Origin of the sequence: Micromonospora sp. RTP1Z1 (assembly GCF_033804685.1) — a bacterium.
In the GTDB taxonomy this organism is placed as follows: domain Bacteria; phylum Actinomycetota; class Actinomycetes; order Mycobacteriales; family Micromonosporaceae; genus Micromonospora.
Map to the genome: position 1 here is coordinate 1 of NZ_JAPFQV010000033.1, position 53,839 is coordinate 53,839.

Genomic DNA, 53,839 nt, shown 5'->3' on the forward strand with positions numbered 1-53,839 from the left:
CGACCGGGCCGGCCGGCCCGGTCGAGCAGGTGCCGCAGCAGCCGTCCGGTGTCGACCGCGCCGAGCGGGGACAGCGGCACCCGCCGACGCCGGTCGCCGGCGCCGGGCAGCACGTCCGCCCAGCCGGGGCCGGGGGTGGCGATCACCGCCAGCGGCAGGCCGCGCTCGGTGGCCGCGGCGCAGAGCCGGTGCAGGACGCGGGTCATCGCCGGCGCCGCCCGGTCCAGGTCGTCCACCGCGACCACCACCGGCTGCCCGGCGGCCAGCTCCAGCAGGAGCTGGCGCCAGACGTCCGCGCCCCGGCCGGCGGCCCCGGCGTCCTCCGGCGCGGCGAGCAGCTCCGCCAGCGCGTGCGCCGTCGGGCCCCGCCGCACGGGCGGGAGCAGTCCCTCGAGCGCCGTGGTCAGCCGCCGGCGTACGGTCGGCGGCGGGTCGGTGTCGCGGACCCCGGCGAACCCGCGGACCATGTCGGCCAGCGGCGCCAGGCCCCCCTGGGCGTACGGCGGGCAGTGCGCGACGCACCAGCGCACCGGGTGCCCGTCCACCGTCGACACCGCCCGCACCAGCTCGTGCAGCAGCCGACTGCGTCCGCTGCCGGCCGGGCCGGCCAGCGAGATCCAGCGGGGCCGGCGGTCCCGGACCGCCCGGGCGATCTCGTCGCTCACGGTGGCCAGTTCCCGTCGCCGGCCGACCAGGGGGCCGTGGTGCGGGGTGGGACGCGGACGGCCCGTCCCGGTCACCCGCCAGACGTCCAGCGGCAGCGCCTTTCCGGCGACCGTCATGGTCGCCAGCGGTCGCTGCTCCACCAGGCCGGCGGTGGCCCGCTGGGTGGCGGCGCAGACCACGACGGCGCCGGGCGGGGCGTACTCCTGCAGGCGGGCCGCGGTGGTGATCACCGCGCCGCTGGCGGTGCCGTGACCGCCGTCGCGGGTGGCGGCGAGGTCCACCAGCACCTCGCCGGTGGCCACCCCGACCCGGACCCGCAACCGGGTGCCGGCCGGTGCCCGCCGGTCGACGGCCCGCTGGATCTCCAGCCCGGCACGCACCGCCCGGTACGCGTCGAAGCCGTCGGAGGCGTGCGCGCCGAAGAGGGCCATGACCGCGTCGCCGATGTACTTCTCCACCACGCCGTTCCACCGGCGCACTACCCCGGCCACGGTGTCGAAGTACGCGCGCTGCAGGGCCCGCACGTCCTCCGGGTCGAGTCGTTCGGTCAGACCGGTCGACCCGACGATGTCGGCGAAGAGCACGGTGACCGTGCGTCTCTCCTCCGGCACCGGCCATCGTGCCGAGCCGACGACATCCCGACTTCCCACCGTCGTGGACATTGGCATCGCACCCACCCCTCGCCCCGATCCGGTGCCTGATGACCTCCGGAGACTTCCACCACCGGGTTCTCGGGGGATCGGCAGAACGACGTATGTCGGCCACCCGCAACCTTTAGTCGCAATGTCGACGCGAGGAGTACCACAAGCGCCCTGAGCCCGTAGAACGGTCGGGGACTCTGTGATTAGGCTGCGAGCCATGGCCAGCGATGTGGACACCGCGCCGCTCGTCGGCCGTGCCGACCAGCTCGCGGCGCTGCGGTCGGCGCTGCTCGACGACGTCGCACAGGGGCACACCGCAGCGGTCTTCCTCACCGGCGAGAGCGGGGTGGGCAAGACCCGGCTGCTGGGTGAGGTCAGCGCGCGGCTGCGGGACGCGGGCGCGCTGGTGCTGACCGGTACCTGCCTGGACATCGGGGACGCCTCCCCGCTGCATCCGCTGCGGCAGGCGCTGCGCCGGTTCGACGCCGAGTTGACCGCACCGCAGGCCCGCACCTCCTCGGCGGTGCGCGGCCTGCTGCAGATGTTCGACGACGAGACCCCGGGGCCGGACGGCGCCGGCGCCTTGCTGGAGCGGGTCTCCCGCGGCCTGCACCTGGTCGCCGCCGGTCGCCCGCTGGTCGTCGTGCTGGACGACCTGCAGTGGGTCGACCGGAGCACCCGGCAGCTGCTGCTCTACCTGCTCGCCGGCCTCGGCGACCTGCAACTGTCGGTGTTCGCCGCGATCCGGGCGGAGGCGCTGCAGGGCGCTCACCCGCTGCGCCGCGTCCTGACCGAGCTGCGTCGCCTGCGGTCGGTCCGGGTGGTCGACCTGGCGCCGCTGGACCGGGCGGACACCGACCGGTTGGCCGCAGCGGTGGTCGGCCGGCCGCTGACCCCCGAGGCGGCCGAGCTGGTCTGGCAGCGCAGCGGCGGCAATCCGTTCGTGGCCGAGGAACTCGCCCGGGACCTGCGCGAGGGTCGCGACGGGCTCTCCGACACGCTCCGGGAGATCTTCCTGGCCCGGGTCGACGCCCTGCCGCAGCACGCCCACGCGGTGGTGCACGCGGTCGCCGCCGGTGTCGAGCCGGTCGAGCACTGGTTGCTGGCCCAGGTCGTCCGACTGCCGGAGGAGGAGCTGATCGAGGCGGTGCGGGCTGCGGTGGCGCACCGGCTGCTGGTCGGCGCCGACGAGGGCTACCGGCTGCGCCACCGGCTGGTCGCCGAGGTGCTGGCGCACGAGCTGCTGCCCGCCGAACGGTCCGCCCTGCACCGGCGTTACGCCGAGGCGCTGACCTCGGCCACCGCGGAGCTGCACCAGGCCCGGCTGGCCCACCACTGGCGGCTGGCCGGTGAGCCGGCCCGCGCGCTGCCGGCCGCGATGGCCGCCGCCCGGGAGGCCGAACGGCTGCACGGTTACGCCGAGGCGCACCGGCACTGGTCGGTGGCCCTGCAGTTGGCCGACGCCCCGGCCGTGATCCCGCCGGACCAGGAGCGGGTCACCCCGGTTCAGGTGGATCGCGCCGCGCTGCTGGCACACGCGGCCGAGGCGGCGCACCACTGCGGCGAGCACGCCCGGGCGCTGGCCCTCCTTGAGGAGCTGGCCCGGGATCCGGCCGGCCCGCCGACCTGCGCCCTGCACATCCGGCGGGCCCGCTACCTGGCCGCCGCCGGCCGGTCCGCGCCGGCCGAGGCGGAGTACCGCCGGGCGCTTGCGGCCGCCGACTGCACCTCGCGGCAGCGCGCGACCGCCGCCGCCCACCTGGCCGAGCTGCTGCTGCACCTCGGCCGGTATGCGGAGGCCGGCGAGCAGGCCAGGGAGGCGTTGCGGCTCGCCGGCGCGGTCGAGGGCTCCACTTCGGAGGTGGTGCTGGCCAGCGCCGCGCTCGGCTTCAGCGAGGCCTTCCTCGAGGACCCCGACGCGGGGCTGGCAGTCATGCGGGAGGCGGTGGAGATCGCCGAACGGTCCGGCCGGCCGGAGGACGTGGCCTGCGCGTACCTGCACCTGGCGGAGCTGCTGACCGGCCCGCTGAACATCCTTGAGGAGGGTGTGGTGGTGGCCCGCCGGGGCGCGGAGCGGGTTGCCGAGCTGGGGTTGGGCCGCACCTGGGAGACCCGTCTGCTGGCCATCGCCACCAACGGCCTGTTCCGGGTGGGGCAGTGGTCGGAGGCGGAGAAGGTGGTCGCGGCGGCGCTGCGGCACCGCCCGTCCGGCGCGGACGCGGTCGAGCTGCTGCTGGCCCGCTGCCGGCTCTCCGTCGGGTACGGCGACATCGAGGCCTCCGACCGGGACCTGGAGGCGGTGGCGACCGTGCTGGCCGGCGGCGGCGCCCGGCACGTGCTGCCGATGCTGATCCTGCGCGCCGGGTTGGCGATGTGGGAGGGGCGGCACGACCTGGCCCGGCAGGCCGTCCAGCGTGGCCTGACCGAGAGCCGCTCCGACGACGTCATCGTGCTGGCCACGCTGGCCTGGCATGGCCTGCGGGCGGAGGCGGAGGCGCACGCCAGCCGCACCGTCGCGGTGGACGAGATGGCGGTCCGCCGGCTGCGCGAGGTGGTCGACCGGGTGGCCCGCAACAGCGAGCACGCCGGCCGCCCGGTGCGCTACATCGTCGACGGCTTCCTCGCGCTCTGCGCGGCCGAGCTGAGCCGGCTCGACGGCCGGGGCGATCCGGAGCTGTGGGCCCGGTCTGCGGCCGAGTGGGACCGCCGGAACCACCCGTACCCGGCGGCGTATTCGCGCCTGCGGCAGGCCGAGGCGCTGCTGGCCCGGCGCAGCCGGGTGGCCACCGCCGGCAAGCTGCTGCGGCAGGCGTACCAGATGGCGCAGGGCCTCGGCGCGTTGCCGTTGAGCTCGGAGATCCGCACCCTGGCCGGCCGGGCCCGGGTGACGCTGGAGGAGCGGCCCGCCCTCGCCGGGGGGCCGCCGGCGCCGGCCCCGCGCCGTCCCGCCGCGGCGCCTCCTGTCGAGCCGGCCGTCGACGAGCTGGCCGTGCTGACCGCCCGGGAGCGGGAGGTGCTGGCGGCGGTCGCCGAGGGGCTGACCAACAAGGAGATCGGCCAGCGGCTGTTCATCAGCGAGCGGACCATCGGGGTGCATGTCTCGCACATCTTCGACAAGCTCCAGGTCCGTACCCGGGTGCAGGCGAGCGCGATCTTCCTGCGCAACCCCGCCTTACCGGCGTAGGACCGGGCACCCGACATACGTCGTTCTACTGATCCGGCCGACCGGCGCGGCTGGAAGGCTGTCCCACGTCACCGGCGGCACGGGGGTGACCGGCCACAGTGGAGGAGAGATGACCGAACCGGTCTGGGGTCCAGTGCACGACGACATCGTCGGGCTGCTCGCCGACCACCCGGCCGACGTGCCGGCGGTCGTCGACCACCTGACCAAGCTGCAGGACCTGCTGGTCCGGCTGCCGCCGCTGGAGGCGAGCTGTCCCCTCGCGGACTTCAACAAGCTCTACCTGACCATCACCAGCACCGTGCTGGACGGCCTCTACGACGACCGCTTCGCCGACCCGGCCTTCCTGGCCCGGCTGGACGTCGAGTTCGCCGCCCGCTACTTCGACGCGCTGCGGTTCTGGACGGAGTCGAGCCCGAACACGCCGAAGGCCTGGTCCTGCCTGTTCCAGCGGATGCGCGGCCCGGACGCCCGGCCGCTGCCGTCGGCCGCCGCCGGGGTGAACGCGCACATCAACTTCGACCTGCCGTTCGCGGTGGTGACCACCCTCGAGAGCCTGGAGTCCGAGCCGGTCGACGACAGCGACCAGCACCACGACTACCTGGAGATCAACAAGATCTTCGCCGAGCGGATCCCCGAGCTGCGCCGGGGCTACCTGGACCACTGGCAGCTCATGATCGACATGGTGAACGGCGACATCGACGACTGGTACCAGGGCGAACTGGTGGAGTACACCCGGAACGTCGCCTGGCGCAACGCGCAGAAGATCTGGCGCTGCCGGCACGATCCGGAGGCCCACGAGTGTGAGCGGACGCGGTTGGACGACAACGCCGCGCTGCTCGGCCGGCTGCTGCTCTCGCCCCTCGGGGCGTTCCTGCAGTAGTCGGGACGGGGGGTCCCCGCGTTCCGTCGTGGGGCGGAACGCGGGGACATCGTCGTGCCGACGCCGGGGTGCGAGGATGGCCGGATGACGGGGACCGAGGTGCCGCTGACTGGCAACGTCACCGCGGGGGTGGTCCGGGTCGGGGACACCATCCGGCGGCCGGTCGGCCCGTGGACCGACGGCGTCGACGCGCTGCTGGGCCACCTGCACGAGGCCGGCTTCACCGGCGCGCCCCGGCCGCTCGGCAGGGACGCCCAGGGCCGCCAGGTGTTGGAGTACGTGCCGGGGGAGCCCGGCGACCCCGCTGGCACGTACGCCCCGGCCGAGCTGGCATCGATCGGGGCCCTCCTGGCCGAACTGCACCGCGCCACGGCCGGTTTCGTACCCCCGGCGGCGGCGATGTGGCAGCGGGTCATCCCGCCCGACGGCGAGGAGCTGGTCTGCCACCACGACGCGGCGCCGTGGAACCTGGTCCGCTCGCCGCGCGGCTGGGTGCTGATCGACTGGGACTGCGCCGGGCCGGGCACCCGCCTGTGGGAGCTGGCGTACGCGGCGCAGAGCATGGCCGGGATGCGACCGGACCGGCCGGTGCGGGAGTCCGCGCGGCGGCTGCGGGTCTTCGTGGACGGCTACGGCCTGACCGGGGCGGACCGTCCGGCGCTGGCCGGGCTGCTGGGCCGGCGGGCCCGGGCGATGTACGACCTGCTCCAGCGGGGCGCCCGGGACGGCGTCCAGCCCTGGGCGCGCATCCACGCCGAGGACGGCGCCTACTGGCGGGACACCGCCACCTACCTCGACGCGCACGTGTCGGCCTGGACCGCCGCGCTCTCCTGACCGTCAGGGCCGTCGGGTCCGGCTCCGGTACGCCGCCGCGCCCGCGGCCCGGGTGTCGCTCCACCCCCGCGAGGAGCACGACCTGGGCGGTACGCGGGTCCGCGACGACCGGGTCGCCTGGCTCGCCGACCGGCTCGCCCTGGCCGGCTGAGCCGGGTGCGGGACCCGCCGGCCCGGGGGGTGCCGGCCGGTCCCGCGTCGGGGGAGCGGCGCCCGGGGTGCGGCGGGACCGGTGTCGGTCGTCCCGCACCGGGTACGCCGGGTCCATGGCGAGAAGCGAGCCGGATCGGCTCCCGACCAATCCGACCGGCGGATCCCCGCGCCGGTTCGGGTTCCGTTTCGACCCGCCGTTCCGGCTGCCCCTCGCCCTGCTCGGAGTCCGGCCGGAGACGGCCGTGGTGGAGGTGGACGCCGGGGCGCTGACGGTCCGGTACGGTCCGTGGCGCCTGCGTACCGACCTGCGCAACGTCACCGGGGCGGAGCGGGGCGGGCCGTACCGCTGGTGGCGGGCGGTGGGACCGCACCTCTCCCTGGCCGACGGCGGCGTCACCTTCGGCACCGGCACGGCGGCCGGCGTCTGCGTCCGCTTCGCCAGCCCGGTCCCCGCCCTCGCGCCCGGCCGGTGGCTGCGCCACCCGGCGGTGACGGTGACCGTCGCCGATCCGGACGGGCTGCTCCGCGCCCTGCGTACCCCGGCGGTCGGCTGACCCGGCGGGACGCCGCCCGCGGCGGTACGATCCCTCGCGCCCCGATGATCTTTCCGGCTTGCCCGGTTCAGACGGGCGACGCCGTGGGTACCGCCTACGGTCGGGTCAGGGTCTGAAGGGGAGCACATGTCGGACGGGCGGGACGGGGCGCAGCCCCGGCGTACGCGGGGGCGGCGCGACCAGGCGCGGTCAGGTGCCGGGCGCGCGCCCCACGCGGCCCGCGAACCGGAGCACGGCGCACGGGCCGGTCGTGGGCCGCGGGCCGTCCCGGCGTGCGTGGAAACCCCCGTCCGGCCGGCCGAGCCCGCCAGCCGACTGGCCCGGTGGCTGTTCGAGCACCGTGTGCAGCCGGTCGGCCCGGAGACCCGGGAGCCGGAGGCGAAGGCGCACCCCTGGTGGCAGGTGATGTGCCTGACCGGCGTGGACTACTTCTCCACCCTCTCCTACCTGCCCGGCATCGCGGCGTTGGCGGCCGGTGCGCTCTCCCCGCTGGCCACCCTGCTGATCGTGGCGCTGACCCTGTTCGGGATGCTGCCGATGTACCGGCGGGTGGCTCAGGAGAGCCCGCACGGGCAGGGCTCGGTGGCCATGCTGGAGCGGCTGCTGCCGTTCTGGCGGGGCAAGGTCTTCGTGCTGGTGCTGCTCGGCTTCGTGGCCACCTCGTGGATCATCACGATCACTCTCTCCGCCGCCGACGCCACCGTGCACCTGCTGGAGAACCCGTACCTGCCGGCGTCCTTCCCGCACGGCGGCTCCGCCGCCGTCGTGGTCACCGTGCTGCTGCTGCTGATCCTCGGCGGTGTCTTCCTGATGGGCTTCAGCGAGGCGGTGCAGGTCGCCATCCCGCTGGTGGCGGTCTTCCTCGGGCTCAACGCGGTGATCGTGGTCGCGGGGCTGGCCGAGGTGGCCGCCGACCCGGCGGTGCTGAACGGCTGGACCCATGCCCTCACCGCCCGGGGCACCGGCGTGGGAGACCTGCTCGGGCCGGCCGTGCTGGCGTTCCCGCTGCTGGTGCTGGGACTCTCCGGCTTCGAGACCGGGGTCAGCATGATGCCGCTGGTCAAGGGCGACGGGGTCGACCCGCAGGAGCGGCTCCGGTCCCGGATCCGCAACACCCGCAAGCTGCTCACCACCGCGGCGCTCATCATGTCCGTCTACCTGATCACGACCACCTTCGTCACCACCGTGCTGATCCCGCCGAAGGAGTTCCAGCCCGGCGGCGCGGCCAACGGGCGGGCGCTGGCGTTCCTGGCCCACGAGCACCTGGGCGAGGCGTTCGGCACCGTCTACGACATCAGCAGCGTGCTGATCCTCTGGTTCGCCGGCGCCTCCGCGATGGCCGGCCTGATCAACATCGTGCCCCGGTACCTGCCGTCCTACGGCATGGCGCCGGAGTGGTCCCGGGCGGTCCGTCCGGTCGTCCTCGTCTACACGCTGATCAGCATCGCCATCACCATCGCGTTCCGGGCCGACGTCAACGCCCAGGCCGGGGCGTACGCGACCGGGATCCTGGCGATGATGGTCTCCGGCGCGATCGCGGTGACCATCTCCGCGTACCGGTCGCGGCATCCCTTCGCCGGGGTCGGCTTCACGGTGCTGTCCCTGGTGCTGCTCTACGCGCTCACCGCGAACGTGATCGAGAAGCCGGACGGCATCGCCATCTCCGGGCTGTTCATCGCCGGCATCATCGCCGTCTCGCTGATCTCCCGGGTCAGCCGGACGACCGAGCTGCGGGCCGAGCGGATCGAGTTCGACGAGGCCGCCAGGCGGTTCATCGCCGACTCGTTGACCCACGACGGCCGGCTGCACCTGATCGCCAACAAGCGGCAGAGCGGGACGGTGAAGGAGTACCGGGTCAAGGAGCGGGCGCAGCGGGCGATCAACCCGGTGCCCGGCGCCGCGGACGTGCTCTTCCTGGAGATCGACGTGGTCGACCCGTCCGAGTTCAGCCAGGTGCTGCGGGTGCACGGGGTGGAGATCGACGGGTACCGGGTGCTGCGGGCCGGCAGTCCGGCCGTGCCGAACGCGATCGCGGCGATCCTGCTGGCGCTCCGCGACGCCACCGGGGTCCGCCCGCACGCCCACTTCGAGTGGTCCGAGGGGAATCCGCTCGCGCACCTGCTGCGCTATCTGATCCTCGGCCGCGGCGACACCCCGCCGGTGGTCCGGGAGATCATCCGCAAGTCCGAGCCCGACCCCTTCCGCCGCCCCGGCATCCACGTCGGCGGCTGAGGTCCGCGCCGGGCCGTCGGCCCACGCCGCTGGTCCGGCCGCTGTTCCGGTACGCCCACCGCGGCGCCCACCGGGCTGCGCCCGGCTACCGGGGCCGGCCAGGAACCCAGCCTCCTAGGACGCACTGCGGGCGGTGAGGTGTCCGACCCGGGGCAGGAACAGGCCCGCGCCTCGGGGGAGCAGGCGCGGGCCGAAGAGCGGGGTCCTACTTGGACGGTTCGGGGAGCTTGCAGTCCACCTTGGGGTTGGCGCCGATGTAGTTCAGCGGGCCGGCCACGATGGTGACCAGGATCGTGCCCGCCTCCGCGCAGTTGGTCTCGTCGTTGCTGTAGTAGCCGCGCTGACCGGCCGCGATCGCGCCGATGATCAGCCAGATCACGACCAGGACTCCGAATATCGAGGTGCCGCGCATGGGTTGCCTCCACGGGGGTTGTGGTGAATTCGAGGTGCAGGCCTTGTACCCAATCCCGGCGAACGGCTAACGGTGGCGGGGACCGCTCGGACGGCCGTTTGCGACCATGCCCGGCGGATTCGGCTCGGCGCGGCGGTCGGCTCACGCCGCGGCTCGGTCCAGGGTCGGCTCAGTGCGGCGGTGAGGGCTCCTCCGGCGGTCGGCCCCGGCTGCGCCGGTAGTCGGCCACCGCCACCCCGGCCAGCACCAGCATGGCCCCGGCGGCGGCGAACAGCGGCGGCAGGAACAGCACGGCCGGGGCGATGGTGAGCAGCGCCAGCAGCCCACCGGGGCGGGACAGCGAGACCCGGCTGAACACCTCGTACTCGAAGAAGGCCCGGCCCACCAGGAAGAGCGCCGGCCCGCCCAGGATGACCGCCGCCCAGGCCGGCGGCGTACGCCCCGTCGGCTCGTTCAGCACCAGTTCGAAGCCGGCCGCGGAGGTCACCACCCCGGCCACTATCAACAGGTGGGTGTACGGGGCGGTGAGCAGGAACCGACCCGGCCGCTTCGAGCTGGAAATGGCGTGCGGCAGCAGCTCGCCGGACTTGTGCACGTAGATTCGCCAGAGCAGCAGGGTGCTGACGAAGGCCACGGTGAAGGCGCCGATGTTCTCCGCCTCCGAGTGGCCGAGGCTGAACATGGTGCCGATGGTCAGGATGGCGTCGCCCAGGGCGATGATGAAGAACTGCTGGTAGCGCTCGGACAGATGTTCCGCGGTGACGTTGCGCTGGGCCTCCGGCACCATGCCGAGGCCGGGCACCGGGTAGGCGAGCCGGAAGCCGAGGTAGTCGATGGCCAGCGCCAGCGCCCAGAGCGCCTCCCGGGCCCCGCCATGGACGAGCCCGCCCGCGATCCACGGCACGGCGGAGACCGCGAACCAGATGAAGATCCGGGCCGCCCGGCGCTGGGTCTCCGGGTGGCGCCGGACCGCCGGCATGAGGAACAGGCCGCGACCGAGATGGATCGCGACGTACGTGCCGGCGAAGACGAGACCCCGGCCGTCGAAGGCCTCCGGGATGGCGGTGGTCATCAGCAGCGCCCCGAACATCACCGCGGCGATCAGCAGCTTGATCTCGGGACGCTGCGGGTCGTACATGTCGGTGACCAGGGTGGTGATCGCCCAGGTCCACCAGATCGCCATCAGCATGAGCAGGGCCTGCAGGGCGTGTTCCCAGCTGACGTTGACGACCAGCCCGCGGGAGATGAGGGTGAGCGCCACCACGTAGACCAGGTCGAAGAAGAGCTCCAGCAGGGTCACCCGGCGAGGCGACTCGGGGTCGCGTACCGGGGGCCTGTTCTGTCGCGGGGGCTGCTCCGGCGTGGCGAAGGGCACGAGCTGCTCCTGCGGTGCGGGATCGGCGCGGCGGGCCGGTGGCCCATCACCGACGGTAGCGACGGCCACCGGGGCGTGTGCCCGATTTGGGGTTATCAGTCCGATTCTGCCGGGGAGCGTCGCGGCGGAAAATGGGTTGCTCACCGGGTGGGTGCACCGCGACGCTGGCCGCGATGACGCCGCAGGACGACACCCCACCGCTCCGGGTCCCGCCGATCGACGTGGCGCTGGTGCGCCGGCTGATCGCCACGCAGTTTCCGCGCTGGGCCCACCTGCCGGTCCGACCGGTCGCGGTCGGTGGCTGGGACAACCGCACCTTCCACCTGGGCGATGCGATGACCGTGCGACTGCCCAGCGCCGCGGGGTACGTGCCGCAGGTCGACAAGGAGCAGCGGTGGCTGCCGGTCCTCGCGCCCGGGCTGCCGCTGCCGGTGCCGACCCCGTTGGCCCTCGGGGAGCCCGGCGAGGGCTATCCGTTCGCCTGGTCGGTCTACCGCTGGCTCGACGGCCGTACCGCGCGCGTCGACCGGATCACCAACCTGACCGGGTTCGCCCGCACGCTCGCCGGCTTCCTCGCCGCCCTGCACCGGCCCGAGCCGGCCGGCGGCCCGCCGGCGGGGGCGCACAGCTGCTTCCGGGGCGCGTCGCTGACGACGTACGACGCGGAGACCCGGCGGGCGGTGGAGGTGCTCGGCGACCGGATCCCGGTCGACGAGGTCAGGGAGATCTGGGCGACGGCGCTGCGCTCCACCTGGACGGGGCCGCCGGTCTGGTTCCACGGTGACGTCGCCTGGGGCAACCTGCTGGTGCGGGAGGGGCGGCTGGCGGCGGTCATCGACTTCGGCTGCTGCGGGATGGGCGACCCGGCCTGCGATCTGGCGGTCGCGTGGACGCTGCTGTCCGGCGCGAGCCGCTCGGCGTTCCGGGCCGCGCTCGCGGTCGACGACGCAACCTGGGCGCGCGGGCGGGGTTGGGTGCTGTGGAAGGCCCTGATCACGCTCGACGGTCCGGACCCGGTGCGCGTGGCGGAGGCCCGCCACATGCTCGACGCGGTCCTCACCGAGCACGCGGAGTCCCTCGCCCGGTGACCCGGGCCGGTGGCGACGACGGATCGTCACCACCGGCCCGGAGGGACACTCAGGCGTCCTCGCCGGCTTCCGCCGGGAGTACCTGGTCGGCCTCGGCGCGGGCGCCGGCCAGCACCTTCGCCTGCTGAGGCCAGGTGGCGAGGCTGGCGGCGGCGCGCAGGCCCGCGGCGCGGATGGTACCCCGCAGCGCCGCCTCGTCCAGGTCGCCGAGCTGGCGGTAGGTGCGGATCCCGGCGGCCTGCAGGGCGGTGGCCAGCTTCGGCCCGATGCCCTGGATCCGCCGGAAGTCGTCCGCGGTCTCGGCGGGGGCGGCGCCGTTCGCCACGATGGCGGGCGCGGCAACCGTTTCCGGCTGCGCCGGCGTGGTCGCGGCGTCCGGCGTGAAGCTGTCCTCCGCGGCGGCCCGGGGAGCCGGGACGACGACCGGCACGGCGGCCTCATCGGCCGTCGGCGTCTGCTGCTCGGCCGGCTCGGCGTCGGCGACCACGGTGGCCGGACGCGCGGCCGGCTCCTCGTCCTGCGTCGGCTCGGCCTCGGCGGCTGCCGGGGTGACCGGCTCCTCGGCGTGGATCGGCTCGACCTCGGCGGTGACCGGCGTCGCCGGCTCCTCGGGGTGCGCCGGCTCGGCCTCGGCCGGCTCGGCGGCGGTGACGGACGTGGCCTCGACCTCGGCTGGCGCGGCCTCGGTGGAATCGGCCTCGGTGTGGTCGGCCCGCTCGTCGGCCGATGGCAGGGTGGTGGCGTTGGCGGCCAGGGTGGCGGCGGCCGGGGGAGCGTCGTACTCCGCCGGGGCCGGCTGCTCGGTGACCGCGGGCGGGGGCACCTCGTCCACGACGGCCTCCGGCCGCTCGTGGTCGACGTTGGTGGTCGTCGGGGCGCTGACCTCGGTGGCTTCCGCCACCGGGTCACCCTCCACGATGGGCGCCGTCGGGCTGGCGGCAGCCTGGCGGCCCCACACCACCCACCCGGCCGCGAGGCCCACCAGTAGGGCCAGGATCAGGATCAGCCATTGCCCGAAAGTCGACGGCACGGCAAACCTCCCTCTTATGTATGTGAACGACAGTCGCGAGAAAACCGGGGGCAGCTTCGCACACGTACGTCGAGGACGACAGGGAGGTCGGCGGCTTGCGCCCCTGCTGGGACACGCGGTGCCGGCGGGTGGTGACGGGATGACCGAGCGTGTGCCGTCCGGCCCGGACCGTCGAGGGGCGTCCCGGACCCTGGGTGCCGGGGGTCAGGGACGCCGGTCTCAGCGGACCGGGCCCGACGCCGGCGCGTCGGCGGCGTCCCAGGAGTAGAAGCAGCCGGCGACGGCGTCCCGGGGGGAGCGCCAGGTCGGCAGGTACGGCGACGTGTGTGCGGAGAGTCGCTCGTTGACCTGCCGGTAGAGCGGGTCGGTGCGCGCCCCGGCCGCCGCGTCCGGGTCGACGTCCGTGGTCTCCATCAGGTGTACGCACAGGTCGTGCAGGCAGTACAGCGACCGGTGCCGGACGCCGGTGAGGCCGGGCAGCCCAGCGGCGTCGGCCTCGGCGAAGATCTGCGCCACCCGCCCCTCCGCGCCTGGCACGATGCGGCTGACGATCAACAGACGACTCATCGGGACCCCTCTCACCGGTGGTGCCCCTGACCCAGGCCCAGGGACGTCGGACACCGTGTCGGGTCACCATGCCCAGACCGCTGTCACCTCTCCGTCACGCCGGGTACCGGACTGGTGACGCTGGAGCGGGGCGGGGTCGCGCGGGTGGCGTGCCGGATCGGGGCGAGGGTGTCGTCGAGCAGCGCGGACATCGCCGGGGAGGGTTCCAGGCGCAGCTCCCGCAGCAGCAGGTCGCGGTAGACGTAGAAGGCGTGCACCGCCTCGAAGGCGTTCCCCTCCGCCAGGTGGATCCGGACGACCAGGCGGTGCGGCGTCTCGCGCAGCGGCTCGGCGGCCATCGCCTCCAGCGCCGCCTCCAGCGCCTCCCCGTGCCGGCCCGCCTCGAGATGGTTGTCGGCGAGCTGTTCGAGCATGTGCAGCCGGAGCTGGCGCAGCCGTTCGCGTTCCAGCAGGACCCAGTCGTCGTACCAGCCGGGGAGCAGGTCGTGGCGGCCGGCGGTGCCGACGGCGGCCGGCACGTGGCCGTCGCGGACCTGGGTCGCGACGTCGACCAGCTCGTCGGTGTCGAGGTGGACGGTCGGGTCGAGCCGGACGGTGTCGCCGTCGGTCAGCAGCGGGCAGCACGGGTCCTGGCGCAGCCGCCACAGCGCGGTACGCAGCGACGACAACGCCCGCTCCTCGGAGGTCTCGGGCCAGAGCAGCCCGGCCAGGTGGCTGCGGGTCGCGGCCGGCCGCAGGCCGATCAGCGCGATGACCCGTTGCAGTCCCCGGGGCACCACCACCGGCACGTCGTCGTGCAGGAGCCGGAAACCGCCGAGCAGCTGCAGCGACACCCGTGGGGCGGGGCCTGCGCCGGCCGTCGGCATCCTGGCGTGACCGGTCACGGGCGCACCCCCTGCCCCGGAACCCTCGTCCCGACCGTCCTCGTTGCCCCGGCGCGCGGCTGCCCGCGACGTCGGTGTCGGACCGGCTCCGCCGCGGCGTCGGACGCCGACGCCGCCCGGGCTGACCGGTACAGAGATTATCAACGATGGTTACACTGAGTCAACATATTCGTCGTCATTGCGACCGTCCACAGCGGCCGGCGACAGTGGCTCTGAACTGCGAATAATCGTCGCTTCGTGGCCGCTGCCTCGAGCGGGCGCATAGCTTAGGCACAGCTTGCGTCAACGCAGCGTCACGACTCGTTGACGCGCGGCGGTGGCGTCGGGTGACGCCGCGGTGACGTCCCCGGCGGCATGGTGTCGACAGTCGTCCGGCCGGACCGGAACCCGCCCACGTGGAGGCTCTTCATGGACCGTTCGCTCATCGTCGCGAAGGTGGTGCCCACCGCCGAGGACCGGATCGCCGAGATCTTCGCCGAGTCCGACGCGACGGAGCTGCCGCTTCTGGTCGGCGTCCGGCACCGCTCGCTGTACCGGCTGCACGACCTCTACGTGCATCTGCTGGAGACGGAGCTGCCGGGCGACGGCGCGGTGGAGAACGCCCGCGGGCATCCCGAGTTCGCCCGGGTCAGCGCGCGGTTGCGGCCGTTCATCTCGCCGTACCTGCCGGACTGGCAGTCGCCCCGGGACGCGATGGCCCACTGCTTCTACCGGTTCGACGCGCCCGGGCGGCGGCCGTGACCACCACCGCGCCCCGTGACGAGCAGCTCTGGTCCCGCTGCGCCGGCTGCTCCTCGCTGCTGTACCGCAAGCGGCTGCGGCGCAACCTCGACGTCTGCCCGGAGTGCGGCACGCATTCCCGATTGGACGCCCCCGCGCGGGTGGCGCAGCTGGTCGACCCGGACTCGTTCACCGCGCTGCCCGACCGGGCGGTGGAGGTGGACCCGATCGGCTTCGTCGACGCGCTGCCGTACCCGCACCGGCTGACCGCGGCGCGGGCAGCCACCGGGCTGGACGAGGCGGTGGTCTGCGGCACCGCGGCCGTAGGCGGGCACCGGATCGCGCTGGCGGTGATGGACTTCCGCTTCCTCGGCGGCAGCCTCGGCTGCGCGGTCGGTGAGCTGATCACCCGGACCGCCGAGCGGGCCCTCGCCGAGGAGGTTCCCCTGGTGCTGATCACCGCCTCCGGCGGGGCCCGGATGCAGGAGGGCGCGCTGTCGCTGATGCAGATGGCCACGGTGAGCCAGGCCGTCGCCGGGCTGCGCGAGGCGGGACTGCTCACGATCAGCGTGATCACCGATCCGACGTACGGCGGGGTGGCGGCCTCCTTCGCGACCAACACCGACGTGGTGCTCGCGGAGAGCGGCGCGCGGCTCGGCTTCGCCGGCCCGCGGGTGATCCAGCAGGTCACCGGCGCCGTGCTGCCGGAGGGCTTCCAGACGGCCGAGTTCCTGCTGCGGCACGGGCAGGTCGACATGGTGGTGCCCCGGCACGCGCTGCGCGGGCGGCTGACCGCGCTGGTCGCCGCCGCCCGGGCCGGACGTCGGGCCCGCCAGCGCCCGTCCGTACCGCGGCAGCAGCCGGCGCCGCGACCGCCGTCGCCGGCCGACGCGCCGCTCGCGGCGACGGCGGACGGCCCCGGGAGGGACGCCTGGGACACGGTCCGCGCGGCGCGTCATCCGGGCCGGCCCACCACGATGGACTACCTGGAGAGCGCCTTCGACGGCTTCGTCGAGCTGCACGGCGACCGGCTCGGCGCGGACTGCCCGGCGATCGTCGGCGGGCTGGCTCGGCTCGACGGCCGGCCGGTGATGGTGATCGGCCACCAGAAGGGGCACACCACCGGCGAGCTGGTGGCCCGCAACTTTGGCATGGCCAGCCCGGCCGGGCACCGCAAGGCGTTGCGGCTGATGCGGCTGGCCGCCCGGCTCGGCCTGCCCGTGGTGACCCTGGTGGACACCCCCGGGGCGGACCCGGGGGTGGGCGCGGAGGAGCAGGGCCAGGCGGCGGCGATCGCCGAGAACATCCTGGCGCTCAGCGTGCTGCCCACCCCGGTCGTCGCGGTGGTCACCGGGGAGGGCGGCAGCGGCGGCGCGCTGGCGCTGGCCGTCGCCGACCGGGTGCTGATGCTCGAACACGCCGTCTACTCGGTGATCAGCCCGGAGGGCTGCGCTGCGATCCTCTGGTCGGACAGCTCCGCCGCCCCGCAGGCCGCCCGCGCGCTTCGGCTCACCGCGCCGGACCTGTGCCAGCTCGGCGTGGTCGACGAGGTGGTGCCCGAGCCGGCGCCCGCCGCCCACCACGACCCGGCCGCCGCCGCCGAGCTGCTGGCCCGGGCGGTGACGGCGAACCTCGCCCCGCTGCTCGACGTGCCGCCGGCCACCCTGGTCCGCCGCCGCCGGCAACGCTTCCGCCGGTACGGCGCCGCCCGCGCCGACGTCCCGGTGGTACGGCGATGAGCGCCGGCCAGGGCACCGACGCGGTCCTCGACGGCCTGCGCCGGCACGCCCACCGGCTCGTCGCCGAGCTGGCCGGCCCGGTGCGCCGGGTCCGGCTGCGCAGCGGCGACACCGTCCTCGAGGTGGAGTGGCACGGTCCGGCGGAAGCCGCGCCCGCGCACCGGACCGAGCCGGACCCGGTCGTGGCCGCCGAACCGCCGCCGCCCGAGCCCGGCCGGCGCACGGTGCGGGCACCCGTCGTCGGCACCTTCTACCGGGCCCCGGAACCCGGCGCGGTGCCGTTCGTCGCCGTCGGCGACCTGATCCGTCCCGGTCAGGTGATCGGCATCGTCGAGGCCATGAAGCTGATGAACGAGGTGACCGCCGACCAGGCCGGGCGCGTGGTCGAGGTGCTGGTCGACGACGGCCAGCCCGTCGAGTACGACCAGCCGCTGCTCGCCCTCGAGCCGGCCGGGCAGGCGGGTGGATGATGTTCGAGAAGGTGCTGATCGCCAACCCGGGCGAGATCGCGCTGCGGGTGCTGCGCGCCTGCCGGGAACTGGGCGTACGCACGGTTGTGGTGCACTCCAGCGCCGACGCCGACTCCCTGCCGGTGCGGCTGGCCGACGAGACCATCCGGATCGGACCGGCGCCGAGCCGGCAGAGCTACCTCAACGCGGCGGCGATCGTCGAGGCGGCCCGACAGACCGGCGCGCAGGCCGTCCACCCCGGCTACGGCTTCCTCTCCGAGGACGCCGACTTCGCCGAGATCTGCGCGGAGAACGGCCTCGTCCTCGTCGGGCCGCCGCCGCAGGTGATGTCCGCGCTGGCCGACAAGTCCACCGCGCGGGCGCTGATGAGCCGGGCCGGGTTGGCGCTGCCGCCGGGCAGCGTACGGACCCTGCCGACCGTCGCCGAGGCTCTCGAGGTGGCCGCCGAGGTGGGGTATCCGGTGATCGTGAAGGCCGCGGCCGGCGGTGGTGGGCGCGGGATGACCGTCGTCAGCTCCGCCGCCGCGCTGCCCCGGGCGTACGCCCGCACCCGGGCCGCCGCGCAGGTCGCGTTCGGCGACGACCGGGTGTACGTCGAGCGGTACCTGACCGACGCCCGGCACGTCGAGGTGCAGGTGCTCTGCGACGGTCACGGCAACGGGGTGCACCTGGGCACCCGCGACTGTTCGGTGCAGCGCCGGCACCAGAAGCTGGTCGAGGAGGCACCCGCCCCGGCGCTCGCCGCGGCCACCCTGGGCAGCCTGGCGGAGACCGCGCTGCGCGGCGCCCTCTCGGTCGGCTTCACCGGCGCGGGGACCGTGGAGTTCCTGGTCGACGAGGCGGAACGGTGCCACTTCCTGGAGATCAACTGTCGGATCCAGGTGGAACACCCGGTCACCGAGATGGTCACCGGCGTCGACCTGGTCCACGAACAGCTGTACATCGCCGCCGGCGTGCCGCTGCGCCTGCGCCAGGAGGACATCCGCCTCCACGGGGTGTCGGTGGAGTGCCGGGTCAACGTGGAGGACCCGGACCGCGACTTCGCACCCACGCCGGGGCGGCTGGAACGGTTCCGGCCGCCGGGCGGGCCGTTCACCCGGGTCGACACCCACGGCCACGCCGGTTACCTGGTGAGCCCGCACTACGACTCCCTGCTGGCCAAGGTGGCGGTCTGGGCGCCGGACCGGGCGTCCGCCCTGGACCGGCTGGAACGCGCGCTCGGCGAGTTCGACGTCGCCGGCCCCGGCGTGCGGACCACCATCCCCTTCGTCCGGCGGGTGCTCGACGACGCCGCCTTCCGCAAGGCCCGGCACACCACCGGCCTGGTCGACCGGCTGCTCGCCGACCCCGCCCCGACGGGCGCCCACGTACCGGCGCCCGCCGCCCCCGCCGCCGATCCGCCCGGCGCATCCCTCAGGAGGAACAGATGACCGTCGCCCCCGACCGACCGCTCACCACGGAGATCACCGACATCCTGGTCACGCACTGCGGCCTGGACGCCGAGACCGCCGCCCGGAGCCCCGCCGCCAGCCTGGAGGAGCTCGGCATGGACTCGCTGGCCCTGCTCGAACTCTCCGCCGTCGTCGCCGACCGGTGGCAGGTACGCATCCCGGAGCAGGCCGGCCAGCTCAGCATCGCGGGCGTCGCCGACCTGGTGGCCCGCCGGGCCGACCCGCCCGGCCACACCGAGAACAGCGTGGTCATCGACGCGCCGCTGCCGCTGGTCTGGCGGGTCACCAACGACGTCGCCCGGTGGACCGAGCTGTTCACCGAGTACGCCGTGGTGGAGATCCTCGAACAGACCGGCGACACGGTCCGGTTCCGGCTCACCATGCACCCCGACGAGAACGGGGTCTCCTGGAGCTGGGTCAGCGAACGCACCGCCGACCCGGCGACCCGGCAGGTGCGGGCGCACCGGGTGGAGACCGGCCCGTTCGAGTACATGCGCATCCACTGGCGCTACGACGAGGTGCCCGCCGGCACCCGGATGACCTGGGTGCAGGACTTCGCGATGAAGCCCACCGCGCCGGTCGACAACACCGGGATGACCGAACGGATCAACGCCAACAGCCGGGTCCAGCTGGCGGTCATCAAGGAGCGCATCGAGCGGCTGCGCCAGGGAGGCGACGATGAGTGAGATCGTCACCGGCGCCATCGCCGCCCGCGACGTCGCCGCCGACCGGCGGCGCGGCGGGGAACTGCGGGTGCTGCTCGGGCCCAAGACCGTCGGCAGCACCTCCGGCTTCATGGGGGTGGCCGCGCTCGCGCCGGGGGAGCGGATCGCCGAGCACTACCACCCCTACAGCGAGGAGTTCCTGTACGTCGCCCGCGGCGCCATCACCGTGGACCTCGACGACGAACCGGTGCCGCTGGCGGCCGGAGAGGCGCTGTTCGTGCCGCGACTCGTGCGGCACCGGCTGCGCAACACCGGCGACGAGCCCGCCGAGGTGGTCTTCCACCTGGGCCCGCTGGCCCCCCGCCCGGAGCTCGGCCATGTGGACACCGAGGTCGCCCAGCAGCGGGGCCCGTCGTGACCGGCCGGCGCACCGTCGTCACCGGCGTCGGGGTGGTCGCCCCGGGCGGCGCCACCCGGGACCGGTTCTGGAAGACGATCACCGAGGGGCGGACGGCCACCCGGCGGATCACCTTCTTCGACCCGGCGCCGTTCCGCTCCCGGATCGCCGCCGAGTGCGACTTCGACCCCGACGCCGCCGGGATCACCCTCGCCGAGCGGCAGCGCGCCGACCGGTACGTGCAGTTCGCCCTGGCCTGCTCGGCGGAGGCGCTCGCCGACAGCGGCCTGACCCTCACCGACGCCGAGCGGGAGCGCGCCGGGGTGGTGCTCGGCACCGCCGTCGGCGGGACCATGGCGTTAGAGCGCGAGTACGTCCGGGTCAGCGACACCGGCCGGCGCTGGCTGGTCGACCACAACCTCGGTGGGCCGTACCTGTACCAGGCGCTGATCCCGAGCAGCCTGGCCGCCGACGTGGCCTGCCGGCACGGCCTGCACGGCCCGGCCCAGGTGGTCTCCACCGGCTGCACCTCCGGCATCGACGCCATCGGGTACGCCCACCAGCTCATCGCCGACGGCGAGGCCGACGTGGTGCTCGCCGGGGCCGCCGACTCGCCCATCTCGCCGGTCACCGTCGCGTCGTTCGACGCCATCGGGGCGACCAGCCCGGACAACGACGACCCGGAGCACGCCTCCCGCCCGTTCGACGCCGACCGGCACGGCTTCGTCCTGGCCGAGGGCGCCGCGGTGCTGGTGCTGGAGGAGGCCGACCACGCCCGCCGCCGGGGTGCGCACGTCTACTGCGAGGTGGCCGGCTACGCGAGCCGCAGCAACGGTTTCCACATGACCGGGCTGCGTCCCGACGGGGTGGAGATGGCCCTCGCCATCAGCGACGCGTTGCGGCAGGCCCGGCTCGCCCCGCGCGACGTGTCGTACATCAGCGCGCACGGCTCCGGCACCCGGCAGAACGACCGGCACGAGACCGCGGCGTTCAAGCGGGCGCTCGGCCCGGCCGCGTACCGGGTGCCGATCAGCTCGATCAAGTCGATGGTGGGGCACTCGCTCGGCGCCATCGGCTCGATCGAGATGGCCGCCTGCGCCCTCGCCATCGAGTACGGCGTGGTGCCGCCGACGGCGAACTGGACCACCCGCGACCCGGAGTGCGACCTGGACTACGTGCCCAACGAGGCCCGCGAGCTGCCGGTGGACGTGGCGCTCTCGGTCGGCAGCGGCTTCGGTGGCTTCCAGTCCGCGATGGTCGTCCGCCGCCTGGCGGCAACGGCATGACCGCGCGGGCGGTGGTGACCGGGATCGGGGTGGTGGCGCCCAGCGGCATCGGCGCCGACGCGCACTGGTCGACCGTCCTCGCCGGCACCCGGCGCACCGGGCCGATCAGCCTCTTCGACCCGGCCGGCTACCCCACCCGGGTCGCCGGGGAGGTGCCCGACTTCGACGCCGCCCGGTACGCCGACGGCCGGCAGCGGGTGCAGACCGACCGGTGGACGCACCTCGGGTTCGCCGCCACCCGGCTGGCGCTGGCCGACGCCGGCCTGCCCGAACAGGCCCCCGACCCGTACGGCTGGGCGGTCACCCTGGCCAGCTCGTCCGGGGGGAACCTGTTCGGGCAGCGGGAGCTGCAACGGCTCTGGGGCGGTCCGACCCGGACGGTCGGGGCGTACCAGTCGATCGCCTGGTTCTACGCCGCCAGCGTCGGACAGCTCTCCATCCACCACCAGTTCAAGGGGCCGTGCGGCGTGCTGGTCGCCGAGTCCGCCGGCGGGCTGGACAGCCTCGCCCACGCCGTCCGGACCGTCCGTCGGGGCACCCCGGTGGTGATCGCCGGGGCGACCGAGTGCCCGCTGAGCCCGTACGCGCTGGCCTGCCAGCTCCGCTCCGGCCTGCTCAGCGACGTGGCCGACCCGGAGCGGGCGTACCGGCCGTTCGACGTGGCGGCCGCCGGGTACGTCCCGGCCGAGGGCGGCGCGGTCTTCGTGGTGGAGGAGTTGGGGCACGCGCTGACCCGGGGCGCCCGGATCTACGGCGAGGTGACCGGCTGGGCGGCCACCCACGACGCCGCGCCCACCGACCCGGACGCCGGCCCCGACCCGACGCACTACGCGCGGGCGCTGCGGCTGGCCCTGGACCGGGCCGGCGTCCGGCCGCACGACGTGGACGTGGTCTGGCCGGACGCGCTCGGCGTGCCCGCGCACGACCGGGCCGAGGCGGCCGCGCTGCGCGCGGTGTTCGGCGACCGGACCCCGCCGGTGACCACGCAGAAGCCGCTGACCGGCCGCGCCCACCAGGGCGGGTCGGCCCTGGACGCGGCGACCGCGCTGCTCGCCTTCCAGCACGACCTGCTGCCCGCCTCCGCCGGACCGGAGCGGCCCGCGGAGGGCTGCGAGCTGAACTTCCTGCGGGCGCCCCGCCGGCCGCGCAGCCGCATCGCGCTGGTCGGCGCGCGCGGGTTCGACGGGTTCAACAGCGCGCTGGTGCTGCGCGGCGCCGCGCCACCACCGCCGGGAGACGGGACCTGACCGGACCTCGGGCGCGTGTGGTCTTCCTGGCGCGGCCGATGCGGAAGTGCTTCACCGGCGCCCGTTCGCCGCGTTCCCTCGTCCATGGCAAGGTGGTGCGGGCCGCTCCACCGCGAACGGCACCACCTCGATCCGGCCGAAGGTGACCGGACCGAGCTGGGCCAGCCGCGCCTCGTACGTGCGCCGCCGGGCGTCGCGGTCCACCAGATGGGCGTCACCGTCCTCTGCGGAGGCGGCGGCCGGGTGATGACCGCGGTCGCCGCCGGCGCCCGCTCCCGCAACGGCCTGGTCATCGGCGTACGCCCCGACGACGGCGCCGATCCCGGTCCGGCCGACGTGTCCATGTCCGTGGTGACGAACATGGGACAGGCGCGCAACGCGATCCTGGTGTGGAGCGCGGACGCGGTGATCGCCGTCGGCGGCTCCTGGGGGACGCTCAGCGAGGTGGCCCTGGCGATGCGCCGGGGCGGCGTCCCGGTGGTGCTTCTCGGCGGCTGGCGGATCCTCGGTCCCACCGGCGAGCCGGTGCTCGGCCCGCGCCCGTCGACACCCCGGAGCAGGCGGTGCTCCCGCCCGGGCCGTGACCCGCGCTCAGCCGATCAGCGACAGCAGATCACGAGGATGGCCGGCGGTACGGTCCGCCGGCTCACCCGGGTCGTACTGATGGCCCCAGCCGGCGGCCACCGCCAGCGCGCCGCTGCGTCGCGCCGCCCGCAGGTCGAGCGGCGAGTCACCGACGTACGCGGTGCGGGTGGGCTCGACGCCCAGCAGCCGGCAGGCCAGCTCGACACCGTCGGGCTCGGGTTTGGGCCGCGCGACCTCGTCCCCGCCGACGACGACCTGGAAGTGCCCGCGCAGACCGACCCGGTCGAGCAGGATCTCGGCCGCCCGGTGGCTGGCGCCGGTGAACAGACCGACCGCCCTCCGTCCGGCGACGCCGGCGAGCAGGTCGGCCACCCCGGGATAGGCGGTGACCTGCGTGGCGAGGGCGGTCAGGTGGGCGTGGTAGCGGGCGAGGTCCCGGTCGGTGGCCGGCCGTCGGAGCAGGTGGGTCAGCAGCGCGGCCGGCGGCCCCAGCGGGTACCCGGCGATGATCTCGGCATCGGAGAGCACCGGTCCGCCGCCGTCCACGATGGCGGCGCGGTAGGCCGCGGGCACCACCGCGTGGGATTCGATCAGCGTGCCGTCCATGTCGAAGACGATCGCGTCCACCCGGTCGTGCGCCGCCCGCATCGGCCGAGGCTATGGCAAGCGGGCCGATCCGGTACGGACCTCAGCCCATCGTCGTCCTGAACTGTTTTGCGAGGCGCTTCGGGGCGCGGGCGTACCAGGCCTCGGTGATCAGCTCGGTCAGCTCCTCGACGCCGATCCGATCGAGCCGGACCAGCACCGCCGGGTATCCGTCGAAGTGCGGGGTGGTGAAGTAAACCTCGGGATCGTCGGCGAGCAGCGCCTCCCTGGCGCCCAGGTCGGGCACCCGGGCGCCGAGCACCGGCCCGTCCGGCCCGGCGTCGCCCAGCGCTGCCAGGTCACTCGTGCGCAGCGGTCGGTCCCACACGAACATCTTGTCCCGGACCCGCCACGCGGGCAGGTCGTCGTGTGAGCCACGCTCGGTGGTCTCCGGCAGGGCGAGCGCGATCCGTCGTACGTCGTCCCAGGTCGCCATGGCCCGACAGTACTCCCGCCCACCGACCCCTGGGCCGCGGTAGATTCCGGCCATGGATCTTGCCGAGTTGCAGGCCCGGGCCCGGGCGGTCGCCGACCGGTACGACCGGCACCACCTCGCCGCCGGTCGGGTTCCGTGGAGCACCGGGGACCTGGCGCTGGGTTTCGTCGGCGACGTCGGCGACCTCGCCAAGCTGGTGCTGGCGGTCGACGGGCGGCGCGAGATCGCGGACGCGCGGGAACGGCTCGCCCACGAGTTGGCCGACTGCCTCTGGTCGGTGCTCGTCCTCGCCGACCGGTACGACGTCGACCTGGTGGCGGAGTTCGCGCGGATGACCGACGGGATCGACCGCCACCTGGACCGGGCGGTGGCGGAGGGTTAGGGCCTGTCTGTTGGATCACTTGGTCCACAGGAAGATTGCTGCGATGTTCAGGGTGGCTTGGTAGATGCGGGCGGTCTTGTCGTAGCGGGTGGCGATGCCGCGCCACTGCTTGAGCCGATTGATGCAGCGCTCTACGGTGTTGCGCTGCTTGTTTGCGGTCTTGTCGAAGCCCGGTGGTCGTCCGCCGTGGCGCCCGCGCCGCCTGGATCGTCCCGCGCCGACCGGTTGTAGCCTCGGCCCTCATGAGTTGGCTGCCTGACGACTTCGTCCACCCCGTCTACGTGCCCGTGCCCAACACCGTGCTTCACCTGCGGCCGATCCGGGAGGCGGACACCGCGCTCGACTACTCCGCCGTGATGGGCTCCCGAGAGCGCTTGTGGGAGATCTTCGGCCCGGCCTGGGCTTGGCCCAACGAGACGATGACCTATGAAGAGGACCGCATCGACTTGCTGCGGCACGAGAAGGAGATAGCCGCGCACCAGTCGTTCAACTACGCGCTGCTGGACGAGGAGGAGACGGCGATCCTCGGCTGCGTCTACATCGACCCGCCCGAGCGCACCGGCTCCGACGGCGAGGTCTCCTGGTGGGTGGTGGACGACCTTGTCGGCGGCGAGGTGGAGCGCGCGCTCGACGCGCTGGTGCCGCAGTGGATCGCCGCCGACTGGCCCTTCCAGCAGTCCCGTCATCTGGGCCGCGACATTACCTGGCAGGACTGGCTCGCGCTGCCGCCCGTGGACCGCTACCACCGAATCGATCCTTACCAAGGTCCGACGTGGACGCATCACCCTTCAACAGGTGGCTAGCCGAACTGAGACAGAACAGTAGCTGCCTGCGGGATCGTCGAAGGAATTCGTGCTCATACCATCTCCTCTTCTTGCAGGATCCGTACCAACATCAGGAACACGCCGGCGCGCCGACCGGCGGGACGGCCGTCCGACTTCCGGCAGGAACAGTCGTCCATATCGATGTCGTCGGTCCGCCTGGCATCAACGTGCGCTCTGCTCACGGCCAGAACGCCGGGACACCGCGGACACTTGGCAGAGGCGGGCAAGCGAAAAACAAGGGCGAATTCACGGGTACGATCAGCTAAATTCCGGGCCATGGATCCGCTGACTGAGAACGACATCCGACGCTCCTTCGTCAACTGCAGCAAAGGGGAGGCCTCCCGGATCCGGATGCCGACCCACTTGCGGGAAATCGAGTGGAGCGAACTCGACTTTCTCGGCTGGACCGACCCGGGGGCGCCGCTGCGCGCGCTGCTTGTCGTTCCGAACGAGGAAGGACCTCTCGGCGTCGTCCTCCGGCGGCCTGACGCTCGGCGCTCCAGCGCCATGAGGTCCAGCATCTGCCACATCTGCTTCACCGGCCATGCGGCGTCCGGCGTATGCCTGTTCGTCGCGCCGCTGGCCGGAGCCGCCGGGCGGCAAGGCAACTCCGTGGGCCAATACATATGCGCCGACCTCGCCTGCTCGTTGTACCTGCGGGGCAAGCGCCAGCCGAGACTTCGACTTGTCCGACACGAGGAGACCCTTACCCTCGACGAGCGGATCGACCGGGCGATGAAGAATCTCGTCGGATTCACGAGCAGGGTCACCGTCGGCGATTGAGGTAGGTCACGTCAGGTCGATCACCACGGCGGGACGCAGCCGGCTCGGGTGCCGGCGTACCATCGCCTGCGGGCCGGACGCGGACGTCGGGGCCGGCGACGAGTGCGGCCTGGTGGGCGACGGAAGGCGCCGCCAGGACGGCACGCGGCGAAAGGCAGCGATCGAGGACCTCGTTGAGCCGCGCGATGGGGCGCACCACGAGCAGCGGGTCACCCAGTGGTTGAACCTCGTCGAGCGTTGGTTCGCCGAACTGACCGGCAAAATGATCCGCCGTGGGGTGTTCCACAGCGTCGGCGACCTCGTCCAGGCGATCGAGGAGTACCTACGGGTGCACAACGACGACCCGAAACCGTTCGTGTGGACCACCACCGCCGAACCGATCCTCGAGAAGGTCCGACGTGGACGCGTCACCCTCCAGCAAACGGCTAATCAAAACTGAGAGGAACACCAGCGCCGATGGCCGTCGCCTGCCGGCCGCCGGGAGGAGCTGCGACCCCGCGTCATGGGACGGGCGGTCCTGTCGGTGGGTCGGCCTATGGTGCGGGGACACAGGGACTCAGCGTGAGAAAGGCGAAAACGTGACCACACTGGAGAGCCGGCCGCACAACGCACTCCTCGTCGTCGACGTGCAGAACGGCGTCGTCGAGGGGGCGCACGAGCGTGACGCGGTCGTCGCGAACGTCAGCAACCTGGTCGAGAAGGCGCGGCGGGAACGGGTCCCCGTCGTCTGGGTCCAGCACTCCGACGAGCACCTTCCGGGGGGAGCGACGCCTGGCGGATCGTCCCCGAGCTGAAGCCGGGCAACGCCGAGCCGCTCGTCGAGAAGGCCTACGGCGACTCCTTCGAGGACACCACTCTCGAGGCGGTGCTGTCGGGCCTCGGGGTCGGGCGACTCGTCGTCGTCGGCGCCCAGACCGATGCGTGCATCCGCTCGACGCTCCACGGTGCGCTCGTCAGAGGGTACGACGCGACCCTGGTCAGCGACGCCCACACGACGGGGGACCAGACGGCGTGGGGCGCGCCGCCGCCGGAGCAGGTCATCGCGCACACCAACCTGTACTGGACCTACCAGACGGCCCCGGGGCGGACGGCCGGCACGGTCGAGACCAGGGACGTCGACTTCGGCGACCCGTCCTGACGCCTGGACGACGCGGACGGGACCGCCCCCGGGAAGGCTGCCTAGCGCCCGCGCAGCAGCGCGACGTCGTCGTGGTCGATCTCCCGTGGCGGGTAGCCCTCCCGGAACCGGAGCTGCTGGGCCACCGACAGGCACGGCACCGGTCGTCCCTCGATCAGGCCGGTGGCGAAACCGTCCGCCGCGTATCCGAACGAGACGCCGTCCAGACCGGACTGGACGCCGCTGCCGTCCGGGCGGAACGTCACCGGGTGGAGGTCGACCTTCCGGCCGTCCGGCGCGGTCAGCTCGGCGCGTACCGGCAGCCAGTCCACCGTGGTCACGAAGCCGAGCCGGCCGAGCAGCGCGAGCAGCTCCGCCTGCTGGTCGGCGTCGATCGCCAGGTCGAGGTCGGCGTGCGGGCGGGTCTGCCGGCCCACCACCGCGTCCACCGCCCAGCCGCCGGCCACCCAGACCCGTAGCCCGTAGGCGGCGAACTCGTCCAGCAGCGCGGTCACCTGGCCCCCGTCCATCCGACGATCTTGACAGAATGGCCCTTTGCCGGCAAACGGGAAAGGACCGTGATGCGCAGGATCATCGTATGGATGTCCATCTCGCTCGACGGCTTCATCGAGGGACCGGACCGGGAGCTCGACTGGCACCGGGTCGACGAGGAACTGCACCAGCACTTCAACGACGAGCTACGCACCGCGGGCGCCTTCCTGGACGGTCGCCGCACCTACGAGCTGATGGCCGCCTTCTGGCCGACCGCCGACCGGGATCCGGCGGCCAGCGCGGCGACCCGTGAGTTCGCCGGGATCTGGCGAGACATGCCGAAGGTCGTCTACTCCCGGACGCTGGAGCGCGCCGACTGGAACGCCACGGTCGTCCGGGAGGTCGTCCCCGAGGAGGTCATGGCGCTCAAGGCCCAGCCCGGCGGTGACCTGGTGGTCGGCGGCGCGGACCTGGCGTCCGCCTTCCGGCGCCTCGGGCTGGTCGACGAGTACCGGATCTACCTCCACCCGGTCGCCATCGGCCGGGGCAAGCCGCTCTTTCCACCCTCGGACACGCCGGTCGACCTGCGGCTGGTCGAGTCCCGGCCGTTCGGCAACGGGGTCGTGCTGTTGCGCTACCGGTAGCCGTCACACCTGTGACGGCACTGCGGGCTCGGGCTCCGGGCGCCCGACCCGGAGCTGCCCGGTCAGCAGCGGTCCGACGGTGAGCACCAGGCAGGCCACCGACATCACCAGCAGCGCCGGGGTCAACCCGAGAGCCGCCACCGACCAGCCCCCCGGCAGCGCCCCCACCGGCAGCCCGAGGAAGGCCACCGAGCCGGAGATGCCGAGCACCCTTGTCTGCAACGACTCCGGCACCCGCTCGTACAGGGCCGCGCCGAGCAGCGGGTTCACCGCCGCGATCGCCACCCCGGACAGGAACGTCACGGTGAGCACCACCGCCAGCCGGTCGCCAATCGGTGGGGCGCTGCTGGCACACGGCTGCTCGCTGGTGGCGGCGAACGTCCGGGAACGGGCCGTGTACGCCCGCAACCTGCGGCACCTGGTCGACGGGCTGGCCCGCCGGTTCGGGTCCGACGGTCCGGTGCGCTGGAACCTGCCGCGGGTACGGCGTGCTCTGGACCCCGATGGCGCACTTCTACGACGACAGGGCGACGGTCGACGCGCTGCGGCTGTCGGTCAGCGCGGTGACGCCGGAGCAGATCGACCTGGGCCTGGACCGGCTGGCCGCCCTGATCACCGACGAACTGCGGACCGCCCGGTCGGCGGGAGCATTCGTCAGTCCCGGTGCGGCCCCCTGATCTCGCCCGAGCCGCGGGGGATCAGCCGGGTCGCCACCAGATGGGTCCGCGGGCGCCACTGCTCGCCGTCCAGGCGCCGGAAGATCAGCGACGCGGCGACCCGGCCCATCTCGGAGGGGTCCTGCGCGATCACCGTGACCGCCGGCTGAAGGAGGTCGGCGAGGGGGAAGTCGTCGAAGCCGACGAGAGCGACCTCGTGCTGCCGGCCGAGCTGCTGGAGGGCCCGGATGGCCCCGATGGTGACGAGGTTCTGCGAGGTGAAGAGCGCGGTGGGCGGGGACTCGGCGGCCAGCAGCCGGCGTACCGCGTCCTCCGATTCCTGCTCGGTGTGCAGGTCGTGGACGGCGGGGACGGCGGACGGTCGGATGCCGTGGTCGGCGAGGGCCTCCCGGAACCCCTGGTACCGCTGCCGGGCCGTGGGGATCGTCTGCAGATCGCCGAGGTAGGCGATGGTCCGGTGGCCGTGGGCGACGAGGTGGTGGACGGCGGACGCGGCGCCGTCGTGGTTGTCGGCGAGGACCGCGTCGACCGGCAGTCCGACCGGCGGCCGGTCGACGAAGACCACCGGGGTGCCGGCGTTGACCTCGCCGGCCAGGTAGCTCTGGTCGTCGCTGGCGGGCACCACGACCAGGGCGTCGGCCTGCCGCATGGTGAAGGCGTGGATGAGGTCCCGTTCCCGTTCGGGGTCCTCGTCCACGCTGCCGGCGAAGATGAGCACGCCTCGATCCCGCGCGGCGTCCTCGAGGGCCCGGTGCAGGGCGGCCGAGAAGGGGTTGGCCAGGTCCTCCAGGACCGCGGCGATCGCCGCGCTGCGGCCGCTGGACCGCCGGAGGCTGCTCGCGGTGAAGTTGGGCCGATAGTCCAGCTGGGCGATCGCCCGCCGCACCGCGGCGGTCTTCGGCTCGGAGACGCCCGCCTCGCCGTTGACCACGCGGGAGACGGTCTTCGGGCTCACGCCGGCGAGCAGCGCGACGTCCCGCAGGGTCGGCCGGGCCTTGGCGGCGGTCGGGGTAGCGGAGGCGGCAGCGTGCATGAGCGCTCCTACCGGGCGGATGACGCGGTGGCGGCCGGGGCCCGCGGCGTACGCCGTTGCCTCGACCGGTGATGATCGAATCCAGGTTATCGCCACACCGACCGCAGCGGCCGGACGGTGAGCGATCGCACCACCACGTCACCACCCTCGGCGAAGAGGCGGGTCTGGTCGCTGGTGAGCGCGGGGAAGATCTGGTCGGTGATGGTGGTCTGTCGCGCCCCCGTTGGTGAATCCTTCGCGGGCCTGACATCGATGTCAAGGTTACTTGCAAGTTACGTTCTGATTATGAAAAACCACCTGCCAAGCCATTGACATCGCTCCGTTCCTCACCCGAAACTGCGCTGACATCGTTGTCATCGTGGCCCCGGCCGGATCCGGGGGAGTCTTGAGGGAGAACACATGATCCAGCGCATCGGCCGCCGCCGCGCGGCCCTGCTGGTCGCCGCCGCGGCGGCGACCAGCATGGTCGTCAGCGGGTGCGGCGACAGCTCGGGCGGCTCCGGCGACGGTGCCAAGAGCGTCGCCGTCTCGCTGATCACCAAGAACTCCACGAACCCGTTCTTCGTGACCATGCAGCAGGGCGCGAAGAAGGCGGCCGAGGCGGAGGGCGTGAAGCTGACCGTCACCGCCGGCAAGGAGGACGGCGACGAGGCCGGTCAGGTGCAGGCCATCGAGGACGCGATCGCCCGCGGCGACGAGGGCATCCTGATCACCCCGAACGGCCCCGGCGTCAACCCGGCGATCAAGAAGGCGCGGGACGCCGGACTCTACGTCATCGCGCTGGACACCCCGCCCGACCCGGCGAACACCGTGGACATCACCTTCGCCACCGACAACTTCAAGGCCGGCGAGCTGATCGGCAAGTGGACGGCGACCCAGCTCGCCGGCAAGCCGGCGACGATCGCCCTGCTGGACCTGTTCAACGACAAGGTCGTCTCCGTCGACTACGACCGGGACCAGGGCTTCCTGACCGGCATGGGCATCAACACCGCCGACAAGAAGAAGAACGGCGACGAGGCCAAGACGGGCAGCTACTCCGGCGGCAGCTACACGATCGCCTGCAACGAACCGACCAACGGGGCCGAGGACGGCGGTCGGACGGCGATGGAGAACTGCCTGACCAAGAACCCCGGCATCAACGTCGTCTACACCATCAACGAGCCGGCCGCGGTCGGCGCGCACAAGGCGCTGCAGGCGGCCGGCAAGACGCAGGGCGTCCTGGTCGTCTCCGTCGACGGCGGGTGCGACGGCGTACGGCAGGTCAAGGACGGCGTCATCGGCGCCACCTCACAGCAGTACCCGCTGAAGATGGCCGAGCTGGGCGTGCAGGCGATCAAGAAGATCGCGAACGACGGGCAGAAGCCCAAGGTCTCCGAGGGCCTCGACTTCTTCGACACCGGCGTCACCCTGGTCACCGACAAGGCCGCCACCGGGGTCGAGAGCATCACCAGCGCCGACGGCGCCCAGCGCTGCTGGGGCTGAGCCCACCGCCGCCACGGTCGAGGGCCGGAGACATCCTCCGCTCCGCGCCCTCGACCGGGCGGTTCGTCCGCCACCGCCGACACCGGCAGGGAGCCCACCGTGACCACCACGACACCACCGACCACCGCCGCGCAACAGTTCGCCCTGCGCCGGCACTCGCCACTGCAACGCGTTCAGCACCTGCTGCACGCCCACCCCGCGATCAGCCCGTTCCTCGTGCTGGTCATCTCGTTCGTCGTCTTCTCCACCCTCAACCCGCGCTTCGCCTCGCCGAACTCGCTGTCGCTCGTCCTGCAGCAGGTGGCGGTCATCGGCGCGCTCGCCGTCGGGCAGACACTGATCATCCTGACCGCCGGCATCGACCTGTCGGTCGGCGCCATCGCCATCCTGGCCATGATGCTCGCGGCCAAGCTGGCCGAGGGGCAGGGGCTGCCGGGCGCCCTCGCCATCGTCCTGGCCATCGCGGTCGGCGCCGCGGCGGGCGCGCTGAACGGCGCGCTGGTGACCCGGCTGAAGCTGCCGCCCTTCATCGTCACCCTCGGTACGCTCAGCGTCTTCACCGCCCTCGGACTCCTCTATTCCGCGGGCCGGAGCGTCCAGGCCACCGACCTGCCGTCGGTGCTCAGCTGGACCGGCGAGTCCTTCCCCGTGGGCCGGTTCCGGATCACCGTGGGCGTGATCGCCGTCGTCCTGCTCTACCTCGCGATGGGCTTCGCCCTGGCCAAGACCGCCTGGGGCCGCCACGTCTACGCGGTGGGTGACGACAAGGAGGCCGCCCGGCTCGCCGGCATCCGGGTCGATCGGGTCCTGCTCAGCGTGTACGTCGTCGCCGGAGCCATCTACGGCATCACCGCCTGGATCCTGATCGGACGGGCCGGCGCGGCCAGCCCGAACGCCATCACCGACGCCAACCTGGAGAGCATCACCGCCGTCGTCATCGGTGGCACCAGCCTCTTCGGTGGCCGCGGCGCCGTGCTCGGCACCCTGCTCGGCGCGCTGATCGTCGGCTTCTTCCGCAGCGGGCTCTCCCTCGCCGGGGTCGACGACCAGTACCGCGTACTCGCCGTCGGCCTGCTGGTGATCCTCGCCGTGGCCGTGGACCAGTGGATCAGGAAGGTGAGGTCATGACCGCCACCACCACGCACATCCCCGCAGACCGGTCCGGCGCGGCCGACAGCGGGCAACGTTCGCCGGTGCTGTCGGCCCGCGGCCTGGTCAAGACGTTCGGCAGGGTCGTCGGGCTCGACGGGGTGGATCTCGACCTGTACCCGGGCGAGGTGCTCGCCGTCATCGGGGACAACGGCGCGGGGAAGTCCACGCTGATCAAGTGCCTGACCGGCGCGCTGGCGCCGGATGCCGGGGAACTGTTCCTGGAGGGCAGGCCGGCGCAGTTCAAGCGGCCACAGGACGCCCGGGACGCCGGCATCGAGACCGTCTACCAGACACTGGCGGTGGCACCGGCGTTGGACATCGCGAGCAACCTCTTCCTGGGCCGGGAGAAGCGCCGGCGCGGCGTGCTCGGTTCGGTGTTCCGGGTACTCGACCAGAAGGGCATGCGTCGGGAGGCCGCGCAGGCCCTCGCCGACCTCGGCATCGGCACGCTGCAGAACGTCGCGCAGGCGGTCGAGACGCTCTCCGGAGGACAGCGTCAGGCCGTGTCGGTCGCCCGGGCCGCGGCCTTCGGCAGCAAGGTGCTCGTGCTCGACGAGCCCACCGCGGCCCTCGGCGTCAAGGAGTCCAACCAGGTACTCCGGATGATCGAGGAGGTCCGGTCGCGCGGGCTGCCGGTCATTCTCATCAGCCACAACATGCCGCACGTGTTCGAGGTCGCCGACCGCATCCACATCCAGCGGCTGGGCCGCTGTGCGGGCGTGGTGACGCCGGCGTCGCACACCATGCCGGAGGCGGTGGCCATCATGACCGGCGCGACCACCCTCGAGGAGACGCCGGGGCGGACGGCGGGCTGAAGCCCCGCAGACGTGGCCGAATCCGCCAGTTCCGGGAAAGGAAGACTGTGATCACCGTTGTCGGCGAGAGCCTGGTGGATCTGATCGAGGATCCGTCGGGCGAGGCGGTCGCCCACCCGGGGGGCAGCCCGGCGAACGTCGCCGTGGCGCTCGCCCGCCTCGGTCAACCCACCACCCTGCTCACCCAGCTCGGTGACGACGCGCACGGGCGGCTGCTCCGCGCCCACCTGGCCGGCAGCGGCGTACGGCTGGACCCGGCGTCGGTGCCGGACCTGCCGAGCACCAGCGTGGCCCGGACCCGGGTGGGCGCGGACGGACAGGCCCGGTACGACTTCGACATCTCCTGGCGGTCCTTCCCGGACCGGGCGCTGACCGGTGTCGGGTCCGGGAGCCGGTGCCTGCACACCGGCTCGCTCGCCACGGTCCTCGCACCGGGCGTCGACGACGTGCTGGCGCTGGTCCGGGACCGGCGGGCGACCATGATGATCAGCTACGACCCGAACTGCCGGCCCGCCCTGACGGGCGACCGGACCACGGCCCGGCACCGGGTCGAGGAACTGGTGGCGGTCAGCGACGTCGTCAAGGTCAGCCTGGAGGACCTGGCCTGGCTCCACCCGGGCCGCGGGTACGAGGAGCTGGGCCGGGAGTGGCTGGAGCTGGGCGCCGTCCTGGTGGTGGTGACCCGCGGCGACGGCGGGGCCTGGGCGGTCACCCGGCGCGGCGCGGTGCAGGTGGACGCCCGACCGGTGCAGGTGGTGGACACCGTCGGGGCCGGTGACGCGTTCACGGCCGGGCTGCTGGCCGCGCTGAACGAGCGGGACGTGCTCGGTGCCGCGCGGCGGACCGCGCTCGGCGTCGTCGGCCCGGACACGCTCGGCGCCGTCCTGGCGGAGGCGGCCAACGTCGCCGCCCGGACCTGCGCCCGGCGCGGGGCGGATCCGCCCACCCGGGCCGACCTGGCCGTCGATCAGCCGGCCGCGGCGGGGTCCGGCAGCGGCGCCTGATCCGGGCCGGGAGGCCACGCCACGATCCCCCGCCGTTCGGCGACCCATCATAATGGACCGATGGTTGCCTGGGAGTACGCGTTGCTGGTCCGTCGCTATCAGGGGGAGGGCCGCAATTTCCACGTCTCGTTCGTCTGGTACGCCCCCGACGGCTCACGCACCGACATCACCCCGTACTGCGACACCGCGATCGCGCACCTCAACCGGGCCGGCCGGGAGGGCTGGGAGCTGGTCTCCGCCGTCGAGGACGTCAACAATGTCCAGGGCAGCACCGAGGTGCACCGGTACCACCTGAAGCGCCCACTCACCTGACCCATTAGCGTCTTCTCCCACCACCGCCGCAGGGCCGACGGTGGCGGGAGGAGGAGCGGTGGGCCGGTACGTCGTCGGCGTGGACTTCGGCACGCTCTCCGGCCGGGCGGTGGTGGTCGACGCGGCCGACGGCGCCGAACTCGGCAGCGCGGTCCACGCGTACCGGCGCGGAGTGCTCACCGACCGGCTGCCGGACGGGCCGCCGCTGCCACCGGACTGGGCGTTGCAGGATCCGGCGGACCACCGCGAGGTGCTGCGGACGGCCGTGCCCGCCGCCGTCCGCGCGGCCGGCATCGACCCGGCCGAGGTGATCGGCATCGGGCTGGACGCCACCTCCTGCACCGTGCTACCAACCCTGGCCGACGGCACCCCGCTCGCCGAGCTGCCTGAGCTGCGCGACCGCCCGCACGCCTGGCCGAAGCTCTGGAAGCACCACGCCGCGCAACGGCAGGCCGACCGGATCAACACCCTCGCCGCCGCGCGCGCCGAACCGTGGCTGGCCCGCTACGGCGGCCGGGTCTCGGCCGAATGGCAGCTCGCCAAGGCCCTGGCGGTGCTGGAGGAGGACCCGGCGGTCTTCCACCGCGCGGAGCGCTGGATCGAGACCGCGGACTGGCTGGTCTGGCAGCTCTGCGGCCGGGAGACCCGCAACGTCTCCGCCGCCGGCTTCAAGGGGCTGCGCCAGGACGGCCGCTACCCGGGCGCCGAGTTCCTCGCCGCACTCCATCCCGACCTGCCCGACCTGGTGCCGAAGGTGGACGGCCCGCTCGTGGCGCTCGGCACCCGGGCCGGCGGTCTCACCGCCGAGGCGGCCCGGTGTACCGGCCTGCCGGCCGGCCTCGCGGTGGCCGCCGGCACGATCGACGCGCACGTCACCGCCGCCGCGGCCCGGTCGGTCGAGCCGGGCCGGATGCTGGCCGTCCTCGGCACCTCCACCTGCCTGATCATGAATTCGGACGCCTGCCACGAGGTGCCCGGGGTCTGCGGCGTCGTCGAGGGCGGGGTCACCGCCGGCGGCTGGGGCTACGAGGCGGGGCAGAGCGGCGTGGGCGACATCTTCGCCTGGTACGTCGAGCGGGCCCTGCCCGCGTCGTACGCCGACGAGGCGCGGCGGCGCGGGGTCTCGCCGTACGAACTGCTCGACTCCCTCGCCGCCGCGCAGCCGGTGGGCGGGCACGGCCTGCTGGCGCTGGACTGGCACAGCGGCAACCGCTCGGTGCTGATGGACCACGAACTGAGCGGCGTGCTGGTCGGGCTGACCCTGGCCACCCGGCCGGAGGAGATCTGGCGGGCGCTGCTGGAGGCCACCGCGTTCGGGGCGCGGACGGTGGTCGAGGCGTTCGAGGCGGCCGGGGTGCCGGTCGACGAGCTGACCGCCGCCGGTGGGCTGACTGCCAACCGGCTGCTGCTGCGGATCTACGCCGACGTGCTCCGCCGGCCGCTGCACGTGCTGGACGCCGCGCACCCGGCCGCCCTCGGCGCGGCGATCCACGCGGCGGTGGCCGCCGGGGCGTACCCGGACGTGGAGACCGCCTCGGCGGCGATGGGCGCGCGGCACCGCGAGACCTGGCGCCCCGACCCGGCCCGCGCCGCCGCCTACGACAACCTCTACGCCGAGTACCGCGCGCTGCACGACCACTTCGGTCGCGGCGGCACCGAGGTCCTCCACCGCCTCCGCGTCCTCCGCAACCGCGCCCACCCCTGACAGCCCCGCGCGACCGGAAGGCCGGGCGGGGCGTCGGGGTGTGCGGGTCAGCCCAGGTCGACGGCGGGGTAGAGGGGGAAGGTGGTCAGCAGGTCGCTGGCCTGCTTGCTCACCTTGTCGGCCAGCGCCGGGTCGAGGACGTACTTGGCCTTGGACTCGCCCGACGTGGTCTGGGTGAGCACGGTGTGGATCAGCTCGGCGGTCTGGTCCATCTCCGCCGTGCCGAGACCGCGGGTGGTCAGCGCCGGGGTGCCGATCCGGATGCCCGAGGTGTACCAGGCGCCGTTCGGGTCCTGCGGAACGGCGTTGCGGTTGGTGACGATGCCCGAGTCGAGCAGCGCCTGCTCGGCCTGCCGGCCGGTGAGACCGTAGCCGGAGACGTCGATGAGCACCAGATGGTTGTCGGTGCCGCCCGTGACCAGCTTCGCGCCCCGGCGCAGCAGCCCCTCGGCGAGCGCCTGGGAGTTGTCGACGATCCGCTGGGCGTAGCCGGCGAAGTCCGGACGGCGGGCCTCGGCCAGGGCGACCGCCTTGGCGGCCATCACGTGCGGCAGCGGGCCGCCGAGCACCATCGGGCAGCCCCGGTCGACCTGGCCGGCCAGCTCCGGGCCGCAGAGCACCATGCCGCCGCGCGGGCCGCGCAGCGACTTGTGGGTGGTGGTGGTGACGATGTGCGCGTGCGGCACCGGGTCGAAGTCGCCGGTGAAGACCTTGCCCGCGACCAGGCCGGCGAAGTGCGCCATGTCGACCATGAAGGTGGCGCCCACCGAGTCGGCGATCTCCCGCATGATCCGGAAGTTGACCTTCCGCGGGTACGCCGAGTAGCCGGCCACCAGGATCAGCGGCTTGAACTCGCGGGCCGCCTCGGCGACCTTGTCGTAGTCGATCAGGCCGGTGGTCGGGTCGGTGCCGTAGCTGCGCTGGTCGAACATCTTGCCGGAGATGTTCGGCCGGAAGCCGTGGGTGAGGTGCCCGCCGGCGTCCAGCGACATGCCCAGCATCCGCTGGTTGCCCAGCTCGCGGCGCAGCGCGAACCAGTCCGCCTCGGTGAGGTCGTTGACCTGGCGTACCTGGGCCTTCTTCAGCGCGGGGGACTCGACGCGGTCGGCCAGGATCGCCCAGAACGCGACCAGGTTGGCGTCGATGCCGGAGTGCGGCTGCACGTACGCGTGCGCGGCGCCGAACAGCTCCTTCGCGTGCTCGGCGGCGAGCGCCTCGACGGTGTCGACGTTCTGGCAGCCGGCGTAGAAGCGACGCCCGACGGTGCCCTCGGCGTACTTGTCGCTGAACCAGTTGCCCATGGCCAGCAGGGTGGCCGGGGAGGCGTAGTTCTCGCTCGCGATGAGCTTGAGGGACTCGCGCTGGTCGGCCAGCTCCGCCCCGATGGCGTCGGCCACCCGCGGCTCGACGGCCCGGATCACCTCGAGCGCGCTGCGGAAGGCGGTGGATTCGGCGTTCAGCGACATGCGACCTCCTGGTGACGTGCGGAAGGCCCAGGCGCTCGGCATGCGTCCTCATGACGGGACCGCTTCCCGATGGTTCTCCATCCCCACGCGCCAGTCACGGCCGCGCCGATCCTACCGGGTCGACCCCGGCCTGCTCTCGTAGGATCGGCTGGTGGGGGAGGACGGGGCGCTGCTCGCCGTCAGCGACCTGCACGTCGGGCACGCCGACAACCGCGCGATCGTGGCGGCGCTGCGGCCGGGGTCGCCCCGGGACTGGTTGCTGGTGGCCGGCGACGTCGGCGACACCGTGGCCCAGGTCGAGTGGGCGCTCGACCTGCTCAGCCGGGCGTCCTGGTGCGTGGACCGGGTGGCGACGACGGCGGCCCGGCTCGCGGAGCGCGATCCGGCCCTGCCCACGGTGCTGGTCAACCACTTCCCGCTGGTCCGCGAGCCGACCCGGATCCTGCGCTACCCGATCTTCGCGCAGTGGTGCGGCACCGAGGCCACCGCCGACTGGCACCGGCGTTGCAACGCGACCGCGGCGGTCTACGGCCACCTGCACATCCCCCGGACGACCTGGCACGACGGGGTCCGCTTCGAGGAGGTGTCGGTGGGCTACCCGCGCGAGTGGAAGAAGCGGCCGGCGCCGCCGGGCGTCCCGCGACGCATCCTGCCCGCACCGGAGGGGACGCCGCCGACCGCCTGGTGACGCACGCCGGGGCCCGACCGGCGGTCGGGCCCCGGGGGGAGTCGCGGGGGTCAGGCGGTGGCGGCGTCGACCTGGCTCTTGCGGGCCTTCGGGTCGTCGACGGTACGCGGGGCGTCCTTGCGCATCGCGATCATCCGCTCGCCGATCTCCTGGAGCTGGTTGCGGCCGAGCGCCTCCCGCACCTTGGGGAACCACTCCTGCTCCTCCTCCTCGACGTGGTGCTCGACGTTCTCGATGAGCACCGTGGTCTTGGCGACGAAGCGCTCGTCGGAGGCGTCCATCGCGGCCAGCTCCGCGCAGATCAGGTCGGCCACGTGGTGCTCCTCGTACGACTCGAGGATGTCGTCCTCGAGGTCCGGCAGGAGCTTGCGGACCTCGGGGTACATCACCTCGTTCTCCAGGTAGGTGTGCACCGTCAGGGCCTCGAGGATCTGTTTCACCAGCTCCTGACGGCGGCTGGCCGGGCCCTCCTCGGCCTTCTGGAACTCCCGGAAGAGCCGGCGCATCTCCTTGTGGTCCTCTTTGAGCAGCACGATGGCGTCGGTGGACACCGGTACCTCCTTGGGGGTTGGGCTGATGTTGACTCCCCTACCCCCACGTGAGCTGCGAAAACGGATGGGGCCCGGCGACGTTCCGCCGGGCCCCATCACTGGTCGTGCCGTACTGCTACTTCACCACGTTGTACGCGTCCACCATGCCGGCGCCGTAGAAGGCGTTCCGCTCGCCGCCGGAGCAGGTCGCGTCGTAGGCGTGCGGGCCGCTCGAGATCAGCGGCGCCGGGTTGTAGACGCCCACCGGGCAGGACTGCGCCACCGACGTACGCTCCAGGAACGACGCCAGCTGGCCCGGGTTCATCCCCGGGTGCGCCGACAGCGCCAGCGCCGCGACGCCGGCGGCGTGCGGGCCGGACATCGAGGTGCCCTGCTTGTAGCCCCACCCGTTGGTCCGGGTGGCGGTGTTGAAGGTGGTCGACAGGATGCCGTCGGTCAGGGTCGACCGCACACCCTGCGTACGGAACCGGGTGTCGCCACCCGGGGCCGTCACGTCGATCACGCCCTGCCCGTACGAGGAGTAGTAGCTCTTCGCACCGGTCGGGCCGACCGCCGACACCGTCACCACGCCCGGCGCCTCGGCCGGCAGGTCGAGGCAGGCGTTGGTGAGGTTCTGCCGGGCCTCCGGCGTCCCGTCGTCCGGGCTGCCGAAGTCCGAGAGCTTGTGGGCCAGGTCGTAGTTCGAGTTGCCGGCGGACGCCACGTTGAGCACGCCCCGGCTGTTCGAGTAGCGGATGGCCCGCTGCACGGCCTGCCACACCGGACGCTGGCGCGCGTCGTTGCGGCAGTTCAGCTCCCACGGGTCAATGTAGTAGCTGTTGTTCGTGACCTGCATGCCGTGCGTGGCGGCCCACATGAACCCGCAGACCGCAGCCTCCGGGTAGATGAAGCCGGCATCGTTGACCACCTTGACGGACGCGACCTTGACGCCCGGCGCGATGCCGGTCACGCCGACGCCGTTGATGGCGGCGGCGATGGTGCCGGCCACGTGGGTGCCGTGGTCGCTGGTGGTCGGGTTCCACGCCGTCTCGGAGGTGTCGGTGACACCGCCAAGGCAGGACGTGGACTTGTCCCTGGCGATCTGGGTCGCCAGGTCGGGGTGGGTGCTGGAGATGCCGCTGTCCAGCACGCCGACGACGACGTTCGAGCTGCCGGTGGTGACCGCGTGGGCCTGTGGGACGTGGATCATGTTCATGTCCCACTGCTGACCGTAGAGCGGTTCCTTGGTCGGGTCGCCGGTGGCGTTGGCGACGTCGGCCGCGGAGACCTCGACGGTCTCACCCTCGTCGAGGGCGGTGCCCAGGCCCGCGGTGGACGCGACCGAGTCGACGCCCGCGCCCGCCACCTGGGTGGCGAAGTCCGGGTTGGTCGACCGGACGACGAGCACGCCGATCTGGTCGTAGTTGGCCACTACGGTGCCCTTGGCGGCGGCCACGCGCGCGGCCGCCTGGTCGGACTTGGCGCCCTGCGGGGCGAGGACCAGGAACGTGGTGTCCGGTCCGGCGGCCGCCGCCGGTGCCAGTCCGCCGGTGACGGCGAAACCGACGCCGAGCGTCACGGCGGACGCGGCGGCCAGTGTCTTGCGACGGAGGTTCTTCACACAGACTCCCAGGGGGCCGTTCCCCGCCGGAACCCGCCCGTGATGGGGAGCGGACCGGCGGAAGCGGGCGGATGCCCGCCTTCGAGGGTTCAGCGTAGGGAGGCGGTGTGGTGTTACACACACCCGAACGGACGAACAACAACCGTCAGACGGTGGCCAACGTGTGGGGGATCTCGTCGAGCAGCTCACGGGCCAGGAACCCGATCCGGCCGTAGCGGGGGACCAGCGCTGCCCCAGGGACGCGGAGCAGCCCGGGGGTGATCACCTTGGTCTCAGACCGGTTCGGCATGGATCTCGTCCTCCCTGGTCGGCCGCGCGCCCTGCTGGTGCAGGTGGGCGACGTCGTTGAACACGTCCGGGGACAACCGGCCGTCCGCGTCCGCCGACCAGCCGGTCACGGAGCAGTTGGCGACGACGTGGTCCCGGGTGAGCGCCATCAGCTCCGCCTCGGTGAGTCCCTCCACCAGGTACCGCAGCAGGAAGACCAGCGCGTCGTGGCCGAAGAGCAGCACCCGGCGGTCCTCGTGGTCGCGGCGCAGGTCGCCGAGGAGGGCCCGCAGCCGCAGCGCCACGTCCCACCACGACTCGCCGCCGGGCGGCCGGTGGTAGAACTTGCCCAGCCGGGCCCGACGGTCCGCCTCCGCCGGGAACCGCTCGCGTACGCCGTGACCGGTCAACCCGTCGAGGATGCCCAGCTCCCGGTCGCGCAGCCGCTCGTCCCGACTGACCGGGATCCCGGTGTCGGCGAGGGCGAGCTCGGCGGTCCGCACCGCCCGCAGGTACGGCGACACCACCGCCACGTCGGGACGGCGTGCCTCGGGTAGGCCGGCCAGCCAGCGGCCGGTGGCCCGGGCCTGCTCCTCCCCGGTCGCCGACAGCGGCACGTCCGCGTCCCGGTGGGCAAGGTCGATCAGCTCGGCCCCGGACGCCTCCGCCTCGGTCGCCGCGACGTTCGCCGTGCTCTCGCCGTGCCGCACGATCCAGAGCGTTGCCAGTTCCGCCATGCGCCCAGCGGTACCCGGGCCCCGCCGCCGGTAACCGTGCGGTCGCCCCCGGCCGAGCCGGCCCGGGGCGTGAACCCCCGGCAGGCGGGTAAGCGCTGGCTCCACCGAAAGCCGACACATGGGGAGGTGCGCCGTGGCGACGATGGTCAAGGAGCCGACCAGCCCGGTCAAGGACAAGAACTACGACCTGATCCACACGATCCAGCTCTCGCTGGAACACCTCTGGCGGATGGAGACGTACATCGCCGACGCGGAGGACCGGGGCGACACCGAGCTCGCCACCTGGTTTCGCAAGATGCAGGAGAACAACCGCAAGGCCGGTGAGCAGGGCAAGAAGATGCTCATGGAGCGCCTGCAGCGAGAGGGCGGCTAGGCCGGCGCACGGCGACCGGACGGGCGGCTCGCGCCCTCCGGTCGCCGCGTCATGTCCGGCTGGTCCCGCTCCCCGCCGGCCGCTCCGACCGTCCGATACCGGGCAGCGGCATCCCCATCGATCGGGGAGACTGTCATCGCCGTCCGGTGGACGGCGACTGGGCCTGGCGCGCGGTGCAGGGAGGACGGCCCATGACGGTCATCAGGGGGCTGCGGGAAGCGCTCGTGCTCTTCGTCATCGCGGTGGTGCTGATCGCGGTCGGGGTGGGGATCTGGGTGGCGGTCAGCGGGGGCGACTTCACCCACCGGCTCGGCGTGGCGTGCATGGTCGTCGGCGCCCTGCTCGGCCTGACCGGTGACCTGACACTGACTCGGATCGAGACCATGCCCGCGCGTTCCGTGTTCGGGCTTGCACCCGAGCGCGAGGCGGCCGGTGGCGGACGGGTGCTCACCGGGGTTGGCATCTTCCTGTTCGTCGCGGTGCCGTTGATCGCCGTCGGCATCGTGCTCGTCGCCTGACAAGTCCCCGCGGCGGGTGGACCGGCGTCGTACGGTGTGAGGCGTGGCGACCGCGGCGGCCGAGGAGATCCGGGTGGGGGAGCGGCTGGTTCGCGTCTCCAGCCCCGACAAGCCGTACTTCCCGGAGCGGGGACTGACCAAGTTGGACGTGGTCCGCTACTTCCTCGCGGTCGGTGACGGCATCCTGCGCGCGCTGCGCGACCGGCCGACCATGCTGGAGCGCTGGCCGCGCGGCGTCTTCGAGGGGGCGAAGATCGCCACCCGGCAGACCAACCGGGGCGACGCCTTCTACCAGAAGCGACTGCCGGCGGGCGCGCCCGACTGGGTGCGCACCGCGCACCTCACCTTCCCCAGCGGGCGGACCGCCGACGAGGTGGCCCCGAGCGAGCTGGCGGTGGTGATCTGGGCGGCGAACCTGGGCACTCTGCGCTTCCACCCGTGGCCGGTGTCGGCGGCCGACGTGGAGCACCCCGACCAGCTTCGCATCGACCTCGACCCGATGCCGGGCGTCGACTTCGCGCAGGTGGTCCCGGTCGCGCAGGAGGTGCGGGCGTTCCTCGACGAGCTGGGGCTGGTCGGCTACCCGAAGACCACCGGCGGGCGCGGCCTGCACGTCTATCTGTCGATCGAACCGAGGTGGAGCTTCGGCGAGTGCCGGCGGGCGGTGCTCGCCCTGGGCCGTGAGATGCAGCGCCGGCTGCCCGACCTGGTCACCACGACCTGGTGGCGGGAGCAGCGGGACCGGCCGGTCTTCGTGGACTACAACCAGATGGCCCGGGACCACACCGTGACCTCGGCGTACTCGATCCGGCCCACGCCGGCGGCGCTGGTCTCGGCGCCGTTGGACTGGGCGGAGCTGGACGACGCGCGCCCGGAGGACTTCGACGTGGTCAGCATGCCGGCCCGGTTCGCCGAGCGGGGTGACCCGCACGCGGGCCTGGACGACCGCCGCTTCTCGCTGGCGCCGCTGCTGGAACTGGCCGACCGGGAGGGGCTGGCGGCCCCGCCGGAGCGCTGAGGGGTCATTGCCAGGGGCTCTGCGCCCCGTCGAATTCCTCGAAGACCAGCCAGGAACGCGTCGACAGCACCCCGGCGATGCTCTGCACCCGGTCCAGCACCACGTCCCGCAGGGTGGTGTTGTCCGGCGCCCGGACGAGCGCGAGGACGTCGTGCTCGCCGCTGAGCAGCGCGACGTGTTCGACGTAGCGGACCTGGGCCAGCTCGGCGGAGACCTCCCGCCAGGTGTTCTGCTCGATGGTCAGCGCGATGTACGCCGACGTGCCCAGGCCGGCCGGCTCCGGCGCGACCTGGGCCCGGAAGCCGGTGACCACCCCGTCGCGCAGCAGCCGCTCCACCCGGGCGTACGCGTTGGTCCGCGAAACGTGCACCCGTTCGGCGAGCGTACGGATGGAGAGGCGCCCGTCCCGGACCAGTTCGTCGAGGATCCGCCGGTCGACCTCGTCCAGCGGCCCGGCCGAACGTCCCGTTCCGCCCGCCTCGCCCGGTGCCGAGGTGGTCTCCTGGCTCATGAATCGCTCCTCGGCTCGCCATTAGTCCCACGTTCACCGGGGATGTTGAGTCAATCATCCAACAGCAGGAGCATAGGGCCACCACACGTCCAGGAGGTCCCCGCAGTGACGACCACACCCCAGGCGGTCCGCAGGGCATCCCCGCGCACCCGCCGGCCGGCCACTCCGGCCGCCCCCGACCCGACGGCCGGCCTGCTGCCGACGACCGAGCCGGTCCGACTGCTCGACCCCGACGGCACCCCGCTGCCGCCCCGCGACGACTACCCGGAGCCGCCCGTCGAGGCGCTGCGCGAGATGTACCGGCGGATGATCGTCGGCCGGCGCTTCGACGTCCAGGCCACCGCGCTGACCAAGCAGGGCCGGCTCGCCGTCTACCCGTCCTCCCGGGGCCAGGAGGCCTGCCAGGTCGGGGCCGTGCTCGCCGTGCGGGACACCGACTGGGTCTTCCCCACCTACCGGGAGTCGATGGCGCTGACCGCCCGCGGCATCGACCCGGTCGAGGTGCTCACCCTGCTGCGCGGCGACTGGCACTGCGGGTACGACCCCACCCAGGTGCACACCGCGCCGCAGTGCACCCCGCTGGCGACCCAGTGCGTGCACGCCGCCGGGCTCGCCTACGGCGAGTCCTACCAGGGGCGGGACACCGTCGCGCTGGCCTTCATCGGCGACGGCGCCACCAGTGAGGGCGACTTCCACGAGGGGGTCAACTTCGCCGCCGTCTTCAAGGCGCCGGTGGTCTTCTTCGTGCAGAACAACAAGTACGCGATCAGCGTCCCGCTGTCCCGGCAGACCGCCGCGCCGAGCCTGGCGTACAAGGGCGTCGGCTACGGCGTGCCCAGCGAGCAGGTCGACGGCAACGACCCGGTTGCCGTCCTGGCGGTGCTCACCCGCGCGGTCGAGCACGCCCGCGCCGGCAGGGGTCCCTACCTGGTGGAGGCGCACACCTACCGGATGGAGGCGCACACCAACGCCGACGACGCGAGCCGCTACCGGGACCCCGACGAGGTGGAGGCGTGGCGCGACCGGGACCCGGTGGCCCGGCTGGAGACGTACCTGCGGGCCCGCGGCGTGCTCGACGACACCGCCGTCGCGGCGATCGCCGAGGAGGCCGAGGCGTACGCGGCGAAGCTGCGCGAGCGGATGAACGTCCAGCCCACGGTCGACCCGCTCAGCCTCTTCGACCACGTCTACGCCGAGCCGACCCCGCAGCTGGTCGAGCAGCGCGAGCAGGTCCGCGCCGAGCTGGCCGCCGCCCGCGACGAGGAGGGGGACGCCTGATGGCCACCATGACCATGGCGAAGGCGCTCAACGCCGCGCTCGCCGACGCGATGCTCGACGACGACCGGGTGGTCGTCTTCGGCGAGGACGTCGGGCAGCTCGGCGGCGTCTTCCGGATCACCGACGGGCTCCAGGCCCGCTTCGGCGACAAGCGCTGCTTCGACACCCCGCTCGCCGAGGCCGGCATCGTCGGCTTCGCCGTCGGGCTGGCCATGTCCGGGCTGCGCCCGGTCGTCGAGATGCAGTTCGACGCGTTCGGGTACCCGGCGTTCGAGCAGATCGCCTCGCACGTGGCGAAGCTGCGCAACCGCACCCGGGGTGCGCTCAGCGTGCCGATCGTCATCCGGATCCCGTACGCCGGCGGCATCGGCGGAGTCGAGCACCACTGCGACTCGTCCGAGGCGTACTACGCGCACACGCCGGGCCTCAAGGTGGTCACCCCGGCGACCGTCGAGGACGCGTACTCGCTGCTGCGCGAGGCGATCGCCAACCCCGACCCGGTCGTGTTCATGGAGCCTAAGAAGCTCTACTTCTCCAGCGCCGAGGCGGAGCTGCCCGCGACCACCGCGCCGTTCGGCAAGGCCGTCGTGCGCCGGGCCGGCACCGACGCCACCCTGGTCGCGTACGGCCCGGCGGTGCCGGTTGCGCTGGAGGCCGCCGAGGCCGCCCGCGAGGAGGGCTGGGACCTGGAGGTGGTCGACGTCCGCACCATCGTGCCGTTCGACGACGCCACGGTGGCCGCCTCGGTCCGGAAGACCGGCCGGTGCGTGGTGATCCAGGAGGCGCAGGGCTTCGCCGGCGTCGGCGCGGAGATCGCCGCCCGGGTGCAGGAGCGCTGCTTCCACGCCCTGCACGCCCCGGTGCTGCGGGTGTCCGGTCTGGACATCCCGTACCCGGCGCCCATGCTGGAGCACACCCACCTGCCCTCGGTGGACCGGGTGCTCGACACCGTCGCCCGGCTCCAGTGGGACGACCAGCCCGACCCGCGCTGGCTGAGCGAGGGAAGTGCCGCGTGACCACGGTGGAGCGCACGCAGGTCTTCCTCCTGCCCGACCTCGGCGAGGGGCTGAGCGAGGCCGAGATCGTCGAGTGGCGGGTGGCCGTCGGCGACGTGGTCACGGTCGACCAGAGCGTGGTCGAGGTGGAGACCGCCAAGGCGGTCGTGGACGTGCCCTGCCCGTACGCCGGTCGGGTCGTCGCGCTGCACGGCGCGGCGGGCGAGGTACGCCCGGTCGGCCAGCCGCTGATCACCATCGCCCCGCTCGACGGCGGCGCCGGCGACGAACCCGCCGGGCACGCCACCTACCGCGAGGAGGAGCGGGCCGGCTCCGGCAACGTGCTGATCGGGTACGGCACCGGCCATGGCGGCTCCGGCCGGCGACGCCGCCGGCCCCGGCTGGCGCCGGCCCCCGAACCGGGCAGCGGCGCGCCGACCCCGGCCGACGCCACCGGCTCCCCGGCGCGGACGGGCTCGGCCGGTGCCCCGACCCCTGCCGCCCCGAGCGGCGTGGCCGCGGCGGACGCCACCGGCGGGACGGCCGCCCTGGTCATCTCGCCGATCGTCCGCCGGCTCGCCAGGGAACGCGGCGTGGATCTGGCCTCGCTGCATGGCACCGGTCCGGGCGGCGTGATCCGCCGGGCCGACGTGGAGGCCGCCGTGGCCGCCCCGGCCACCCGGCTGGCCGCCGTCCCGGATCAGCCGGCCCCGGCCACGCACGTCGAGCTCGCCCCAGCGGGCGAGCAGGACATCGTCATCCCGCTGACCGGGATCCGCAGGACGATCGCCGACAAGCTCTCCCGCAGCCGGCGGGAGATCCCCGAGGTGACCATCTGGGTCGACGTGGACGCCACCGCGCTGCTGGCGACCCGCACCGCGATCAACGCGGCCACGCCGGACGCCCAGGTCAGCATCCTGGCGCTGCTGGCCCGGATCTGTCTCAGCGGGCTGCGGCGGTACCCGCAGCTCAACGCCCGCGTCGACACCGAGGGGCAGCGGATCGTCCAGTCGGCCGGGGTGCACCTGGGGATCGCCGCGCAGACCGACCGGGGCCTGCTGGTCCCGGTGCTGCGCGACGCCCAGCGGCTCACCACCCGGGAGCTGGCCGCCGAGCTGGCCGCCACCACCGCCGCCGCCCGGGCCGGCACCCTGCCCCCGGCGCGGCTCACCGGCGGCACCTTCACCCTGAACAACTACGGGGTGTTCGGTGTGGACGGCTCCACGCCGATCATCAACCACCCGGAGGCGGCGCTGCTCGGCGTCGGCCGGATCGTGGACAAGCCCTGGGTGGTCGACGGGCAGCTCGCGGTCCGCAAGGTGACGCAGCTCAGCCTCACCTTCGACCACCGGGTCTGCGACGGCGGGGTGGCCGGCGGCTTCCTGCGGCACGTCGCGGACTGCGTCGAGCAGCCCGCGCTGCTGGTCGCGAACGTCTGACGTCGCGGAGCCGGCCGCCCCGGACGGGCGGCCGGCTCCCGGCGTACGGGCTGCCGTCGGGGTCGGTTCCCGACCTCGGTGCCGCGGTGACCGGTGCCGGCGGGGTTGGCCGGCCCGCCCCCCGCGAAGGCGCCAAGCCCCACCGTTGTCCTGTCTGTCGTACCTGCTCCCCGTGCCCGCCCCGCGGTGTTAGCCGTTCGGGAGGCCGGGAATCCGAGGCTGTCGTCGCCCGGACCCCGAGAGGAGCCGCCGTGCCGTACCAGGAACTGCCGCCCACCCTGCGGAACCGCCGCCCGGCCGTCGCGGGCGCGCCGCTCTGGTGCGACGCCCGCGAGTACGGCCTGACCGGCGACGGGGTGACCAACGACCAGCCGGCGCTGGCCGCGCTGGTGGACCGGCTCGGCGACGGCTACGCCGCCGACGGGCGGGCACGGGTGATCTACTGCCCGCCGGGGGTCTACTCCGTCCGCGACGCCGGGACCGCCTGGCGCAGCGGGGTGTCGCTGATCGGCGCCGGCCCGGCCGCGACGCGGTTCCTGCTGAGCAACGAGGGCAACCGGGCCGACCCGACGCCGCTGGCCTTCTGGACCACCGTGCAGCACGGCGCGAACCGGGATCGGCACATCGCCGAGTGCACCTTCGCCGACTTCGAGATCGACGGCTCGGGGGTGGCGATGGCCGAGTACAACTACCTGGCCAAGGGGCTGGGCCTGCAGTACGTGGTGCGAGGGGTGTTCCGCAACCTCTACATCCACCACACCGCCGCCTCCGGGCTGGGCTGCGACTTCCTCCAGGACAGCCTCATCGACGGCGTGGTGGTGGTCGGCTGCGGCCGGCTGGACAACGGGGAGGAGATGGGCGGTGCGGGCATCGGCGTCGGTATCGGCGGCTGGGGCACGGTCGAGCGGCTCACCATCGCCAACTGCACCGCCCTCGCCAACGGCACCAACGGCATCTTCCTGGAGCTGCAGAAGGACTACTGGTCACTGCCGCGCGGCTACCGGATCGTCGGCTGCCACAGCCAGGGCAACCGGTTCGGCATCTCCGACTGGGGGGCCGACGGCCTGATCGTCACGGCCTGCACGATGACCGGCAACCTGGAGGCCGGCTTCGACGTCTCGGCCAACGGCACCGCCGGGGTGGCCGGCCGGGGCGGGCTGCTCACCGACTGCGTGATCGACGGCAACGTGGCCGACGGCGTCAGCATGGGCAACACACCCGGCCCGTACACCGTGCGGGGCAATCGGATCACCGGCAACGGCAGGCACGGCTACCACGAGCACAACCTCGGCCGCGGATACCAGGACCCGGCGATGGACGTGGTGATCGAGAGCAACGAGTTCTGGGGCAACGGCCTGGACGCGATCCGGGTCGACCGGCCGATGACCGACACCGTGCTGCTCAACAACCGCATCCGCAACAACGGCCGGCAGTGCGCCGGGGCGTCCACGGGCGGCGGTGAGACGGTCCGCTACGGCGACAAGAAGCTGGTCGACCGGGCGGCGGACTGGCCGCACGACGGCCACCGGGGCAAGGTGCTCCGGGTCGGCAGGCGCACCGCCGTGGTGGCCGCGAACACCGGCACCGAACTGTCCCTCGCCCCGGTACGCCCCGACGCCTGCACCGCGTGGAGCGGCGACACCCCGCGGCCCGGCACCCCGTACGAGCTGTCGGCCGCGCCGGAGACCCGGGCCGGCATCGCCGTCAACGCGCCGTTCGACGCGGCGACGATCCGCGGGAACCGGGTCTGGGACAACCACGAGGTGCGGACGCAGACGCACGGGCTGTGGATCACGGACCGGGGCAGCTGGGTGGACTGCCGGGTGGAGGACAACGACTTCGCCGGCAACGCCGAGGCCGCCACCCGGCTGGACACCCCGCCGCTCGGCGGGCGCTGGGACCGCAACCACGGCGACGAGGACTGGGACTGACCGGCCCGGTCCGGTACGTCCGGTGCGCCGCCCACCCAGGGTTGCCGATCCCGGACGTCATGGCCCGCCCGTCACCTGCCGGGCACACCCGACACCAAATGCTCGCGGCTTCGCCCACCATTTCCCCTGAAAGTGCGACCCGGCCGGAGAAGTGCCGTACAGAATGGGGCCAACGGGGACTGGAAATGGGGGTGGGGAATATGGACGTGAGGCGGCGATTGACGCTATTGGCGGTAACCATCGCAGCCACACCGTTGGTCATCGGCGGGTGCACCGCCGGTCAGCGGGAAGCGGCGAAGCCGGGGCATGGGAAGGCCGCCGGGCCGACGGTGAACGTGACGCCGGCGGACCGGACCAAGGACGTGCCGATCAGCGCCGAGGTGGGCGCGACGGTCGCGAACGGGAAGATCACCGCGGTCCGGCTCACCGACGACAAGGGTGCGCAGGTGCCGGCCGAACCGCGGGAGGACGGGTCGGGCTGGGTGCCCACCCGGCCATTGCAGAATTCCCGGACGTACACGGCGGAGGTCACCGCAACCGGCGGTTCCGGACGGACCACCACGCAGAAGACGACGTTCACCACGATGGCTAAATCGTCCAAGCCGGCCATCACCACCGAGCTCTATTTCACCGGTAATCAGACGTACGGGACGGCTCTGCCGCTAACCGTCGCGTTCGATCCGCCAATTCCGAAAGAGGCCTGGGCGGACGTGCAACGGCGATTGTTCGTGAAGACCGACCCGCCGCAGCCGGGCACCTGGTCGTGGGTGGCGGACGGCAAGCAGGTCGAATACCGGGCACCTGATTTCTGGAAGCCCGGCACGAAGATCAGCGTACGAAGCGCCCTGGAGGGGCTGCCGATCGGCAAGAACGCCATCGGCGACGCCGATCGCAGCGCGACGTCGAAGATCGGCCGGCAGGTCACGCTCGACATCGACAACGCCACCAAGCAGATGTCGGTCTACCAGGACGGCAAGCTGCTCCGCAAGATCCCGGTGAGCCTCGGCAAGTCGAGCACCCCGACCTCCAGCGGCAAGATGGTGATCATGGAGAAGTTCGATCGGACCACCTTCGACACGCGGGGCGCCCCCGACGGCGGCTACGTGGTCGACGTTGACGACGCGCAGCGCCTCACCTGGGGCGGCGAGTTCATCCACTCGGCACCGTGGTCGGAGGGGGATCAGGGCAACATCAACGTCTCGCACGGCTGCACCAACGTCTCATCGGATGCGGCGCACTGGCTGATGGGGGTCACCCAGGTCGGCGATCTGGTGACCGTCAAGGGCACCGAGGTGCAGTTGGACCAGGGCAACGGCTGGACCGCCTGGAACGTCAGCTGGGACGAGTTCGCCAAGGGCAGCGCCCTGCCCGTCCCGGCCGGGCTGAAGCCCACCCCTGCCAGCACGCCGCACCCGGGCGCGGTGGCCGGCGGGTCGGCGCCCGCACCGGCCCCCTCGGCCAGCGGCGGCTGACGCACCGGGGAGGAACGACCGGGCCGGCCCGCCATCCCTCACCGGGTGGCGGGCCGGCCGCACGTCACGGCCGCTCAGCCGAGGCTCACCCGGGCCACGCCCGTCGCGGTCAGGCTGCCCAGCCAGAGCTGGTCCCCATGCTGCCGGACGCCGGTGATCATCGAGTACGCCCCGCTCGGGCCGTGCAGCGTCCGGAGCACCCGCCCCTCGCCGTCCACCAGCGCGACGAGGCCGTACCGGCGGGGCTGCGGCTGCACCGCGCCCGGCAGCAGGGCCACCAGCTGTCGTACCCGGGGATGCGGCAGCAGTCGCTCCATGATCGGCAGGCGGGGGCTGGGCAGGGCGATCCAGTACGTCCCGTCGCCCACCGCGGCGACGTTGTCCGGGTACGCCGGCAGGTCGGTCAGCACGGTGGCCCGGCCGTCCGGCAGGTCGATCCGGAGCAGCCGGTGGGTGGCCGTCTCCACGAGCATCAGCGCCGACTCGTCCGGCGTCAGCGCGACTCCGTTGGGGAAGTAGAGCCCGCTCGTCACCACCTCCGTCCGCCCCGTCCGCCGGTCGTACGCCAGGACGCGGCCGTTGGGCCGGTGTTCCAGCAGGTCCCGCTTCCAGTGCGAGAGCGGGAACCGGTCGGAGGAGTCGGTGAAGTAGATCGTGCCGTCCCGGGCCACCGTGGCGTTGTCGGCGAGGTGCACCGGCGGCGCCGTGCCGGTCAGCTCGTGCACGACGCCGTCCGGGGTGACCCGTAGCAGCCCCCGGTAGGCGTCGCAGACCACCAGGGCCCCGTCGACCGGATCGAGCTCGATGCCCAGAGGTCGGCCGCCGGTCTCGGCGAGCAGCCGGGGTGGGGTGCCCGCCGGCGCGTCCGCCGGCCACCACCACAGCCGGCCGTCCTCGTCCCCGCTGATCGCCCGGCCGTCCGGGTCGATCAGCACGTCCTCCGGACCGTGCGCGCCGTCCGGCAGCGGCAGCAGGTCGGCGTGGTCGAGCCGGAGGTCGGTGGGGGCCCACGGTCCCTCCAGCGGCGGGGGGACGGTGGCCGGCTCGCGGACGGGCCGGATGAGTCGGGGCGGGCGCTGACGGGGAACGACCATCCGCTCATTGTCACCCGCCGATGTGCCCGGGGCGGCATCCGTTGGCGTGTCGGGGAGCGGCGCGGCGCCAGGAGGTCGCCGGCCCCGCCCAGGAGTGCGGCAGCGCATCGTGGCGAGCACCTGACCGGCGACCCTGACGTTCTCGGGGTCGGACCCGGGACGTACCCGGATCCCGGGGCTCGGCCGGCCGGAACTGTCGGTCCCGGCGGATAGGTTCGTCGGCATGGGACAGCACAGCGACCGGTTCCACGTGGAGATCAGCGTCGGCGACCACGTGGTGGACGTCCGGGCGGTCGGCGAGATCGACATCGCGACCGTCGGGTCGTTCCGGGCCGCGCTCTGGGCGGCCCCGGCACGACCGGTGCTCCGGCTGGACCTCTCCGGGGTGCGGGTGTTCTCCGCGACCGCGGTGCGCACGCTGGTCGCGGCCCACCTGCGGATCCGCGCGCGGGGCGGCGAGCTGGTGCTGGTCGACCCGGATCCGGTGGTGGCCCGGGTGCTGCGCGTCACCGGCCTGCACCGGGTGCTGCCGGTGCGGGAGTCGGCGACGGTGGGCGCGGGGGACCTGGTGGCGGTCTGAGCACGGAGCCCCCGGGCCGGGCAGCGCGGGCCGCCGGCCTGGCGCCGACGGCCCCCGCGACGGGTCGGTACGGGTCAGCGCACGCCGAGCAGGTCGACCACGAAGACCAGGGTCTCGTTCGGCTTGATGGCCCCGCCGGCGCCCCGGCTGCCGTAGCCCAGGTGCGGTGGGATGGTCAGCCGACGACGGCCGCCGACCTTCATGCCCACCACGCCCTGGTCCCAGCCGGCGATGACCTGGCCGCCACCGAGCGGGAACTCGAAGCTCTCACCCCGGTTCCACGACGCGTCGAACTCGCGGCCGGTCGAGTGGGCCACCCCGACGTAGTGCACGCTGGCCAGCTGACCCGGCTGGGCCTGCGGGCCCTCGCCGACGGTGATGTCCTCGATGACGAGATCGGCGGGCGGTGCGCCCTCGATCGGGCCTACCTCGGGCTTGTCCATTCGCAGGTCTCCTACTTCGGTGGGTGATGGATCCGGTCCCCGTCGATCCTGCCCGATAGCGGCCCACCTATACGCGCCAGTCCCCGCCGGGCGACCCGGCCGGGGACGGTGGGGGTACGGAATGCACCGTCGGAGCCGTCCACGCCCGCCACGATCAGACGAGTGCTCTCCATCGCTGCACTCCTCTCCTCCTCGCCGCAGTCCACATCGCACGGCGGCGGGCGGGCAGGTGCGAAGGGCCCGTGCGAGTGGGGCCGTTCCCCCCGGGTTCAGGCGGGGTGGGCGAGCTGGGCGGCGAGCAGCGCGGGCGCCTCG

The 53,839-nt window shown here is 73.4% G+C and carries 57 protein-coding genes, 4 pseudogenes and 1 riboswitch (1 of these 62 cut by a window edge); of the genes and pseudogenes, 38 read left to right on the forward strand and 23 right to left on the reverse strand.

From position 1 onward, the window contains the following. Positions 1-1,277 (reverse strand): adenylate/guanylate cyclase domain-containing protein (locus tag SLP03_RS17625; protein ID WP_319461692.1); only part of this gene is annotated, 1,277 nt, incomplete at its 3' end. 247 nt (positions 1,278-1,524) lie between these two features. Between SLP03_RS17625 and SLP03_RS17630 the strand changes: the two genes are divergently transcribed. The 5 genes from SLP03_RS17630 to SLP03_RS17650 all read left to right on the forward strand — a co-directional run bounded on the left by SLP03_RS17630 (position 1,525) and on the right by SLP03_RS17650 (position 9,144). Beyond that, complete coding sequence (locus tag SLP03_RS17630; RefSeq protein ID WP_319461693.1) at positions 1,525-4,491, forward strand: helix-turn-helix transcriptional regulator; 2,967 nt, start codon at positions 1,525-1,527, stop codon at positions 4,489-4,491. Between the two features lie 109 nt (positions 4,492-4,600). After that, complete coding sequence (locus SLP03_RS17635; RefSeq protein WP_319461694.1) at positions 4,601-5,371, forward strand: DUF5995 family protein; 771 nt, start codon at positions 4,601-4,603, stop codon at positions 5,369-5,371. 84 nt (positions 5,372-5,455) lie between these two features. Next, a complete protein-coding gene (locus SLP03_RS17640) occupies positions 5,456-6,205 on the forward strand; it encodes a phosphotransferase enzyme family protein (protein WP_319461695.1) in 750 nt (249 codons plus the stop codon). 266 nt (positions 6,206-6,471) lie between these two features. Then, positions 6,472-6,912 carry a hypothetical protein gene (locus SLP03_RS17645; protein WP_319461696.1) on the forward strand — a complete coding sequence of 147 codons (441 nt, stop codon included), beginning with the start codon at positions 6,472-6,474 and terminating at the stop codon, positions 6,910-6,912. A gap of 126 nt (positions 6,913-7,038) precedes the next feature. Further along, on the forward strand, positions 7,039-9,144 hold the full coding sequence (locus SLP03_RS17650; protein WP_319461697.1) for an amino acid transporter: 2,106 nt from the start codon (positions 7,039-7,041) through the stop codon (positions 9,142-9,144). 205 nt (positions 9,145-9,349) lie between these two features. On the opposite strand, the gene SLP03_RS17655 is transcribed toward SLP03_RS17650, so the two are convergent. After that, positions 9,350-9,556 (reverse strand): hypothetical protein, encoded by a 207-nt coding sequence (locus SLP03_RS17655; protein WP_319461698.1) that lies wholly within the window; start codon positions 9,554-9,556, stop codon positions 9,350-9,352. Between the two features lie 169 nt (positions 9,557-9,725). Next, on the reverse strand, positions 9,726-10,931 hold the full coding sequence (locus tag SLP03_RS17660) for a low temperature requirement protein A (RefSeq protein WP_319461699.1): 1,206 nt from the start codon (positions 10,929-10,931) through the stop codon (positions 9,726-9,728). A gap of 173 nt (positions 10,932-11,104) precedes the next feature. On the opposite strand from SLP03_RS17660, the gene SLP03_RS17665 reads away from it, so the two are divergent. After that, positions 11,105-12,019: an aminoglycoside phosphotransferase family protein gene (locus SLP03_RS17665; RefSeq protein WP_319461700.1), complete on the forward strand. Its 915-nt coding sequence runs from the start codon at positions 11,105-11,107 to the stop codon at positions 12,017-12,019. 49 nt (positions 12,020-12,068) lie between these two features. On the opposite strand, the gene SLP03_RS17670 is transcribed toward SLP03_RS17665, so the two are convergent. The 3 genes from SLP03_RS17670 to SLP03_RS17680 all read right to left on the reverse strand — a co-directional run bounded on the left by SLP03_RS17670 (position 12,069) and on the right by SLP03_RS17680 (position 14,482). After that, positions 12,069-13,049 (reverse strand): hypothetical protein, encoded by a 981-nt coding sequence (locus SLP03_RS17670; protein ID WP_319461701.1) that lies wholly within the window; start codon positions 13,047-13,049, stop codon positions 12,069-12,071. A 219-nt stretch (positions 13,050-13,268) separates the two neighbouring features. After that, on the reverse strand, positions 13,269-13,616 hold the full coding sequence (locus SLP03_RS17675) for a TcmI family type II polyketide cyclase (protein ID WP_319461702.1): 348 nt from the start codon (positions 13,614-13,616) through the stop codon (positions 13,269-13,271). Positions 13,617-13,699: 83 nt separating this feature from the next. After that, positions 13,700-14,482: an AfsR/SARP family transcriptional regulator gene (locus SLP03_RS17680; protein WP_319461755.1), complete on the reverse strand. Its 783-nt coding sequence runs from the start codon at positions 14,480-14,482 to the stop codon at positions 13,700-13,702. 426 nt (positions 14,483-14,908) lie between these two features. Here SLP03_RS17680 and SLP03_RS17685 point away from each other — a divergent pair, with 426 nt between their 5' ends. From SLP03_RS17685 to SLP03_RS17720, 8 genes are read left to right on the forward strand one after another with little or no spacing between them, the layout of a single operon-like run. Then, positions 14,909-15,241 (forward strand): TcmI family type II polyketide cyclase, encoded by a 333-nt coding sequence (locus tag SLP03_RS17685; RefSeq protein WP_319461703.1) that lies wholly within the window; start codon positions 14,909-14,911, stop codon positions 15,239-15,241. Next, positions 15,238-16,959: an acetyl-CoA carboxylase carboxyltransferase subunit alpha gene (locus tag SLP03_RS17690; RefSeq protein ID WP_319461704.1), complete on the forward strand. Its 1,722-nt coding sequence runs from the start codon at positions 15,238-15,240 to the stop codon at positions 16,957-16,959. Before SLP03_RS17685 ends, SLP03_RS17690 begins: the two co-directional genes overlap by 4 nt. Then, positions 16,956-17,429, forward strand: coding sequence for an acetyl-CoA carboxylase biotin carboxyl carrier protein (accB, locus tag SLP03_RS17695; protein WP_319461705.1), 474 nt, complete (start codon positions 16,956-16,958; stop codon positions 17,427-17,429). Before SLP03_RS17690 ends, accB begins: the two co-directional genes overlap by 4 nt. Then, on the forward strand, positions 17,429-18,859 hold the full coding sequence (locus SLP03_RS17700; RefSeq protein ID WP_319461756.1) for an acetyl/propionyl/methylcrotonyl-CoA carboxylase subunit alpha: 1,431 nt from the start codon (positions 17,429-17,431) through the stop codon (positions 18,857-18,859). The genes accB and SLP03_RS17700 overlap by 1 nt, the downstream gene beginning before the upstream one ends. After that, on the forward strand, positions 18,856-19,566 hold the full coding sequence (locus SLP03_RS17705; protein ID WP_319461706.1) for an SRPBCC family protein: 711 nt from the start codon (positions 18,856-18,858) through the stop codon (positions 19,564-19,566). Before SLP03_RS17700 ends, SLP03_RS17705 begins: the two co-directional genes overlap by 4 nt. Beyond that, a complete protein-coding gene (locus tag SLP03_RS17710; RefSeq protein WP_319461707.1) occupies positions 19,559-19,963 on the forward strand; it encodes a cupin domain-containing protein in 405 nt (134 codons plus the stop codon). The genes SLP03_RS17705 and SLP03_RS17710 overlap by 8 nt, the downstream gene beginning before the upstream one ends. Then, positions 19,960-21,228, forward strand: coding sequence for a beta-ketoacyl-[acyl-carrier-protein] synthase family protein (locus SLP03_RS17715; RefSeq protein WP_319461708.1), 1,269 nt, complete (start codon positions 19,960-19,962; stop codon positions 21,226-21,228). The genes SLP03_RS17710 and SLP03_RS17715 overlap by 4 nt, the downstream gene beginning before the upstream one ends. Next, on the forward strand, positions 21,225-22,475 hold the full coding sequence (locus SLP03_RS17720; protein WP_319461709.1) for a beta-ketoacyl synthase N-terminal-like domain-containing protein: 1,251 nt from the start codon (positions 21,225-21,227) through the stop codon (positions 22,473-22,475). Before SLP03_RS17715 ends, SLP03_RS17720 begins: the two co-directional genes overlap by 4 nt. 51 nt (positions 22,476-22,526) lie before the next feature. On the opposite strand, the gene SLP03_RS17725 is transcribed toward SLP03_RS17720, so the two are convergent. Continuing rightward, a complete protein-coding gene (locus SLP03_RS17725) occupies positions 22,527-22,679 on the reverse strand; it encodes a hypothetical protein (protein ID WP_319461710.1) in 153 nt (50 codons plus the stop codon). Between the two features lie 42 nt (positions 22,680-22,721). Here SLP03_RS17725 and SLP03_RS17730 point away from each other — a divergent pair. Further along, positions 22,722-22,907, forward strand: a pseudogene (locus SLP03_RS17730) (hypothetical protein); the annotation flags it as partial. A 159-nt stretch (positions 22,908-23,066) separates the two neighbouring features. Here the strand turns inward: SLP03_RS17730 and SLP03_RS17735 are convergent. Together SLP03_RS17735 and SLP03_RS17740 are read right to left on the reverse strand one after the other, a co-directional pair. After that, the gene (locus tag SLP03_RS17735) at positions 23,067-23,708 is read right to left on the reverse strand and encodes an HAD family hydrolase (protein ID WP_319461711.1); all 642 of its coding nucleotides are present in this window, start codon (positions 23,706-23,708) and stop codon (positions 23,067-23,069) included. A gap of 40 nt (positions 23,709-23,748) precedes the next feature. After that, positions 23,749-24,141, reverse strand: coding sequence for an MmcQ/YjbR family DNA-binding protein (locus tag SLP03_RS17740; RefSeq protein WP_319461712.1), 393 nt, complete (start codon positions 24,139-24,141; stop codon positions 23,749-23,751). A gap of 52 nt (positions 24,142-24,193) precedes the next feature. Here SLP03_RS17740 and SLP03_RS17745 point away from each other — a divergent pair, with 52 nt between their 5' ends. Next, positions 24,194-24,523, forward strand: coding sequence for a nucleotide pyrophosphohydrolase (locus tag SLP03_RS17745; protein ID WP_319461713.1), 330 nt, complete (start codon positions 24,194-24,196; stop codon positions 24,521-24,523). Positions 24,524-24,583: 60 nt separating this feature from the next. Here SLP03_RS17745 and SLP03_RS17750 read toward each other — a convergent pair. Continuing rightward, positions 24,584-24,733 (reverse strand): annotated as a pseudogene (locus SLP03_RS17750) (IS5/IS1182 family transposase); the annotation flags it as partial. Between the two features lie 32 nt (positions 24,734-24,765). Here SLP03_RS17750 and SLP03_RS17755 point away from each other — a divergent pair. The 4 genes and pseudogenes from SLP03_RS17755 (at position 24,766) to SLP03_RS17770 (ending at position 27,268) form a co-directional block, all read left to right on the forward strand. Then, on the forward strand, positions 24,766-25,326 hold the full coding sequence (locus SLP03_RS17755; protein ID WP_319461714.1) for an N-acetyltransferase: 561 nt from the start codon (positions 24,766-24,768) through the stop codon (positions 25,324-25,326). 297 nt (positions 25,327-25,623) lie between these two features. Continuing rightward, positions 25,624-26,130, forward strand: coding sequence for an FBP domain-containing protein (locus SLP03_RS17760; RefSeq protein WP_319461715.1), 507 nt, complete (start codon positions 25,624-25,626; stop codon positions 26,128-26,130). Between the two features lie 112 nt (positions 26,131-26,242). Next, complete coding sequence (locus SLP03_RS17765; RefSeq protein WP_413644544.1) at positions 26,243-26,569, forward strand: hypothetical protein; 327 nt, start codon at positions 26,243-26,245, stop codon at positions 26,567-26,569. 187 nt (positions 26,570-26,756) lie between these two features. Then, positions 26,757-27,268: pseudogene (locus SLP03_RS17770) on the forward strand (isochorismatase family protein). 41 nt (positions 27,269-27,309) lie between these two features. Here SLP03_RS17770 and SLP03_RS17775 read toward each other — a convergent pair. Then, complete coding sequence (locus SLP03_RS17775) at positions 27,310-27,777, reverse strand: nucleotidyltransferase domain-containing protein (RefSeq protein ID WP_319461716.1); 468 nt, start codon at positions 27,775-27,777, stop codon at positions 27,310-27,312. A gap of 72 nt (positions 27,778-27,849) precedes the next feature. Here SLP03_RS17775 and SLP03_RS17780 point away from each other — a divergent pair, with 72 nt between their 5' ends. Further along, a complete protein-coding gene (locus SLP03_RS17780; RefSeq protein ID WP_319461717.1) occupies positions 27,850-28,383 on the forward strand; it encodes a dihydrofolate reductase family protein in 534 nt (177 codons plus the stop codon). A 3-nt stretch (positions 28,384-28,386) separates the two neighbouring features. Here the strand turns inward: SLP03_RS17780 and SLP03_RS17785 are convergent, their stop codons facing one another. Then, positions 28,387-28,698: an MFS transporter gene (locus tag SLP03_RS17785; protein WP_413644545.1), complete on the reverse strand. Its 312-nt coding sequence runs from the start codon at positions 28,696-28,698 to the stop codon at positions 28,387-28,389. Here SLP03_RS17785 and SLP03_RS17790 point away from each other — a divergent pair. Next, a pseudogene (locus tag SLP03_RS17790) lies at positions 28,682-29,060 on the forward strand (PLP-dependent aminotransferase family protein); the annotation flags it as partial. The gene SLP03_RS17785 and the pseudogene SLP03_RS17790 overlap by 17 nt on opposite strands. Here the strand turns inward: SLP03_RS17790 and SLP03_RS17795 are convergent. Beyond that, complete coding sequence (locus SLP03_RS17795; protein ID WP_319461718.1) at positions 29,038-30,093, reverse strand: LacI family DNA-binding transcriptional regulator; 1,056 nt, start codon at positions 30,091-30,093, stop codon at positions 29,038-29,040. The pseudogene SLP03_RS17790 and the gene SLP03_RS17795 overlap by 23 nt on opposite strands. A gap of 86 nt (positions 30,094-30,179) precedes the next feature. After that, entirely contained in the window at positions 30,180-30,347 is a 168-nt protein-coding gene (locus tag SLP03_RS31675; protein ID WP_413644547.1) for a GH32 C-terminal domain-containing protein, read from the reverse strand. A gap of 145 nt (positions 30,348-30,492) precedes the next feature. Here SLP03_RS31675 and SLP03_RS17800 point away from each other — a divergent pair, with 145 nt between their 5' ends. The 6 genes from SLP03_RS17800 (at position 30,493) to SLP03_RS17825 (ending at position 36,563) form a co-directional block, all read left to right on the forward strand. Then, a complete protein-coding gene (locus SLP03_RS17800; protein WP_319461719.1) occupies positions 30,493-31,575 on the forward strand; it encodes a substrate-binding domain-containing protein in 1,083 nt (360 codons plus the stop codon). A gap of 99 nt (positions 31,576-31,674) precedes the next feature. Next, positions 31,675-32,703, forward strand: a complete 1,029-nt coding sequence (locus tag SLP03_RS17805; protein ID WP_319461720.1) for an ABC transporter permease — start codon at positions 31,675-31,677, stop codon at positions 32,701-32,703. Continuing rightward, positions 32,700-33,542, forward strand: coding sequence for an ATP-binding cassette domain-containing protein (locus SLP03_RS17810; protein ID WP_319461721.1), 843 nt, complete (start codon positions 32,700-32,702; stop codon positions 33,540-33,542). Before SLP03_RS17805 ends, SLP03_RS17810 begins: the two co-directional genes overlap by 4 nt. A 47-nt stretch (positions 33,543-33,589) precedes the next feature. Next, complete coding sequence (locus SLP03_RS17815; RefSeq protein ID WP_319461722.1) at positions 33,590-34,546, forward strand: carbohydrate kinase; 957 nt, start codon at positions 33,590-33,592, stop codon at positions 34,544-34,546. A 60-nt stretch (positions 34,547-34,606) separates the two neighbouring features. Beyond that, positions 34,607-34,858 carry a hypothetical protein gene (locus SLP03_RS17820; protein WP_319461723.1) on the forward strand — a complete coding sequence of 84 codons (252 nt, stop codon included), beginning with the start codon at positions 34,607-34,609 and terminating at the stop codon, positions 34,856-34,858. 58 nt (positions 34,859-34,916) lie between these two features. After that, positions 34,917-36,563, forward strand: a complete 1,647-nt coding sequence (locus SLP03_RS17825) for a ribulokinase (RefSeq protein ID WP_319461724.1) — start codon at positions 34,917-34,919, stop codon at positions 36,561-36,563. Positions 36,564-36,610: 47 nt separating this feature from the next. Here SLP03_RS17825 and SLP03_RS17830 read toward each other — a convergent pair whose 3' ends face one another. Further along, positions 36,611-38,029, reverse strand: coding sequence for a glycine hydroxymethyltransferase (locus tag SLP03_RS17830; RefSeq protein WP_319461725.1), 1,419 nt, complete (start codon positions 38,027-38,029; stop codon positions 36,611-36,613). A gap of 18 nt (positions 38,030-38,047) precedes the next feature. Continuing rightward, positions 38,048-38,137: riboswitch (ZMP/ZTP riboswitch) on the reverse strand. A gap of 43 nt (positions 38,138-38,180) precedes the next feature. Here SLP03_RS17830 and SLP03_RS17835 point away from each other — a divergent pair. Continuing rightward, on the forward strand, positions 38,181-38,717 hold the full coding sequence (locus SLP03_RS17835) for a hypothetical protein (RefSeq protein WP_413644546.1): 537 nt from the start codon (positions 38,181-38,183) through the stop codon (positions 38,715-38,717). A 50-nt stretch (positions 38,718-38,767) separates the two neighbouring features. Here the strand turns inward: SLP03_RS17835 and SLP03_RS17840 are convergent, their stop codons facing one another. The 4 genes from SLP03_RS17840 to SLP03_RS17855 form a co-directional block, all read right to left on the reverse strand. Next, entirely contained in the window at positions 38,768-39,268 is a 501-nt protein-coding gene (locus SLP03_RS17840) for a hemerythrin domain-containing protein (RefSeq protein WP_319461726.1), read from the reverse strand. 115 nt (positions 39,269-39,383) lie between these two features. Then, positions 39,384-40,868, reverse strand: coding sequence for a S8 family peptidase (locus tag SLP03_RS17845; RefSeq protein WP_319461727.1), 1,485 nt, complete (start codon positions 40,866-40,868; stop codon positions 39,384-39,386). Between the two features lie 145 nt (positions 40,869-41,013). Next, complete coding sequence (locus SLP03_RS17850; RefSeq protein ID WP_319461728.1) at positions 41,014-41,157, reverse strand: hypothetical protein; 144 nt, start codon at positions 41,155-41,157, stop codon at positions 41,014-41,016. Beyond that, positions 41,141-41,872, reverse strand: a complete 732-nt coding sequence (locus SLP03_RS17855; protein ID WP_319461729.1) for a histidine phosphatase family protein — start codon at positions 41,870-41,872, stop codon at positions 41,141-41,143. Before SLP03_RS17855 ends, SLP03_RS17850 begins: the two co-directional genes overlap by 17 nt. A 142-nt stretch (positions 41,873-42,014) precedes the next feature. On the opposite strand from SLP03_RS17855, the gene SLP03_RS17860 reads away from it, so the two are divergent. The 3 genes from SLP03_RS17860 to SLP03_RS17870 all read left to right on the forward strand — a co-directional run bounded on the left by SLP03_RS17860 (position 42,015) and on the right by SLP03_RS17870 (position 43,781). Beyond that, positions 42,015-42,245 carry a hypothetical protein gene (locus tag SLP03_RS17860; protein WP_319461758.1) on the forward strand — a complete coding sequence of 77 codons (231 nt, stop codon included), beginning with the start codon at positions 42,015-42,017 and terminating at the stop codon, positions 42,243-42,245. A gap of 191 nt (positions 42,246-42,436) precedes the next feature. Continuing rightward, positions 42,437-42,763, forward strand: coding sequence for a hypothetical protein (locus SLP03_RS17865; RefSeq protein WP_319461730.1), 327 nt, complete (start codon positions 42,437-42,439; stop codon positions 42,761-42,763). Positions 42,764-42,806: 43 nt separating this feature from the next. Then, complete coding sequence (locus SLP03_RS17870; RefSeq protein ID WP_319461731.1) at positions 42,807-43,781, forward strand: DNA polymerase domain-containing protein; 975 nt, start codon at positions 42,807-42,809, stop codon at positions 43,779-43,781. Between the two features lie 4 nt (positions 43,782-43,785). Here the strand turns inward: SLP03_RS17870 and SLP03_RS17875 are convergent, their stop codons facing one another. Further along, positions 43,786-44,292 carry an Lrp/AsnC family transcriptional regulator gene (locus tag SLP03_RS17875; RefSeq protein ID WP_319461732.1) on the reverse strand — a complete coding sequence of 169 codons (507 nt, stop codon included), beginning with the start codon at positions 44,290-44,292 and terminating at the stop codon, positions 43,786-43,788. A 72-nt stretch (positions 44,293-44,364) separates the two neighbouring features. Here SLP03_RS17875 and pdhA point away from each other — a divergent pair, with 72 nt between their 5' ends. The 5 genes from pdhA (at position 44,365) to SLP03_RS17900 (ending at position 51,407) form a co-directional block, all read left to right on the forward strand. Beyond that, complete coding sequence (gene pdhA, locus SLP03_RS17880; protein ID WP_319461759.1) at positions 44,365-45,570, forward strand: pyruvate dehydrogenase (acetyl-transferring) E1 component subunit alpha; 1,206 nt, start codon at positions 44,365-44,367, stop codon at positions 45,568-45,570. Further along, positions 45,570-46,586 carry an alpha-ketoacid dehydrogenase subunit beta gene (locus SLP03_RS17885; RefSeq protein WP_319461733.1) on the forward strand — a complete coding sequence of 339 codons (1,017 nt, stop codon included), beginning with the start codon at positions 45,570-45,572 and terminating at the stop codon, positions 46,584-46,586. The genes pdhA and SLP03_RS17885 overlap by 1 nt, the downstream gene beginning before the upstream one ends. Next, complete coding sequence (locus tag SLP03_RS17890) at positions 46,583-48,004, forward strand: dihydrolipoamide acetyltransferase family protein (protein ID WP_319461734.1); 1,422 nt, start codon at positions 46,583-46,585, stop codon at positions 48,002-48,004. Before SLP03_RS17885 ends, SLP03_RS17890 begins: the two co-directional genes overlap by 4 nt. A gap of 251 nt (positions 48,005-48,255) precedes the next feature. Continuing rightward, the gene (locus SLP03_RS17895; RefSeq protein ID WP_319461735.1) at positions 48,256-49,935 is read left to right on the forward strand and encodes a right-handed parallel beta-helix repeat-containing protein; all 1,680 of its coding nucleotides are present in this window, start codon (positions 48,256-48,258) and stop codon (positions 49,933-49,935) included. Between the two features lie 200 nt (positions 49,936-50,135). Next, complete coding sequence (locus SLP03_RS17900; protein WP_319461760.1) at positions 50,136-51,407, forward strand: L,D-transpeptidase; 1,272 nt, start codon at positions 50,136-50,138, stop codon at positions 51,405-51,407. A 74-nt stretch (positions 51,408-51,481) separates the two neighbouring features. Here SLP03_RS17900 and SLP03_RS17905 read toward each other — a convergent pair whose 3' ends face one another. Beyond that, the gene (locus SLP03_RS17905; protein WP_319461736.1) at positions 51,482-52,501 is read right to left on the reverse strand and encodes an SMP-30/gluconolactonase/LRE family protein; all 1,020 of its coding nucleotides are present in this window, start codon (positions 52,499-52,501) and stop codon (positions 51,482-51,484) included. 223 nt (positions 52,502-52,724) lie between these two features. Here SLP03_RS17905 and SLP03_RS17910 point away from each other — a divergent pair, with 223 nt between their 5' ends. Further along, a complete protein-coding gene (locus SLP03_RS17910) occupies positions 52,725-53,081 on the forward strand; it encodes an STAS domain-containing protein (protein WP_319461737.1) in 357 nt (118 codons plus the stop codon). A 74-nt stretch (positions 53,082-53,155) separates the two neighbouring features. On the opposite strand, the gene SLP03_RS17915 is transcribed toward SLP03_RS17910, so the two are convergent. Both SLP03_RS17915 and SLP03_RS17920 read right to left on the reverse strand, forming a co-directional pair. Continuing rightward, the gene (locus SLP03_RS17915) at positions 53,156-53,524 is read right to left on the reverse strand and encodes an FKBP-type peptidyl-prolyl cis-trans isomerase (protein WP_319461738.1); all 369 of its coding nucleotides are present in this window, start codon (positions 53,522-53,524) and stop codon (positions 53,156-53,158) included. Between the two features lie 269 nt (positions 53,525-53,793). Next, positions 53,794-53,839, reverse strand: partial view of a helical backbone metal receptor gene (locus SLP03_RS17920; RefSeq protein WP_319461739.1) — the 3' end only. The gene runs 671 nt beyond the window's last position; only the last 46 of its 717 coding nucleotides appear in the window; its start codon lies off the right edge, out of view; the stop codon is at positions 53,794-53,796.

Coding starts and splice junctions, on each gene's coding strand:
- SLP03_RS17630 (WP_319461693.1), top strand. CDS start 1,525: ATGGCCAGCGATGTGGACACCGCGCCGCTCGTCGGCCGTGCCGACCAG.
- SLP03_RS17635 (WP_319461694.1), top strand. CDS start 4,601: ATGACCGAACCGGTCTGGGGTCCAGTGCACGACGACATCGTCGGGCTG.
- SLP03_RS17640 (WP_319461695.1), top strand. CDS start 5,456: ATGACGGGGACCGAGGTGCCGCTGACTGGCAACGTCACCGCGGGGGTG.
- SLP03_RS17645 (WP_319461696.1), top strand. CDS start 6,472: ATGGCGAGAAGCGAGCCGGATCGGCTCCCGACCAATCCGACCGGCGGA.
- SLP03_RS17650 (WP_319461697.1), top strand. CDS start 7,039: ATGTCGGACGGGCGGGACGGGGCGCAGCCCCGGCGTACGCGGGGGCGG.
- SLP03_RS17655 (WP_319461698.1), bottom strand. CDS start 9,556: ATGCGCGGCACCTCGATATTCGGAGTCCTGGTCGTGATCTGGCTGATC.
- SLP03_RS17665 (WP_319461700.1), top strand. CDS start 11,105: ATGACGCCGCAGGACGACACCCCACCGCTCCGGGTCCCGCCGATCGAC.
- SLP03_RS17675 (WP_319461702.1), bottom strand. CDS start 13,616: ATGAGTCGTCTGTTGATCGTCAGCCGCATCGTGCCAGGCGCGGAGGGG.
- SLP03_RS17680 (WP_319461755.1), bottom strand. CDS start 14,482: ATGCCGACGGCCGGCGCAGGCCCCGCCCCACGGGTGTCGCTGCAGCTG.
- SLP03_RS17685 (WP_319461703.1), top strand. CDS start 14,909: ATGGACCGTTCGCTCATCGTCGCGAAGGTGGTGCCCACCGCCGAGGAC.
- accB (WP_319461705.1), top strand. CDS start 16,956: ATGAGCGCCGGCCAGGGCACCGACGCGGTCCTCGACGGCCTGCGCCGG.
- SLP03_RS17700 (WP_319461756.1), top strand. CDS start 17,429: ATGTTCGAGAAGGTGCTGATCGCCAACCCGGGCGAGATCGCGCTGCGG.
- SLP03_RS17705 (WP_319461706.1), top strand. CDS start 18,856: ATGACCGTCGCCCCCGACCGACCGCTCACCACGGAGATCACCGACATC.
- SLP03_RS17710 (WP_319461707.1), top strand. CDS start 19,559: ATGAGTGAGATCGTCACCGGCGCCATCGCCGCCCGCGACGTCGCCGCC.
- SLP03_RS17720 (WP_319461709.1), top strand. CDS start 21,225: ATGACCGCGCGGGCGGTGGTGACCGGGATCGGGGTGGTGGCGCCCAGC.
- SLP03_RS17735 (WP_319461711.1), bottom strand. CDS start 23,708: ATGCGGGCGGCGCACGACCGGGTGGACGCGATCGTCTTCGACATGGAC.
- SLP03_RS17740 (WP_319461712.1), bottom strand. CDS start 24,141: ATGGCGACCTGGGACGACGTACGACGGATCGCGCTCGCCCTGCCGGAG.
- SLP03_RS17745 (WP_319461713.1), top strand. CDS start 24,194: ATGGATCTTGCCGAGTTGCAGGCCCGGGCCCGGGCGGTCGCCGACCGG.
- SLP03_RS17755 (WP_319461714.1), top strand. CDS start 24,766: ATGAGTTGGCTGCCTGACGACTTCGTCCACCCCGTCTACGTGCCCGTG.
- SLP03_RS17760 (WP_319461715.1), top strand. CDS start 25,624: ATGGATCCGCTGACTGAGAACGACATCCGACGCTCCTTCGTCAACTGC.
- SLP03_RS17775 (WP_319461716.1), bottom strand. CDS start 27,777: ATGGACGGGGGCCAGGTGACCGCGCTGCTGGACGAGTTCGCCGCCTAC.
- SLP03_RS17780 (WP_319461717.1), top strand. CDS start 27,850: ATGTCCATCTCGCTCGACGGCTTCATCGAGGGACCGGACCGGGAGCTC.
- SLP03_RS17795 (WP_319461718.1), bottom strand. CDS start 30,093: ATGCACGCTGCCGCCTCCGCTACCCCGACCGCCGCCAAGGCCCGGCCG.
- SLP03_RS17800 (WP_319461719.1), top strand. CDS start 30,493: ATGATCCAGCGCATCGGCCGCCGCCGCGCGGCCCTGCTGGTCGCCGCC.
- SLP03_RS17810 (WP_319461721.1), top strand. CDS start 32,700: ATGACCGCCACCACCACGCACATCCCCGCAGACCGGTCCGGCGCGGCC.
- SLP03_RS17820 (WP_319461723.1), top strand. CDS start 34,607: ATGGTTGCCTGGGAGTACGCGTTGCTGGTCCGTCGCTATCAGGGGGAG.
- SLP03_RS17830 (WP_319461725.1), bottom strand. CDS start 38,029: ATGTCGCTGAACGCCGAATCCACCGCCTTCCGCAGCGCGCTCGAGGTG.
- SLP03_RS17850 (WP_319461728.1), bottom strand. CDS start 41,157: ATGCCGAACCGGTCTGAGACCAAGGTGATCACCCCCGGGCTGCTCCGC.
- SLP03_RS17855 (WP_319461729.1), bottom strand. CDS start 41,872: ATGGCGGAACTGGCAACGCTCTGGATCGTGCGGCACGGCGAGAGCACG.
- SLP03_RS17860 (WP_319461758.1), top strand. CDS start 42,015: ATGGTCAAGGAGCCGACCAGCCCGGTCAAGGACAAGAACTACGACCTG.
- SLP03_RS17865 (WP_319461730.1), top strand. CDS start 42,437: ATGACGGTCATCAGGGGGCTGCGGGAAGCGCTCGTGCTCTTCGTCATC.
- SLP03_RS17875 (WP_319461732.1), bottom strand. CDS start 44,292: ATGAGCCAGGAGACCACCTCGGCACCGGGCGAGGCGGGCGGAACGGGA.
- SLP03_RS17885 (WP_319461733.1), top strand. CDS start 45,570: ATGGCCACCATGACCATGGCGAAGGCGCTCAACGCCGCGCTCGCCGAC.
- SLP03_RS17900 (WP_319461760.1), top strand. CDS start 50,136: ATGGACGTGAGGCGGCGATTGACGCTATTGGCGGTAACCATCGCAGCC.
- SLP03_RS17905 (WP_319461736.1), bottom strand. CDS start 52,501: ATGGTCGTTCCCCGTCAGCGCCCGCCCCGACTCATCCGGCCCGTCCGC.
- SLP03_RS17910 (WP_319461737.1), top strand. CDS start 52,725: ATGGGACAGCACAGCGACCGGTTCCACGTGGAGATCAGCGTCGGCGAC.
- SLP03_RS17915 (WP_319461738.1), bottom strand. CDS start 53,524: ATGGACAAGCCCGAGGTAGGCCCGATCGAGGGCGCACCGCCCGCCGAT.